The 57,078-nt window shown below is 69.9% G+C and carries 49 protein-coding genes (1 of these 49 only partly in view); 39 read left to right on the forward strand and 10 right to left on the reverse strand.

The features are described 5' to 3' along the window. Window positions 1-135: 135 nt before the first annotated feature. The 3 genes from J2X21_RS04560 to J2X21_RS04570 form a co-directional block, all read right to left on the reverse strand. Window positions 136-3,648, reverse strand: a complete 3,513-nt coding sequence (locus J2X21_RS04560) for a beta strand repeat-containing protein (protein ID WP_310325466.1) — start codon at window positions 3,646-3,648, stop codon at window positions 136-138. A gap of 75 nt (window positions 3,649-3,723) precedes the next feature. Then, window positions 3,724-4,263 (reverse strand): hypothetical protein, encoded by a 540-nt coding sequence (locus J2X21_RS04565; RefSeq protein WP_310325469.1) that lies wholly within the window; start codon window positions 4,261-4,263, stop codon window positions 3,724-3,726. A 22-nt stretch (window positions 4,264-4,285) separates the two neighbouring features. After that, window positions 4,286-5,176: an HDOD domain-containing protein gene (locus J2X21_RS04570; RefSeq protein ID WP_310325471.1), complete on the reverse strand. Its 891-nt coding sequence runs from the start codon at window positions 5,174-5,176 to the stop codon at window positions 4,286-4,288. A gap of 95 nt (window positions 5,177-5,271) precedes the next feature. Between J2X21_RS04570 and J2X21_RS04575 the strand changes: the two genes are divergently transcribed. The 4 genes from J2X21_RS04575 (at window position 5,272) to J2X21_RS04590 (ending at window position 8,880) form a co-directional block, all read left to right on the forward strand. Beyond that, complete coding sequence (locus tag J2X21_RS04575; protein ID WP_310325473.1) at window positions 5,272-5,691, forward strand: hypothetical protein; 420 nt, start codon at window positions 5,272-5,274, stop codon at window positions 5,689-5,691. A 16-nt stretch (window positions 5,692-5,707) separates the two neighbouring features. Then, window positions 5,708-6,175 (forward strand): DUF6152 family protein, encoded by a 468-nt coding sequence (locus tag J2X21_RS04580; RefSeq protein WP_404666580.1) that lies wholly within the window; start codon window positions 5,708-5,710, stop codon window positions 6,173-6,175. Between the two features lie 83 nt (window positions 6,176-6,258). Next, entirely contained in the window at window positions 6,259-6,936 is a 678-nt protein-coding gene (locus J2X21_RS04585) for a transglutaminase-like cysteine peptidase (RefSeq protein WP_310325478.1), read from the forward strand. Between the two features lie 21 nt (window positions 6,937-6,957). Beyond that, window positions 6,958-8,880 carry a bifunctional diguanylate cyclase/phosphodiesterase gene (locus tag J2X21_RS04590; RefSeq protein WP_310325481.1) on the forward strand — a complete coding sequence of 641 codons (1,923 nt, stop codon included), beginning with the start codon at window positions 6,958-6,960 and terminating at the stop codon, window positions 8,878-8,880. Between the two features lie 678 nt (window positions 8,881-9,558). Here J2X21_RS04590 and J2X21_RS04595 read toward each other — a convergent pair. Further along, window positions 9,559-11,829, reverse strand: coding sequence for a TonB-dependent receptor plug domain-containing protein (locus J2X21_RS04595; protein ID WP_310325484.1), 2,271 nt, complete (start codon window positions 11,827-11,829; stop codon window positions 9,559-9,561). 114 nt (window positions 11,830-11,943) lie between these two features. Here J2X21_RS04595 and apbC point away from each other — a divergent pair, with 114 nt between their 5' ends. From apbC to ureC, 10 genes are read left to right on the forward strand one after another with little or no spacing between them, the layout of a single operon-like run. Next, window positions 11,944-13,038 (forward strand): iron-sulfur cluster carrier protein ApbC, encoded by a 1,095-nt coding sequence (gene apbC / locus J2X21_RS04600; protein ID WP_310325487.1) that lies wholly within the window; start codon window positions 11,944-11,946, stop codon window positions 13,036-13,038. A 5-nt stretch (window positions 13,039-13,043) separates the two neighbouring features. Next, on the forward strand, window positions 13,044-13,895 hold the full coding sequence (locus J2X21_RS04605; protein ID WP_310325491.1) for a putative selenate ABC transporter substrate-binding protein: 852 nt from the start codon (window positions 13,044-13,046) through the stop codon (window positions 13,893-13,895). Next, a complete protein-coding gene (locus J2X21_RS04610) occupies window positions 13,892-14,698 on the forward strand; it encodes a phosphonate ABC transporter ATP-binding protein (RefSeq protein ID WP_310325494.1) in 807 nt (268 codons plus the stop codon). Before J2X21_RS04605 ends, J2X21_RS04610 begins: the two co-directional genes overlap by 4 nt. After that, the gene (gene phnE / locus J2X21_RS04615; protein ID WP_310325496.1) at window positions 14,695-15,501 is read left to right on the forward strand and encodes a phosphonate ABC transporter, permease protein PhnE; all 807 of its coding nucleotides are present in this window, start codon (window positions 14,695-14,697) and stop codon (window positions 15,499-15,501) included. Before J2X21_RS04610 ends, phnE (J2X21_RS04615) begins: the two co-directional genes overlap by 4 nt. Further along, window positions 15,498-16,253 (forward strand): phosphonate ABC transporter, permease protein PhnE, encoded by a 756-nt coding sequence (phnE, locus tag J2X21_RS04620; protein ID WP_310325498.1) that lies wholly within the window; start codon window positions 15,498-15,500, stop codon window positions 16,251-16,253. The genes phnE (J2X21_RS04615) and phnE (J2X21_RS04620) overlap by 4 nt, the downstream gene beginning before the upstream one ends. Continuing rightward, complete coding sequence (locus J2X21_RS04625) at window positions 16,250-16,831, forward strand: nitroreductase family protein (RefSeq protein WP_310325500.1); 582 nt, start codon at window positions 16,250-16,252, stop codon at window positions 16,829-16,831. Before phnE (J2X21_RS04620) ends, J2X21_RS04625 begins: the two co-directional genes overlap by 4 nt. A 4-nt stretch (window positions 16,832-16,835) precedes the next feature. Continuing rightward, on the forward strand, window positions 16,836-17,138 hold the full coding sequence (gene ureA, locus J2X21_RS04630; protein ID WP_310325502.1) for an urease subunit gamma: 303 nt from the start codon (window positions 16,836-16,838) through the stop codon (window positions 17,136-17,138). 9 nt (window positions 17,139-17,147) lie between these two features. Then, window positions 17,148-17,717 carry a HupE/UreJ family protein gene (locus J2X21_RS04635; protein WP_310325505.1) on the forward strand — a complete coding sequence of 190 codons (570 nt, stop codon included), beginning with the start codon at window positions 17,148-17,150 and terminating at the stop codon, window positions 17,715-17,717. After that, window positions 17,717-18,022, forward strand: a complete 306-nt coding sequence (locus J2X21_RS04640; protein ID WP_310325508.1) for an urease subunit beta — start codon at window positions 17,717-17,719, stop codon at window positions 18,020-18,022. The genes J2X21_RS04635 and J2X21_RS04640 overlap by 1 nt, the downstream gene beginning before the upstream one ends. Continuing rightward, entirely contained in the window at window positions 18,019-19,737 is a 1,719-nt protein-coding gene (ureC, locus tag J2X21_RS04645) for an urease subunit alpha (RefSeq protein ID WP_310325511.1), read from the forward strand. Before J2X21_RS04640 ends, ureC begins: the two co-directional genes overlap by 4 nt. Window positions 19,738-19,876: 139 nt before the next feature. Here the strand turns inward: ureC and J2X21_RS04650 are convergent, their stop codons facing one another. Next, window positions 19,877-21,706, reverse strand: coding sequence for an AAA family ATPase (locus J2X21_RS04650; RefSeq protein WP_310325513.1), 1,830 nt, complete (start codon window positions 21,704-21,706; stop codon window positions 19,877-19,879). A 188-nt stretch (window positions 21,707-21,894) separates the two neighbouring features. After that, window positions 21,895-22,983 carry a DUF3616 domain-containing protein gene (locus J2X21_RS04655; protein ID WP_310325515.1) on the reverse strand — a complete coding sequence of 363 codons (1,089 nt, stop codon included), beginning with the start codon at window positions 22,981-22,983 and terminating at the stop codon, window positions 21,895-21,897. A gap of 255 nt (window positions 22,984-23,238) precedes the next feature. Here J2X21_RS04655 and J2X21_RS04660 point away from each other — a divergent pair, with 255 nt between their 5' ends. The 3 genes from J2X21_RS04660 to J2X21_RS04670 all read left to right on the forward strand — a co-directional run bounded on the left by J2X21_RS04660 (window position 23,239) and on the right by J2X21_RS04670 (window position 25,895). Then, window positions 23,239-23,853, forward strand: coding sequence for an OmpA family protein (locus J2X21_RS04660; protein WP_310325520.1), 615 nt, complete (start codon window positions 23,239-23,241; stop codon window positions 23,851-23,853). Between the two features lie 315 nt (window positions 23,854-24,168). Beyond that, window positions 24,169-25,197 carry an RNA polymerase subunit sigma-70 gene (locus tag J2X21_RS04665; RefSeq protein ID WP_310325522.1) on the forward strand — a complete coding sequence of 343 codons (1,029 nt, stop codon included), beginning with the start codon at window positions 24,169-24,171 and terminating at the stop codon, window positions 25,195-25,197. Window positions 25,198-25,304: 107 nt separating this feature from the next. Next, window positions 25,305-25,895 (forward strand): dihydrofolate reductase family protein, encoded by a 591-nt coding sequence (locus tag J2X21_RS04670; RefSeq protein ID WP_310325524.1) that lies wholly within the window; start codon window positions 25,305-25,307, stop codon window positions 25,893-25,895. 9 nt (window positions 25,896-25,904) lie between these two features. On the opposite strand, the gene J2X21_RS04675 is transcribed toward J2X21_RS04670, so the two are convergent. Further along, window positions 25,905-26,459, reverse strand: a complete 555-nt coding sequence (locus J2X21_RS04675) for a histidine phosphatase family protein (RefSeq protein ID WP_310325525.1) — start codon at window positions 26,457-26,459, stop codon at window positions 25,905-25,907. Between the two features lie 166 nt (window positions 26,460-26,625). On the opposite strand from J2X21_RS04675, the gene J2X21_RS04680 reads away from it, so the two are divergent. Further along, entirely contained in the window at window positions 26,626-27,525 is a 900-nt protein-coding gene (locus J2X21_RS04680; RefSeq protein WP_310325526.1) for a PEP-CTERM sorting domain-containing protein, read from the forward strand. Between the two features lie 114 nt (window positions 27,526-27,639). Here J2X21_RS04680 and J2X21_RS04685 read toward each other — a convergent pair whose 3' ends face one another. Further along, on the reverse strand, window positions 27,640-28,719 hold the full coding sequence (locus J2X21_RS04685) for a lectin MOA-related protein (RefSeq protein ID WP_310325530.1): 1,080 nt from the start codon (window positions 28,717-28,719) through the stop codon (window positions 27,640-27,642). Window positions 28,720-29,041: 322 nt separating this feature from the next. Between J2X21_RS04685 and J2X21_RS04690 the strand changes: the two genes are divergently transcribed. The 8 genes from J2X21_RS04690 to J2X21_RS04725 all read left to right on the forward strand — a co-directional run bounded on the left by J2X21_RS04690 (window position 29,042) and on the right by J2X21_RS04725 (window position 37,441). Next, entirely contained in the window at window positions 29,042-30,859 is a 1,818-nt protein-coding gene (locus tag J2X21_RS04690; RefSeq protein ID WP_310325532.1) for a hypothetical protein, read from the forward strand. Between the two features lie 16 nt (window positions 30,860-30,875). Then, on the forward strand, window positions 30,876-31,664 hold the full coding sequence (locus J2X21_RS04695; protein WP_310325533.1) for an alpha/beta hydrolase: 789 nt from the start codon (window positions 30,876-30,878) through the stop codon (window positions 31,662-31,664). Between the two features lie 55 nt (window positions 31,665-31,719). After that, window positions 31,720-32,292, forward strand: coding sequence for an alpha/beta fold hydrolase (locus J2X21_RS04700; RefSeq protein WP_310325535.1), 573 nt, complete (start codon window positions 31,720-31,722; stop codon window positions 32,290-32,292). Window positions 32,293-32,304: 12 nt separating this feature from the next. After that, window positions 32,305-33,681, forward strand: coding sequence for a chromate efflux transporter (gene chrA / locus J2X21_RS04705; RefSeq protein WP_310325538.1), 1,377 nt, complete (start codon window positions 32,305-32,307; stop codon window positions 33,679-33,681). 33 nt (window positions 33,682-33,714) lie between these two features. Beyond that, window positions 33,715-34,383 (forward strand): ion channel, encoded by a 669-nt coding sequence (locus J2X21_RS04710; RefSeq protein WP_310325541.1) that lies wholly within the window; start codon window positions 33,715-33,717, stop codon window positions 34,381-34,383. Window positions 34,384-34,495: 112 nt separating this feature from the next. Further along, window positions 34,496-35,599 carry a phospholipase A gene (locus J2X21_RS04715; protein WP_310325544.1) on the forward strand — a complete coding sequence of 368 codons (1,104 nt, stop codon included), beginning with the start codon at window positions 34,496-34,498 and terminating at the stop codon, window positions 35,597-35,599. A 17-nt stretch (window positions 35,600-35,616) separates the two neighbouring features. After that, window positions 35,617-36,048 carry a hypothetical protein gene (locus tag J2X21_RS04720; protein WP_310325547.1) on the forward strand — a complete coding sequence of 144 codons (432 nt, stop codon included), beginning with the start codon at window positions 35,617-35,619 and terminating at the stop codon, window positions 36,046-36,048. A gap of 175 nt (window positions 36,049-36,223) precedes the next feature. Continuing rightward, the gene (locus J2X21_RS04725) at window positions 36,224-37,441 is read left to right on the forward strand and encodes a CaiB/BaiF CoA transferase family protein (protein WP_310325549.1); all 1,218 of its coding nucleotides are present in this window, start codon (window positions 36,224-36,226) and stop codon (window positions 37,439-37,441) included. Between the two features lie 45 nt (window positions 37,442-37,486). Here J2X21_RS04725 and J2X21_RS04730 read toward each other — a convergent pair whose 3' ends face one another. Continuing rightward, window positions 37,487-37,927, reverse strand: coding sequence for a Fur family transcriptional regulator (locus J2X21_RS04730; RefSeq protein WP_310325551.1), 441 nt, complete (start codon window positions 37,925-37,927; stop codon window positions 37,487-37,489). 76 nt (window positions 37,928-38,003) lie between these two features. Between J2X21_RS04730 and J2X21_RS04735 the strand changes: the two genes are divergently transcribed. From J2X21_RS04735 to J2X21_RS04795, 13 genes are all read left to right on the forward strand, one after another. Beyond that, window positions 38,004-40,127: a TonB-dependent siderophore receptor gene (locus J2X21_RS04735; protein WP_310325554.1), complete on the forward strand. Its 2,124-nt coding sequence runs from the start codon at window positions 38,004-38,006 to the stop codon at window positions 40,125-40,127. A 2-nt stretch (window positions 40,128-40,129) separates the two neighbouring features. Further along, window positions 40,130-40,858: an ABC transporter ATP-binding protein gene (locus J2X21_RS04740; protein ID WP_310325556.1), complete on the forward strand. Its 729-nt coding sequence runs from the start codon at window positions 40,130-40,132 to the stop codon at window positions 40,856-40,858. 74 nt (window positions 40,859-40,932) lie between these two features. After that, window positions 40,933-42,357: a DUF3526 domain-containing protein gene (locus J2X21_RS04745; protein WP_310325559.1), complete on the forward strand. Its 1,425-nt coding sequence runs from the start codon at window positions 40,933-40,935 to the stop codon at window positions 42,355-42,357. Continuing rightward, window positions 42,354-43,715, forward strand: coding sequence for a DUF3526 domain-containing protein (locus J2X21_RS04750; protein WP_310325562.1), 1,362 nt, complete (start codon window positions 42,354-42,356; stop codon window positions 43,713-43,715). The genes J2X21_RS04745 and J2X21_RS04750 overlap by 4 nt, the downstream gene beginning before the upstream one ends. Before the next feature lie 30 nt (window positions 43,716-43,745). After that, window positions 43,746-45,935, forward strand: a complete 2,190-nt coding sequence (locus J2X21_RS04755; RefSeq protein WP_310325565.1) for a TonB-dependent receptor — start codon at window positions 43,746-43,748, stop codon at window positions 45,933-45,935. Between the two features lie 210 nt (window positions 45,936-46,145). Beyond that, window positions 46,146-47,870: a thiamine pyrophosphate-binding protein gene (locus J2X21_RS04760; RefSeq protein WP_310325567.1), complete on the forward strand. Its 1,725-nt coding sequence runs from the start codon at window positions 46,146-46,148 to the stop codon at window positions 47,868-47,870. A 271-nt stretch (window positions 47,871-48,141) separates the two neighbouring features. Further along, a complete protein-coding gene (locus J2X21_RS04765) occupies window positions 48,142-48,546 on the forward strand; it encodes a GreA/GreB family elongation factor (protein ID WP_310325569.1) in 405 nt (134 codons plus the stop codon). Window positions 48,547-48,620: 74 nt separating this feature from the next. Further along, a complete protein-coding gene (locus J2X21_RS04770; protein WP_310325570.1) occupies window positions 48,621-49,529 on the forward strand; it encodes a universal stress protein in 909 nt (302 codons plus the stop codon). After that, on the forward strand, window positions 49,472-49,693 hold the full coding sequence (locus tag J2X21_RS04775; RefSeq protein ID WP_310325572.1) for an RNA-binding S4 domain-containing protein: 222 nt from the start codon (window positions 49,472-49,474) through the stop codon (window positions 49,691-49,693). The genes J2X21_RS04770 and J2X21_RS04775 overlap by 58 nt, the downstream gene beginning before the upstream one ends. Before the next feature lie 414 nt (window positions 49,694-50,107). Continuing rightward, window positions 50,108-52,474 (forward strand): pectate lyase family protein, encoded by a 2,367-nt coding sequence (locus J2X21_RS04780; RefSeq protein WP_310325574.1) that lies wholly within the window; start codon window positions 50,108-50,110, stop codon window positions 52,472-52,474. A gap of 17 nt (window positions 52,475-52,491) precedes the next feature. Next, a complete protein-coding gene (locus J2X21_RS04785; protein ID WP_310325576.1) occupies window positions 52,492-53,250 on the forward strand; it encodes a hypothetical protein in 759 nt (252 codons plus the stop codon). Window positions 53,251-53,262: 12 nt separating this feature from the next. After that, on the forward strand, window positions 53,263-54,102 hold the full coding sequence (locus tag J2X21_RS04790; RefSeq protein ID WP_310325577.1) for a PEP-CTERM sorting domain-containing protein: 840 nt from the start codon (window positions 53,263-53,265) through the stop codon (window positions 54,100-54,102). 37 nt (window positions 54,103-54,139) lie between these two features. Next, on the forward strand, window positions 54,140-56,965 hold the full coding sequence (locus J2X21_RS04795; protein WP_310325580.1) for an AAA family ATPase: 2,826 nt from the start codon (window positions 54,140-54,142) through the stop codon (window positions 56,963-56,965). On the opposite strand, the gene serB is transcribed toward J2X21_RS04795, so the two are convergent. Continuing rightward, a protein-coding gene (gene serB, locus J2X21_RS04800; protein WP_310325584.1) for a phosphoserine phosphatase SerB crosses the window boundary here: on the reverse strand, window positions 56,922-57,078 show its 3' end. Its footprint extends 551 nt past the window's final position; the window shows 157 of its 708 coding nt (coding positions 552-708); its start codon lies beyond the right edge, outside the window — the gene reads right to left on this strand; its stop codon occupies window positions 56,922-56,924. The genes J2X21_RS04795 and serB overlap by 44 nt on opposite strands.

A 57,078-nucleotide genomic window follows, 5' to 3' on the forward strand; every position in this document is an offset into this window, starting at 1 on the left:
GGCTCGGGCACCGGCGCGGCGGCGTAGTCCGACAGGAACAGCCCCTCGCCGGCGCCGTAGTGCACGACGAAGCTGCCGGCGCCATCGGCCGTCATGGGGTGGGTCGACGAGCTGATGGCGAAGCTGCCGTAGGCCTCAAGTGGGCTGGCGCCGCTGGCGCAGCCACACGCCCACCAGCCCCAGGCCCAACAGCAGCCAGCTCTGTGGCTCGGGCACCGGCGCGGCGGCGTAGTCCGACAGGAACAGCCCCTCGCCGGCGCCGTAGTGCACGACGAAGCTGCCGGCGCCATCGGCCGTCATCAGCCGCCCGCCATCGGCCACGTTGGCGAACTGCCCGAACAGTCCGCCGCCGGCGTTCAGCAGCTGGAAGCGCAGGTCTGCCGTGACCAGCGCGCCGAAGCCGGCGATGAAGTCCAGCCTCAGCAACGTGTCGCTGCCCAGGTCCACCGTGCCGCCCACGTTGAGCGCGTCGTAGCCGCTGCCACGCGCGAGGCCGCCCAGTTCCAGCCACAGCTGGCCGCCGCCGCTGAAACTCAGGTCGCCGCGCAGCGTCAGCAGGCCCGCGCTCTCGCCCGGGGCCAGCACGGCGGCGCCCATCTGCACGCTCTGCAACTCGCCGTGGCCGCCCAGCGTGCCGTCCTCGACGACGGTGCTGCCCGTGTAGCTGTGGATGCCGTTCATGACCAGCGTGCCCGCGCCCGTCTTCAGCAGGCCCAGGCCCGGCGCCAGTTCGGAGATGCCGCCCTGCAGCACGACGGTGAATCCATTGGTGTCGATGAAGCCGGCCATGCTGTCCGCCACGCCGTCCAGCCGCAGCTCGCGGCTGGCGGCCAAGCTCAGGTCGCCCCACGCCCGCAAACCGCCCTGGGCGCTGCGCATGGTCTCGCCGTCGAAGAAGCGCTGGCCCAGCGTCACGCGGTTGGTGGCAGCGCCGAGCGAACCGTTGGCCGTGATGCCGAGCACGGCGTCGCCGGTGCTGCGCGCGTCGCCGAGTTGCACATCGCCGGTGAAGCTGTTGCCCGCGTTCGCCAACCGCACGTCGTACTTGCCGCCGCCTTCGTCGGGCCGGCTGCCGCCCGTGAAAGCGAGCGGCGCGCTGCCGCTCAGCGCGCGCTCGATGATCAGCGATTGCCCGCCGGCCTGGAAGCCGGCGCCGCCCGCGCCGATCTCAAGCGGTGTCGCGTCGTTGATGACCAGCGGTGCCGCCAGCGTGCCGCGCGTGGCCAGCGTGCCGCCGTCAAGCCGCAGCAGATTGTTTGCCGCGCCCAGCGCCTGCTGGTGGCCCAGGTCGAGGCGGCTGCCCTGGCTCACCTCGATGGCGCCGTTGAATCCGTTGGCCGCGTTCAGCACCAGATTGCCCGGCGAAAAGCCGGGCCGGCCCACCACCAGCGTGCCCTGACCCTGCACGCTGCCATCCAGCACGCCGAACAGCGCGTCCAGCCGCGCGCCACTGCCCAGCTGCAGCTCGGCGCCGCTCGCGGTCGTCAGCGACGCGAAGGTGTGCGCGTGGCCGCCCAGGTCCAGCACCGCGCCGTCGTCCACGCGCACATTGCTGCGCCGGCCCAGCGCTTCGGCCACGCCCAGCAGCAGGCGGCCCTGCGCCACGTCGACCTGCTGGCTGTTGCTGGCGTCGCTGTTGGCGGTGTTGAGTGTCCAGCGCCCCAGGCCGGTCTTGGTGATGCCCAGCCCGCTGATGGGCTGGTTGAACACCACGTCGAAGCCGTTGGTGTCCACCGTCATGTCGCGGAACGTCGTGCTGCGCGCGGCGGCAATGCTCAGGTCGGCCGTGGCGCGAAGCGTGCCGGGCAGGCTGCTGAAACCATTGGCGCGGCCCAGGTCCAGCGCGCCGCCGGGGGCGCCCAGCGCGGCGTCGCTGGACAACTCCAGCACGGCCGTGCCGCGCTGCGCGTTGCCGGCCACCTGCACGCCGCCGCTGTGGGTATTGTGGCCGGTCAGCACGAACACCGTCTCGGCCTGCGCGCCGCCCAGGCCCAGCCGGCCGTCGCCGCTGATGCCGCCGCTGACGACGTAGCGGCCGGCCTTCGCCGCGCTGAGCTGGGCGTTGCTGCTGCCCAGCACCAGCGGCCGGTCGAGCGCGAAGCCGGCCGGCAGCGCCAGCACGCCGTTCAGGCGCACCGGCGCGCCGGCCGCGCCCAGGTTGGCGTCGTTGGCAAAGCTCAGCAGGATGCCCTCCGACACGCCCAGACCGCTGGCAAAGCTGTTGTTGCCACTCAGCGTGACGTGTGCGCGCAGGCCGAAGTTGACGAAGGCCAGGCCGCCGTCACCCGTGATGGTGGCACCGACGTCCAGGCGGGCGCCCGGCGACACGAACACCACACCGTCGCCTCCGGTCGTCGTGATCGCGCGATTCAGCGTGCCGATGGGCGTGTTCAGCTGCAGCGCGCCGCCCTGTTCGAAGCGCAGCGTGTTGGCCGCGTCGCCCAGCTGGGCCTCGGTGCTCGCGATGATCTCGCCCGCGCCGACCATGTCGATGCGGCCCACGAAGCTGTGCGCCAGATGGCCCAGGTCCAGCACGCCGCCGCTGACGCGCAGCGGCCGTGCGCCGCTGATGATGCCGCTGGCCGTCACGCTGCCGGAGCCGTCGAAGGCCACGGTCAGTGCGCCGTCGCCGCTGATCGCGCCCACGTTCACCGCGCCGCTGCTGCCGGCGAAGCGCAGCTCGCCGTTGCCCTGCACGCTGGCGATGTTGATGGCGCCGCCCTGCGGACGCACCAGCAGTGCGCCGTCGCCGCGCACGCCGCCGGTCATCTGCAGCGTGTTGTTGATGCCGTCCGCCTCCAGCGTCAGCACATGGCCGGCGCGGTTGACACTGCCACTGACGACGAACTCGGTGGCGTCGAAGTCGATGCCCGTGGCGCCTTGCGCCACCACGTCGGCTGCGCCAGTCAGCGTCACCGGGCCGCTGACGAAGGCTGCTGCCACCCGCTGGCCAAGGAAGTTGGGCACCTTCTTGGCGCTGCTGCTCAGCGTTCCCGCCAGTTGGATGGGTGCCGACACGCGAGCCGTGCCGCCGCCCACCAGCTGCAACTCGGCGCCGGCCTGCACCGTGATGGAGGCGGTGCTGCCCAGGCCCTGGCTGCCCACGCCCAGCCGCGCGCCGCTGGCCACCGTCGTCGCGCCGGTGAAAGTGCTGGCCGCGTTGCCGACCACCGCGGTGCCATCCAGCACCGTCAGGCCGCCGGCGCCGCTGATGGGGCCCAGCAGCATCAGCTGGCTGTTGATGCTGGGGCCGCCGTGGACCCGCAGCGTCGTGTCCAGCTGCAGCGGGGTCTCGATGCGGGCGTGGCCGCCGTCGGACTGCATGCGCACGAAGGCGTTCGTGCCCTGAAAGACCAGCTTCTGGCCGCTCAGCACCGGTGCCGCGGCGCTGGCGCCCAGCACCAGGCCGTTCAGCACGAGGCCGCCGGCGATGTCGTTGAAGCTGTTGCTGCGGGCGGGAGCGTCCAGCAGCAGCACCATGTCGGCGGCCGGCAGCGGCAGGCCTTCCAGCCAGTTCGCGGCGTTGCTCCAGTTGGCGCTGGCAGCGCCGGTCCAGGTGAAGGTTGCGGCCTGCGTGCCTGGTGCGGTCGCGAACAGGGCCAGCAGGGCCGCCGCGGCGGCGAGCGGGGTGGGGCGAGGCGGCTTCATGGAATCTCCCAGGCATGGCGTCATGGCGCGCATGCTGGCGGGCGAGCGTCTCTGAAGCGTCTCAGCCGTGGGAGGCTAGATCCTCGACTCGTACATCGCCGCGCAGTTCGCGGCGCCGTAGCGGTTCACCGGCACCCGCCAGCGCGTGCCCACGCGCAGCGTCTTCCAATGCGCCTCGCTGATGCGGCAGGTCCAGAGGTGGTCGCCGCCGTCGCTCAGCTGCACCTCGAAGAAGGCCTCGCGCTTGCCCAGGCGCTCGCTGCCGGGCTCGCCGGGCGGCGCGACGCGCAGTGGCGGGCTGGGCCACGTGGGGCGGTCGTCGGGGCCGCCTTCCGTCTTCACGATCCAGCTGCGCCGCCACGCGAGGCGGGTGAAGCGGCAATGCTCGCCCGGCTCGGCGCGCCGGCCGGTGGGGTCGGCGGCCATGCGGCGCGTCACGTCGGTGACATCGGCGGGCATCTCGTCGCACCAGGCGGAGTCGGCCTCGCTGCGCAGTTGCTCCACTTCGATCTGCAGGCGCCAGCTGCGCCGGGTCAGCTCCACGGCCGTCCCGGCCGGCCCCCAGATCCACCAGCCCAATGTCGCCAGCGTCGCCACCACCATGGCGGCGAGCACGAGTACGCGCAGCCGTGGAACCCTAAGCCGCATCCAGCTGCGCGTTGACCGCTTCTTCCCACTGCGCCAGCTCATCCCAGCCGATCTGCAGCCAGTCCATCGCGGCGGCGTGGTGGCCGGCCCAGTCGGCATCCTCGGGCAGGCCTTCATGGCGGCGCATCAGGTGCTCGGCGATCAGGCCGGCGGCCACCAGCGTGTGGATCTCCGGCTCGATGTCGGCATGCCCCATCGCGGTCAAATCGTGGTGCAGGCGTATCGCGGCCATCAACGGCGGCGGCAGGTTCCACACGCGGATGACCAGCGCGCCGACGACGGCATGGTCGGTCTTGTGGTTGGCGTTCTCGGTGGCGATGTAGGGGCGGTCGATGCGCGCGCCGGCCTCCACCATGGTGCCGGCATAGCCGCGCACGCTCTGCAGCAGCACCGGCATGCCCACGTGCAGGAACAGGCCGAAGCTGTGCGCCAGGTCGGGCGACAGCCCTGGCAGCTCGCCGGCGATGGTGGCCATCGCGACGGCGCGCTTGGCGCTGCGCTCCCAGAAGCGCGCCAGCTGCGGCGCATTCACCGGAATGGCGTGCTGCGCCAGGAAGCCGGTCATCACCGCCACGCTCTCGCGCAGGCCGATGCGCGTCATCGCCTGGCCCACGGTGGTGCAGGGCAGGCCCACCGGCTTGAACAGCGGGCCGTTGGCGATGCGCAGCAGCGTGGCGGCCATGGCCACGTCGCTGGACGCGATGCGGGCCACCAGGTTCAGGTCGGGCTCGGGCGTGCTCATCGCCTGCTGCAACTGCGCCAGCAGTTCGGGGCAGGGCGGGATCTGGATGTGCTGCAACGGGCCGCGGCGGCGCGACTGGTCGAGGTCGTCGCGGATCTGCTGCGTCTTGCCGTTCAGGGGGGGGGAGGGGGTCTGCATGGCCGGAAAATCATAGGCGGGCAGGGGCGCCGCTACAGTGACGAGGGCGCCGTCCAGCGTCAATCTTGCCGACTTCTCCCATCTGATTTCGCGTCATGTTCGCCGGCCTCGCTTCCCACCCCTGGGCCTACCCGGCGCTGGAGACGGTGCACGTGGTGGGCATCGCGTTGCTGTTCGGCGGCCTGCTGGTGTTCGAGCTGCGCCTGCTGGGGCTGGCCCGGGCGCTGGAGCTGCGGGCACTGGCGCGGCTGGTGCTGCCGCTGGCGCTGCTGGGCTTCGGGTTGTGTGCGCTGACCGGGCTGGCGATGTTCGCCACCCAGCCGCAGGAACTGCTCGCCAATCCGGCGTTCCGCCTCAAGCTGTTGCTGCTGATGCTGGCGGGGGGAAATGCAGCGTGGTTTCATGCCAGAGGCGGTCTGGCTCTTGCGGATCGCCCCGCAAGAGTTCAGGGCCTTTTGTCATTGGGGTTTTGGCTGGCTGTCATCATCTGCGGCCGCTGGATTGCTTACGTCTAACCAGGAGTTGGTGATGATGCAAAGACGTTCCCTGCTCGCCGCGCTGCCGGTCCTGGGCAGCCTGCCCGCGCTGGCCCACCATGGCTGGAGCAGTTTCGACCAGGAGCGCCCGATCTACCTGAGCGGCAAGGCCGTCAAGGTGGCGTGGCGCAATCCCCATGCGGAACTGCATCTGGAGCTGCCGGAAGCACCGGCGCTGCCCGCCGATCTCGTCAAGCGCAGCCTGCCCCGCCAGACCACACCGGTCGACGGCGCCGCGCTGCTCGCCAAGGCCAGGCTGCCGACACGCCGCGACCGGCGCTGGGAGGTCGAGCTGGCGCCGCTGACGCGCATGCAGGCCTGGAGCGTCGAGGAGATCAAGCCCGGCACCGAGCTGGCGGTGCTGGGCTTCACGTTCGTGGGCGAGCAGGGCGAGCCGGTGCTGCGGGCGGAATACCTCTTCCTGGGCGACAAGGTCTACGGCTTGCGCTCATCCCCGGCCTGAGTTCACGGCTGGCCTCGTTGGCAGGGGCGGGAGCCGGCGCGGCGCGGGTACAGTGAAATCCACTTCCGGCCCACCACCCGCCCTTGTCCATCCCCATCTTCCGCGCAGCGTTTCGCTCGGGCGTCTTCCGCTGGTGGCTGGCCGCATTGGTGGCCAGCCCGGTGCTGGTGGCCGTTGCCTACGACGCCGCCCGGGTGATGGAAACGGCCGCGCGGCGCGGCCCGCGTGTTGCCGAGCAGGCGCAGGCGCTGGTGCTGCAGATCGAGCGCAGCGGCACGCAGGCGGATGCGCAGAAGTTGAAGGACATCAACGACTTCTTCAACCGCCGCCTGGCCTTTCGCGACGATGCGCAGACCTGGGGCATGCCCGACTACTGGGCCTCGCCGCTGGAGACGCTGGAGCGCCGCGCCGGCGACTGCGAGGACTACGCCATCGCCAAGTACTTCGCGCTGGCCGGCGCGGGCGTGCCGACGGCACGGCTGCGCATGGTCTATGTGCGCGCCCGCCTGCAAGGCCAGACCATGCCGCACATGGTGCTGGCCTACTATGCCGAGCCGGGCGCCGAGCCGCTGATCCTGGACAACCTGCGCCCCGAGGTGTTGCCCGCATCGCAGCGCGGCGACCTGACGCCGGTGTTCAGCTTCAACACCGAAGGGCTGTGGCAGGGCGTGGGCCAGGTCACGCAGGGTGACCCGCTGGTGCGGCTGTCGCTGTGGCGGGAATTGGTGGCCAAGGTGAGGGCCGAAGGCTTTGTGGACTGATGAAGACATGAGGAACACAACATGTCCCTGATGCGGCAGATTGCCTGGCTGGTGCTGGGCGTGGTGCTGGCGGCGCTGGTGGGCGCGGTCGGGCTGTCCACGCTGTCGGCGCGCCAGCTGATGCAGACCCAGCTGCGGCTGAAGAACGCCGACAACGCGCAGGCGCTGGCGCTGGCGCTGTCGCAGCAGCAGGGTGATGCCGAGCTGATCAAGCTGCTGATCTCGGCCCAGTACGACACCGGCGCCTATGAGTTCGTGCGCTGGCGCGACGCCAAGGGCGAGGCCTTGTACGAGCGCGCCGGTGCCGCCAAGGATGGGCTGGCGCCGGCCTGGTTTCGCAACTGGGTGGCGCTGGACGCACCGGCCGGCGTGGCGCAGCTGTCCAACGGCTGGAACGCCATCGGCGCCGTCGAGCTGAGGAGCCACGCCAGCTATGCCTACGACGAGCTGTGGCTGTCGGCGCGCCGGCTGCTGGCCTGGCTGCTGGGCGTGGGCATCGTTGCGGCCGTGCTGGCCTGGGCGGGCTTGCGGCGCATCCGCCGCCCGCTGGACGCCGCCGTCGCTCAGGCCGAGGGCGTGCTGGCGGGCCGCTACGGCCAGGTCGTGGAGCCGCGCGTGCCCGAGATGCAGCGGCTCACGCGCGCGATGAACGCGATGGTGCAGCGCGTGCGCGAGCTGTTCGAGGCCCAGGCCGGTCAGCTGATGGTGCTGCGGGAGCAGGCCCATCTGGACCCGCTGACCGGCGTGTCCGCGCGCAAGCACTTCCTGGCCGAGCTGGAGGCGGCGCTGCGGCGCGACGACGGCCCGGCCGTTGCGGGCCTGGTGCTGCTGCGCCTGCGCGACCTGGCCGGCCTGAACACGCGGCTGGGCCGGCGCGCGGTGGACGACGTGCTGCTGACCATCGTCAGCGCGCTGCAGGCCTACCCGCAGCGCGTGCCGGGCTGCCGTGTGGGCCGGCTCAACGGCGGTGACTTCGCACTGTGGCTGCCCGCCGAGGGCGTGGCCGGCGAAACCGCCGAGGCGCTGGCCGATGCGTTGCGCGCCAGCCTGCCGGCGTTTGGCGCCAATGTGCAGGTGGCGCTGGGCGCGGTGCAGCTGCCGCGCGAGCGGCCCAGCAATGTCTGGCTGGGCGAGGCCGACGCGGCGCTGGCGCGGGCCGAGCACGTCAGCGAGACGCGCGGCGGCTTTGTCGTGGAGGTCATGGCCGATGCCGGCGTGGGCCGCGAGCAGGGTGAAACCTTGTGGCGCGCGCAACTGCAGGAAGCCGTGACGCTGCAGCGCGGCCAGCTCGTGGAGTTCGCGGTGCGCGACCGCGAGGGCCGCGTGCTGCATCTGGAGTGCCCGCTGCAACTGGGCCTGGGCAGCGAGCTGCTGCCCGCCTCGGCGTGGCTGCCGCTGGCGGCGCGCGCGCGGCTGACGGCGGCGGTGGATCTGTTCGCCGTGGGGCTGGCGCTGAAGGCCAGCGCGGCCGATGGCCAGGCGCGCTGCATCAACATCGCGCCGGCGTCGCTGGCCGACGCGGGCTTCCTGCCGCAGCTGCGCGACCTGCTGCTGCACGCGCCGCAGGCCGCGCGCCTGCTGCTGCTGGACGTGGCGGAGTCGGCCGCTGGCGAGCATTTCGAGCGCCTGCTGGAGCTGGGCCGCCAGCTGCGGCCACTGGGCGTGAAGCTGGGCCTGGAGCATGCGGGCGCGGGGCTGGCGCAGATCGAGCGGCTGTACCAGGCGGGGCTGGACTATGTGAAGCTGGACGCGTCGGTGCTGTTGGGCGTGGCCGGCGAGGCGGGGCGTGCGGCCTTTGTGCGAGGCATGGTCATCATGCTGCGCAGCCTGGCGCTGAAGGTCTATGGCGAGGGTGTCGTGGACGAGATGGATGCGCAGGCGTTGTGGGACTGTGAGCTGGATGGGCTGACGGGGCCGTGGGTGACGGCGCAGCGCGAGAGCTGATCTCGGTTGTCGTTGCGGCGCGTGCTGTTCATCGAGAGATTGCCGGGAGTCCGTCCCGGCAGCCGGGTAACTTTCTTCTGCGGGGCCAGAAGAAAGTCACCAAAGAAGAGGCCCTGAACCGCACGCGAGCACCGCGGCGCTACGAGTGGCGCGCGAAAACAATCACTTCCACTCCGGGCAGACGCGAACCGCTGCGCTCTCGCTGCTGTCCCTGTCACCCGCACCATCCATCGCACCACCTGCCCGCTTAACGCGCGGCTGCACGCCGTGCTCACCAGAACAGCCAATGCAGCATCGCTCGGGCGACGCGATCGTTGCGCAGCATCCACCGGGGCGTCGCTCCAGCGGCGCGGCTTCGCATTCCTGATGAGCCCGGCGTGCAGCCGGCGTTAACCGGCATGAAGGCTCGATCTGGCGCACTCGTCATAGGGACAGCCGCGAGAGCGCAGCGGGTCGCGTGTAGGCCTAGAGCCGCAGGCTGTTTTCGCGCGCCGCTGATGGCGTCGTCGCGCTGGGATGCGGTTCAGCGCCTCTTCTTTGGTGACTTTCTTCTGGCGCCGCAGAAGAAAGTTACCCCGCCGCCGGGCGGGACTCCCGGCAATCTCTCGATGAGCCGCCCGCTCCGCCAAAGCATCCCACCCACAATAAAACGGGGCCTCAAGCCCCGTCCTCAACCCTTCAAATCTTCATCTCCCACCGCACCTGCCACTGCGTATAACTCGGCCCCCCGCTGCGGCTGGTCACGAGCAGCGCATCCGTCGTGCTGATGCTGCCGGTGTAGTAGTCCAATGGCGTCAGGTTGCTGGCGGACAAGCGCAGCGACTGCTCCGGCGACAGATTCCACGTGACGAACGCATCGCTGACCAGCTTGCGATTGGTCGTCACCTCGGTCAGCACGGTCTGCTGGATGGTGGACGACGGCGTCCAGTTCAGCGACGCGCCCAGAGACACCGGCACCGAACGCAGCCGGTAGTCAAAGCCCAGGTTGGCCGTCGCCTTGGGCTGGCCTTCGATGCGGTTGTTCGGGCCCGGCAGACCGTCGACCTTGGACGTGAAGAAGCTGAGGTTGCTGCGCACGTTGATGGGCAGCGCGTCCTCGAAGTACTCGTCCAGCCGGAACTTGGCCTCCAGCTCCAGACCCATCGTGCTGGCCTTGCCGAGGTTGCGCGGGCGGGCCACCCAGCGCGGCGTGGCGCTCCAGGACACCGTCTCCAGCGCGGTCACGTTGCGCATCAGGTTGCTGATGCTGCGCGCGAAGAAGTTGGCGCTCAGCAGGCCGCCCTTGCTCAGGTACTTCTCGTAGCCGATCTCCACGCCGGTGGCCAGCTCGGGCTTCAGCTCGGGGTTGCCGGCGCGGTCGGGCGACGTGATGTCGTGCGGCACGTTGCTGTTGATGCTGGGCCGCGCGATCAGATCGTTCAGCTGCGGGCTGCGGTAGCTGCGCGTCAGGCTCATGCGGATGGCTTCCTTGCCGCCCGGGTCCAGCTTGTAGCGGGCGTGGGCCAGCGGCGTGAACACGCTGGACGTGTTGCTGACCGCGTAGTTGGCGGCGCTGCTCTCCGTCTTGATGCCCTCCCAGCGCAGGCCGGCGTAGAAATCCCACTGCTTGCCGACGTTCCACTCGTCCTGCGCATAGGCCGCGAAGCGCGTGGTGGATGCGTCCATGTCGTCGCCGAAATCGCCCAGGCCCTGCTGCGGCGCGCCGTTGACCAGCGTCGTGCGGCTGGCGTGCCGGGTGTTGCCTTCGCCCTCGGCGCCGAAAACGAGGTTGTGCTCGTTCTCCAGGCTGCGCGAGAACTTGCCCACCAGGTTCCAGTTGCGGTCGCGGCTGTCGGTGGTGTCTTCCTGCTGGCGCGATGCCGCGCCTTTCAGCGTTTCCTGGCGCAGGCTGTGGCTCTCGCCGCGCGCGCCGCCCACGCCACCGCGCACCTCGATGCGTGTGTCGGGGTCGGGGCGCGTCATCCACTGCGCGTTCAGCCGTCCCATCGTGAACTGACTGTTGCCGGTGGTCTGCGCGCGGTCGAAGTCGCCCGGCAGCGGCGTGGCCGGCGTGGGCGTGGTGGTGCGCGTGATGTCGGAGCTGCTGTCCGACTTGTTCGTAACGACGAAAGGCTGGATGGTCAGGCTGTCCTGCCCGCTCAGCTTGATCTGCACGCGGCCGTTCAGGTTCAGGCTCTGGCGCGTGTCCTCGTTGCGGCCGCGCGTGACCTGCAGCGACTGCTCGCCCGTCGTGCGGTTCAGCCGCGTGACGTCGCTGATGACGTCGTCGATGCGCTCGCCGCGCATCGCGTTGACGCTGAAGTTGTAGGTGTTGCCCTGGCCGAACGTGTCGTTGCGGCTCCAGCTGATGTTGGGGTTGAGCTTGCCGCGCTCCACGCCGACGCCGGCGCGGAACTCGTTGAGCCGCTTCTTCATCGGCTCGCGCAGCACCACGTTGATGGTGCCGGCGATGGCGCGCGTGCCGTACTCGGCGGTCGGCGCGCGCAGCACCTCGATGCGCTCCACCTGCTCGGGCGGCAGCTGGTCCAGCGAGAAGCCGGGCGGCATGCGTTCGCCGTCCACCAGGATCTGCGTGAAGCCGCCGCCCATGCCGCGCATGCGCACATCGCCGCCGCGGCCCGGGCGGCCGCCGGTGGTCACGCCGGGCAGACGCTTCAGCACCTCGCCGACGGTGGAGTCGCCGAACTTCTCGATTTCCTCACGCGTGATGACGATCTTGCTGGCTGTCGAAGCCTTGCGGATGGAATCGTCGCTGGCCGTGCCGCTGACCTCCACACGCTGCAGCTGTTCGCTGGGCTTGGCGTCGGGCGTCGCCGGCCGGACCGCCATGCGCGCCGGGGCGGAGGCGGCGGCTGCAGGGGCGGCGGGGGTGTTCTGGGCGTAGGCGGCGGGCAGGCCGCAAGCCACCAGCGCGGCGGCCGCAGGGATGCGGAGGAGTTGGAAGGGCATGCCGCCAGCTTGCCATGGGGCCCATGCCGCGATGTGGCTCGTCTGTTAAGAAAGAATGCCCGGCCCTCGGAGGACCTAGACTTTCGGCCTGTTCCGACGTGCCTTTCCCCTCTCATGACCGCCATTTCCGAAGCCGCGCTGCGGCCCTTGCTGCAAGCTGTCGCCGACCCCGGCGGTGACCGTACCCTGGGCGAAGCCAAGGCGCTGAAGTCCCTGCGCATCGACGGCGCTGATGTGTCGGTCGACATCGAGCTGGGCTACCCGGCCGCCAGCCAGCACGCCGCGCTGCGCTCGGCGGTCGTGGCCGCGGCGCGTTCGCTGCCCGGCGTGGGCAACGTCAGCGTGTCCATCACGACCAACGTGGTGGCCCATGCCGTGCAGCGCGGCGTGCAGCTGCTGTCGGGCGTGAAGAACATCATTGCCGTGGCCTCCGGCAAGGGCGGCGTGGGCAAGAGCACCACGGCCGCCAACCTGGCGCTGGCCCTGCATGCCGAGGGCGCCCGCGTGGGCGTGCTGGACGCCGACGTCTACGGCCCCAGCCAGCCGCTGATGCTGGGCGCCAGCGGCCGCCCCGAGACCACCGACGGCCAGACCATGGAGCCGCACATCGCCCACGGCGTGCAGGTCAACTCCATCGGCTTCCTGGTCGACGACGACCAGGCCATGATCTGGCGCGGCCCCATGGCCACGCAGGCGCTAGAGCAGCTGCTGCGCCAGACCCGCTGGCAGCAGCTGGACTACCTCATCATCGACATGCCGCCCGGCACCGGCGACATCCAGCTGACGCTGTCGCAGCGCGTGCCCGTGACCGGCGCCGTCATTGTCACGACGCCGCAGGACATCGCGCTGATCGACGCCAAGAAGGGCCTGAAGATGTTCGAGAAGGTGGGCGTGCCCATCCTCGGCATCGTCGAGAACATGGCCGTGCACATCTGCAGCAACTGCGGCCATGCCGAGCACATCTTTGGCGCCGACGGCGGCAAGAAGATGGCCCAGCAATACGGCACCGAGCTGCTGGGCGCGCTGCCGCTGGCGATGAACATCCGCGCCCAGGCTGACTCCGGCACCCCCACCGTCGTGGCCGAACCCGACGGCGAGGTGGCGGGCCTCTACAAGGCGCTGGCCCGCAAGATCACGTCCAAGATCGCGGCGCAGAGCAAGGACTATTCGTCCAAGTTCCCGACCATCTCCATCTCCAAGAACAGCTGAATCCCATGACCCGAATTGCCCGCCTCCTGGTTGCCGGCCTGGCCTTCATCGCAGCGGCGGCCCACGCCCAGCAGGTGCTGCGCGTGACCGCCATCCCCGACGAGTCGCCCACCGAGCTGGCCCGCAAGTTCGCGCCGCTGGGCCAATACCTGGAGAGCAGGCTGGGCGTGAAGGTGGAATGGACCCCGGTGACGGACTACGCCGCCGCCGTGGAGACGCTGGTCAACAGGAAGGTGGACCTGGCCTGGTTCGGCGGCTTCACCTTCGTGCAGGCAAACGTGCGTTCGGGTGGCAAGGTGGTGCCCCTGGTGCAGCGCGAGGAGGACGAGAAGTTCCGCTCCGTCTTCATCACCGACAAGGCCAGCGGCATCAGCCGGCTGGAAGACCTCAAGGGCAAGACCCTGTCCTTCGGCTCGCAGAGCAGCACCTCGGGCCACCTGATGCCGCGCAGCTTCCTGCTCGCCGCCAAGATCAACCCCGACACCGACCTCAAGCGCGTGGCTTTCAGCGGCGCGCATGACGCGACCATCGCCGCCGTCGCCAGCGGCAAGGTGGACGCCGGGGCGCTGAACATCTCGGTGTGGGAGAAGTTCGTCGCCGAGAAGAAGGTGGACCCGGCGCAGGTGAAGGTGTTCTACACGACGGCGCCTTACTACGACTACAACTGGTCGGTGCATGCCGACATGCCGCAGGCGCTGCAGGACAAGATCAAGGCCGCCTTCCTGGCGCTGGATGCGAACACGCCCCAGGGCAAGGAGATCCTCGGCCTGCAGCGCGCGACGAAGTTCATCGCCAGCAAGCCCGACAACTACACCGGCATCAAGGTCGCCGCCGAGAACGCTGGCCTGTTGAAATGATCCGGCTCGGCAGCGCCGACGCCGCAGCGCTGGGAGGCGCGGCGCCCGTGCTGCACGGCATCGACCTGGCGCTGGCGGCCGGCGAGCAGATCGCCGTCATCGGCGCCTCGGGCGCCGGCAAGACGACGCTGCTGAGCCTGCTCGCGCTGATGCAGGCGCCGCTGGCCGGGCGCCTTGAGCTGGACGGCACCGACCCCTGGGCGCAGAGCCGCAGCGAGCGCCAACGCCTGCGGGCCGGCATCGCGCTGGCGCCCCAGCAGCCGCCGCTGCCGCCGCGCCAGCGCGTGGCCGTGGCGGTGCTGGCGGCTCGGCTGCCGGGCATGTCGCTGGCGCGCAGCCTGCGCACGCTGTGGAGCCCGCCCGACGCGCCGCTGGCCCAGGCGGCGCTGGAGCAACTGGGCGTGGCCGACAAGCTGTGGCAGCGCGTGGACCGCCTGTCCGGTGGCGAACGCCAGCGCGTGGGCCTGGCACGGCTGCTGGTGTCCGACGCGCGGCTGTGGCTGGCCGACGAGCCGCTGGCGGCGCTGGACCCGGCCCGTGCCGAGATGGCGCTGACCGCGCTTCGCCGCAACGCCGCCGAGCGCGGCGCGGCGCTGGTGTGCAGCCTGCACCAGGTGGACCTGGCGTTGAAGCACTTTCCGCGCGTCGTCGCGCTGCGCGCCGGGCGAATCGTCTTCGATGGCCCGCCGGGTGGCATCGACGAGGACCTGCTGGACGAGCTGTACCGCAGCCAGGATGAGTCGGCGCCCGAACTGGCGCCGCTACCGCAGCCCGTGCCCCTGCCACAAGCGATGTGCCGATGACGCGCGACCCCGCGCTGGGCGGCCGCTGGGCGCTGCTGCTCGTGGCCCTGGTGCTGGCCTGGCCGCTGCTGGTGCTGGCCGAGTTCAAGCCCTGGACGCTGCTGGACGAGCGCAGCCTGCGTGCCACGGGGCGCTTCCTCGCCGACTTCTTTCCGCCGCGCGCGGATGCCGAGTTCCTGGCACTGCTGGCGCGCGAGACCTGGCGCACCGTCGCCATCGCCACGGCCGGGCTGACGCTGGCCCTCGCGATCGCCGTGCCGGCGGCGCTGCTTGCCACGGCGCGCTTGTCCGTCAGCACGCTGGAAGGCCGCCCCGGTCCGGCGCGCTGGCTGCGGCGGGCGGTGAGGGCGGTGCTGGTGGTGCTGCGCTCCATCCCGGAGCTGGTGTGGGCCCTGGTGTTCGTGCGCGTCGTGGGCCTCGGGCCCACGGCGGGCGTGCTGGCGATTGCCATCGCCTACGGCGGCATGCTCGGCAAGGTCTATGCCGAGATCCTGGAGAGCGCCGACCCGGCGCCGACCCAGGCCCTGCTGCGCGGTGGCGGTGGCCGGCTGCAAGCCCTGTTGTTCGGCTCGCTGCCCAGCTGCGCGCCCGAGCTGCTGAGCTACACCGTCTACCGCTGGGAATGCGCGGTGCGCTCGTCGGTGGTGCTGGGCTTCGTCGGAGCGGGCGGGCTGGGCCAGCAGCTGGACAACGCGGCCAAGATGTTCGCCGGCGCGGAGGTCAGCGCCATCCTGCTCGTCTTCATCGCGCTGGTGATGGCGAGCGATGCGTTCAGCCGGTGGTTGCGCGGGAGGCTGGCGTGAGACTCAGCACCGCCGCCGTGCCGCTGGGCCTGCTGGCCCTCGTCGTCGCCAGCTTCTGGTCGCTGGACCTGCAATGGGCCGCCTTCCTCGGCACTGATGCGCTGGCCGGCATGGGCCGTTTTGCCGCCAGCTTCTTCCCGCCCGAGACGGCGCCGGCCTATCTGGCCAAGACGGGCTGGGCGCTGCTGGAGACGCTGGCGATGTCCGCCGTCGGCACCGCACTGGCCGTCGTGGGCGGCCTGCTGCTGGCCCTGCCCGCAGCCGGCTCGGGCGTGCCGCGTGCGGCTGCCCGCCTGGTGCTGAACGTGCTGCGCAGCGTGCCCGAGCTGGTGTGGGCGGTGCTGCTGCTGATCCTCGCCGGCCTGGGGCCGCTGCCCGGCACGCTGGCACTGGCGCTGCACACCAGCGGCGTGCTGGGCCGGCTGTTCGCCGAGAGCTTCGAGAACGCGCCGCCGCTGCCCGCCCTGGCGCTGCGCCAGCGTGGCGTGGGTGCCCTGCGCGTGTGGCTGTTCGCCACCCTGCCGCAGACGCTGCCGCAGCTCGCCAGCTACACGCTCTACCGCTGGGAGAACAACATCCGCGCGGCCAGCGTGCTGGGTGTGGTCGGCGCAGGCGGCCTGGGGCAGATGCTGAGTTATCACCTGGGTCTGTTCCAGATGCGCGAAGCCTGCACCGTGCTGGTCGCGATGATGATGCTGGTGGCGCTGGTGGACACGCTGTCCTGGCGCCTGAGACAACGACTGACACGATGACCGCAGACCTCCAAGCCCTGCTGGGCCGCTACTCGGTGGGCCCCAAGCACCTGGTGGAGCCCGGGCCGGACGATGCCCAGCTCGCGACGATGGTGCAGGCGGCGCTGCACGCGCCCGACCACGCCGAACTGGTGCCTTATCGCTTCAAACTGGTGCGTGGCGACGCCCGGGCGCAGATGGCCACGCTGTTCGCCGACGCCGCCCGTGCCGCCGGCAAGGGCGAGGAGGGCGCCGTGCTGGACGCCGAGCGCGCGCTGCGCCCACCGGTGACGGTGGCCGTGGTCGCGCGCATCGACCTGGGCCACCCGCTGGTGCCGGCGCACGAGCAGTGGGCGGCCTTGGGCGGCGCCATCAGCAACTTCCTGACGGCGGCGCATGCACTGGGCTTCGGCGGCAAGATGCTCAGCGGTGCCAAGGTGCGCAACGCCGCCATCGCGGCCGCATTCTGCGAGCCCGGCGAGACGCTGCTGGGCTGGATCGCACTGGGCACGCCAAGCCGCAAGCCGGCCGGCCCATCGCGCAAGCCGGACCCCGGGCAGGTGCTGATCGACTGGCACCTGCCTTGCAAGGGAGACTGAACTTATGGAACTAACGCCTAGAGAGAAAGACAAGCTGCTGCTGTTCACCGCAGCGCTGCTTGCCGAGCGTCGCAAGGCCCGCGGGCTCAAGCTGAACTATCCCGAATCGGTCGCGCTGATCAGCGCCGCCATCCTCGAAGGCGCGCGCGACGGCAAAACCGTGGCCGAGCTGATGAGCGAAGGCCGCACGGTGCTGACCCGCGCCGACGTCATGGACGGCATCGCCGAGATGATTCCCGAGATCCAGGTCGAAGCGACCTTTCCGGACGGCACCAAGCTCGTCACGGTTCACCAACCCATTGCCTGAAGACTGCCCATGAAGCTGCAACGCTGGATTGCCATCGTTCCCCTGTTTGCCGCCGCCGCCGCCCAGGCCCACACCGGCGACCACAGCCACATGAGCGGCTTTGTCGACGGCGCGCTGCATCCGCTGACCGGGCCCGATCACCTCGCCGCCATGGTGGCCGTGGGCATCTGGAGCGCCATGGCCCTGAAGCAGCCGCTGCGCGCGCCGCTGGCGTTTGCCGCGTCGCTGCTGGCCGGCGCGCTGCTGTCCATGGCGACGGGCTGGCAGATGCCCGCCATGGAAGCCGCCATCACCGGGTCGCTGGCCGTGCTGGGCCTGCTGGTCGCGCTGCGACTGGCCATGCCGCCGGCCGCGGGTGCGGCCACCGCCGCCCTCCTGGCCTTCAGCCATGGCGCCGCGCACGGGATGGAACTGCACGGCTTCGCCGCGCTGGCCGGCATGGTGCTCAGCACGCTGGTGCTGCACGGCGTGGGCCTGGCGATGGGCTGGAAGCTGCGCAACGCGCCCACGCTGGCCCGTGCGCTGCTGGGCGCCAGCGTGGCCGCGCTGGCGCTGGCCCGCGTGGGCGGGGTGGCCTGATGATTCCCGGGGAGCTGATCACCGCCGAGGGCGAGCACGAGCTGAACCCCGGCCGCCGCACGCTGACGCTGAAGGTCGCCAACACCGGCACCCGGCCCATCCAGGTCGGTTCGCACTACCACTTCGCCGAGACCAACGCGGCGCTCGGCTTCGACCGCGAGGCCGCGCGCGGCATGCGCCTCAACATCTGCAGCGGCACCGCCGTGCGCTTCGAGCCCGGCCAGACGCGCACCGTCGAGCTGGTGGACCTCGGCGGCGACCGCGCCGTCTGGGGCTTCCGCGGCCTCGTCCAGGGAAAACTATGAAGATCAGCCGCCGCGCCTATGCCGAGATGCTGGGCCCCACCGTCGGCGACAAGCTGCGCCTGGCCGACACCTCGCTCATCATCGAGATCGAGCAAGACCTGACGCTGCGCGCCGGCGGCTACGGCGAGGAAGTGAAGTTCGGCGGCGGCAAGACCGTGCGCGACGGCATGGGCCAGTCGCAGCGCATGAACGGCCCCGGCCCCGGTGACGCGGTCGACACCGTCATCACCAACGTCGTCATCGTCGACCACTGGGGCATCGTCAAGGCCGACATCGGCCTGCGCGGCTGCCGCATCGCGGCCATCGGCAAGGCCGGCAACCCCGACGTGCAGCCCGGTGTGGACATCGTCATCGGCCCCGGCACCGAGATCATCGCGGGCGAGGGCTCCATCGTGACGCCCGGCGCCATCGACACCCACATCCACTTCATCTGCCCGCAGCAGATCGAAGAGGCGCTGATGAGCGGCGTGACCACCATGATCGGTGGCGGCACCGGCCCCGCCGCCGGCACGCTGGCCACCACCTGCACGCCCGGCCCGCATCACATCGCCACGATGCTGAAAGCGGCCGAGGCCTTCCCGATGAACCTCGGCTTCCTCGGCAAGGGCAATGCGGCCCGCCCCGAGGCGCTGATGCAGCAGATCGACGCCGGCGTCATCGGCCTGAAGCTGCACGAGGACTGGGGCACTACGCCCGCCGCGGTGGACAACTGCCTCAGCGTGGCCGAGCTGACCGACACGCAGGTCGCCATCCACACCGACACGCTGAACGAGAGCGGCTTCATCGAGGACACGATCGCCGCCTTCAAGCACCGCACCATCCACAGCTTCCACACCGAAGGCGCGGGCGGCGGCCATGCGCCCGACATCATGAAGGTGGTGGGCGAGGCCAACGTGCTGCCCAGCTCCACCAACCCGACGCGGCCGTTCACCGTCAACACGCTGGACGAGCACCTGGACATGCTGATGGTCTGCCATCACCTGGACGCAGGCATCGCCGAAGACCTGGCCTTTGCCGAAAGCCGCATCCGCCGCGAGACCATCGCCGCCGAAGACATCCTGCACGACCTCGGCGCCATCAGCATGTTCTCGTCCGACTCGCAGGCCATGGGCCGCGTGGGCGAGGTGAGCCTGCGTTGCTGGCAGACCGCGCACAAGATGAAGGTCCAGCGCGGCGCGCTGCCCGGCGATGGCGCCGGCAACGACAACGCCCGCGTGAAGCGCTACCTCGCCAAGCTGGCCATCAATCCCGCGCTGGCGCATGGCATCAGCCACGAGGTGGGTTCGATTGAAGTCGGCAAGTGGGCCGACCTCGTGCTGTGGAAGCCCGCCTTCTTCGGCGTGAAGCCATCACTGATCCTGAAGGGCGGCTTCATCGCCGCCGCCGCGATGGGCGACGCCAACGCGTCCATCCCGACGCCGCAGCCCGTGCACTACCGGCCGATGTTCGGCTCGTTCGGCGGCGCCTTGTCGCAGGGCTCGCTGACCTTCGTCAGCCAGTCCGGCCAGGCCAACGTCGAGAAGCTGGGCCTGGCCAAGACGCTGGTGCCGGTGAAGGGCTGCCGCTCTGTCAAGAAGGCCGACATGGTGCTCAACAACTACCTGCCGACGATGGAGATCGACGCGCAGACCTACGAGGTGCGGGCGGACGGCGTGCTGCTGACCTGCGAGCCGGCGAAGGAGTTGCCGATGGCGCAGAGGTATTTCTTGTTTTGACCGAGTCGAGGTGCATGCTGCTTGAGTGGCGTTGCTGTGGTGACTGCCGCCTCTAATACGTGGGCCGCTTTTCACGCTGTTAGGGCGTCAAGCGGCTTTCGGGGAATGCTGACAGAGTGGCGGGATATCGCGTCAGGATTCAATGAACAAGCGTTAGGAGTTGGGTAACCAGTTCCTTAAGCTCGATGCGCTCAACATCGTTTTCGATGTAGGTTGACCGTCGCAGGATCTGATCAGCGGTCATGCGCGGCCAGAACCTGTCGATTACATCGTCCGCCTTCATGCTGACCGCGGCTCCAATGATCTTCTTTGCGTCGCAGGTATCAGTGAACGCAACGGCCGCGCCAGTCTCGGCGAGGATCAAGTCGGGACAGAGGTAGTTCTCGATCTCGCGCTTCCTGGTTGCGTAGAAAGGTCGCCCCTGCGCTTCAACTTCCGCCTTGCGCTTTTGAATCGCCTTAATCTGGCTCGGATCTCCGCCGATATCCGAGTCCAAGAACACGCACCACGGCAGGCCAAGGTCGTTGGCGAGATTTAGCGTGACCCAGTGCTTCACGCTGCCGCAGCCGCCGATCAAGATCGGAACTATGCCGACCTCTTCGAGGCTTGACGCCGTATGGCCTGCGCCCTTCAAGGCAGAGGCCGTGTGACGCAGGAAGGTCACATCGGATTTGCCTTCCACCAACACCACACCCTTGGCTCGTTCCATACCGGTTTCCGGCAGAACGCCTAGGCTTTCTGTGGCCTCCTTCAGTACCCCTGCGTCCGGCATCCTCACGATAGGGGTGCCGTTGACGTCTTTGGTGACGTATCGGAGTCCCTCTGTGGGCATCAACCCCGCGAGCGCTGGTACGTGCGTGGTGACAATGATTTGCCGATTTGGCTGCTCCGCTAGAGACAGCAGTGCCTTCATCAGCATCACTTGATAGTTGGGATGCTGAGACGTTTCGGGTTCCTCTATCGCGTAAATCACTGTGCGCTGAGTCCCTGCTGCAGCCTTCTCTGCCTCCGCACGAAAGAAGTTCAGCAAGACCAGTCGGCGCACGCCACTTCCACGCTTGTTGATGGGAATCCCGTTTTCACCATCGAGCGTGAAGTTGAAAGCCCATTTGGGCTTCTCTTTGAAGCGGGGTTTCAATTCGCTAGCGAGTTCCGGCGCCATCTCTCGAAGCTTGTCTAGCGTCCTGGCAGCCACATCAAGCACGCTGGCTTCGATCTGCTGTTCTAGGGCGCTGATTTGCGCTTGTAGGGCGGCCTGCGCCTCTTTGACAGCTTGCTGCAGAGGGTTCTTTGCCTCTGCGTCTCCGTCGCTGCTTTCTCTATCTGCTTTGAAGAGAGCAAAGGTTGGCAGCCGGTCTTCTATCTTTCCCCAAACAGATTTGGCTTCAGTGGATAGCCCCTTCTCTACATCAAGCAGAAACTCATGGCATTCGATGGGGCCGGCAGCTGCACGAATCGCTTGACGCCAGAGTGAGGCAACGCGTTTATCCGGCACGACCTCAGCCACACCTCGTTCTTCACCAAGCTTTTTGAGATCTGCCATCTTCAGTCCAAGTAGCGTGGCCAGAACCTTGTCGGTTGGGTGTTGACATCGGACTGAGGTGCGCTCCAGCTTTCCTGTTGAAGCCTTGAACGACTTCACGATTTCTAGCGAGCCTTCTGCATTGAGCAGGAACTCTTGAGCCAGTGACGTCTCTACTTTCTCGTCAAGCACGAGCGAAGCGGGCAGGTCGTCAAACACGCAGGCGATCTCAAACTGATCTCCACCTTCACGGAGGCTAAAACAGTTCATGTCGCTCTTGTCAACTTTGACGCCCTCTGCTTCAAAGAAGATTGCAAGCGCTTCGAGAATCGTAGATTTGCCGTAGTCATTGCGGCCAACGATTCCTGTCATCGCAGGGTCTATCGGAATGGTGATCGTGTTCCGATAGCCGCGGAAATTGGTTAGCTTGACGGACTTCAAACGCATCGTGGTTCCTCCCGTTTTTTGCTTGTGGATGAGGTGTATCCCCCTATTAAATTCAGCGCTATGCCGATAAGCCCGTAGGTTAGGGGAGGCCTGCGAACCCTAACGTTTGACCGTCGTGACTCGTTGGGGTTCGCTGTGCTCACCCCAACCTACGGCTGGCAACTCTTTAGCCCCGCGACGTCAAGCGCTCACCCATGCTGCAGCAAATCCCCGAACACCGCATGCTCCCCATCCCTGCGGTCCGGACCCGGCGCGTCGTACAGCACCAGCCAGCTTGGCTGGCCGCCTGAGAGTTCGGGTGGCAGGTCGCACACCGCCTCGGCGCGGTTGATGCCGCGGCCGTGGGGCAGGGCGACGGACTGCGTCAGCGTGGACACGAACCGCACGGGCTCGCGGTTGTCCGCCAGCTGCGCCTTGGCGCCAGGCCAGCGGAACAGCCGGATCTCGCCGTCGAGCACCATCGTCGGGCCGGCGAGGATGAACAGGTCATCGCCGGAGAAATGCAGGTCGCGGATGCCCATGCCTTCCAGTTGCAGGAAGTGCTTGCGAAACAACCGGCCGCTGTCGTCCAGCGGCACGAGCCGCAGGTGGTCGGCGCGGGCTTCGACCTCGACCTCCAGCAGCGCCGCCCAGCCGCGCAGCACCGGCCCGCGCAGGCCGAGCAGCAGGCGCCGCCCGTGGAGGGCCAGGCCTTCGATGTCGAAGCCGTTGTCCTTGCCGGGGATGGCCATGTAGGGCCCGAAGTGCGGGTCGTCGGCCAGCGCGTCGGTCAGCGGGTTGGATTGCGCATCCCCCTTGAGCCGCAACGCGCGCCGCCCGTCGCGGGCCTGGCTGACGAGGCACGGTTCGCCGTCGGGCTCGACCTCGATGGGCAGGCAGGCCAGCAGCCGACGGTTGCCGTCGAGCGTGACCTTGGCCAGCCGCTTGGCGTTGGCGGCGTCATCCTTGCCGTCCTTGGCGTTCTTGCGCTTGAGCCCATGCGAGCCGACCACCCACAGCATGCCGTCTTGTACGGCCATGCCTTCGAGGTCGGCTTCCTCATCGGCCGCGCCGGGCAGGTCGAGCAGGTCTGCCAGCGGGAAGTCGCGCACCTCGCCGAAGCGCAGCTGCTCGGGCCCATGGCTGTCCAGCCGCCGCAGGCGGTCGATGCCACAGGCTTCGTCGCCCGCCACCCAAAGCCAGTCGCCCGTGAAGGCGGCGCCGGAGAGGTTGGTCTTGACGAGGGAGTCGGCCGTGAACTCCAGGCGGACGGCTTTGCTGCTGCGCTTGTTGGGCAATTGGGAACCTTGCTTCGTGAGGCAGTCGGGGCTGCGTGTCTCGGTAGGCACAGGGTGTGCCGACCGTTGCAAGCCTAGCGCGCCCATGCCGGGCCAGGTCGTTGTGCTGCCAAGAATCAAGCGTGTCACGCCACGCCGCACAACGGTAAGGCTTTGTTCGCCACGGTTAACAGCGCGCGAATTGCTCACAGCTCGCTACGTTTGTCCGTGAAGTCGTGCCTACATTCGCGCCACTTCTTCTCTCACGGACCACCGATGACAAGACTCTCGCCCCTGATCGCTGCCAGTGCCGCCCTGTTGCTGAGCGCTTGTGCCACCAAGGAATTCGTCAAGGAGACGGTCGCGCCGGTGCAGACCAGCGTGGACGGCCTCAACACCCGCGTGCAGTCGCATGACGAGGGCATCAAGGCGCTCGATGGCAAGCTGCAGAGCAGCGAGGCACGCATGATGGCGGCTCTGCAGCAGGAGGCTGCGGCGCGAACCCAGGCGTTCAACAACCTGCCCAAGCCGCCCGGCCTGCTGATGAGCACGGTGCTGAACGATGACAAGATCAAGTTCGGCTCGGGCCGTGCGCAGCTCACCGAGCAGGCGGGTCAGGAGTTGAACCAGCTGGTCGCCAAGCTCAAGGCCGACAACCAGCCCGTGTTCATCGAGATCCAGGGTCACACCGACAACACCGGCAGCGACGCCGGCAACCAGCAGCTGGGCCTGCAGCGGGCCGAAGCCGTGCGCCTGCACCTGTCCCGCGCCGGGTTGCCGCTGGCGCGCATGTCGACGATCAGCTACGGCGAATCCGCGCCGCTGGCCGACAACAACACCCGCGACGGCCGCAGCACGAACCGGCGTGTTCACCTGATCGTGATGCGCTGAGCGGGTGGGAGCCGCCGGCCATCGACGGCAGGCGGCTCTACCGCTTCAAGCTGGTCAGCGGCACGCGGGTGACGTCCACCGTCTCCTTGCGTGCAGTAGCCCACATAGAGATGCCCTTGCCACACCACGCTCTTGGGGTAGTGGTAGCCGATGCGCTTGTAGCGGCCCTCGAACCGCAGCGGCGGCAGTTCGTCCGCGCCGCGCAGCAGGCCGACCTAGTTTGACCGTGCGCTCGGAGGCTAGCCACCGCCCTTGGGCGGAGCGTCGCCGCTGGAGCGCCCGGCGGCCGGCGGGCACACCCATCAGAATGGGGCGGTGCCGACCCACCCCGACGCCGATGATTCCGAGCTGTTGATGCTTGCGCGTGCCGGCGACGCCGCGGCGTTTGAGCGGCTCGTTGCGCCGCACCGCCGCGCGCTGCATGCCCACTGCTATCGCATGCTGGCCTCGCCGCACGACGCCGACGACGCCTGGCAGGAAACGCTGCTCGCCGCCTGGCGAGGCCTGGCGTCGTTCGAGGGGCGCAGCGCTTTCGGCACCTGGCTGTATCGCATCGCCACGCATGCCTGCCTGCGCCTGATCGCGCGGCGGCCGCGCCGCATCACCTCGCCCGAGCACGGGCCGGCCTTGCAGGGCACGGCCGATCTGGGTGACATGGTGCCCGGACCCGTGTGGGTGGAGCCCTGGCCGGACGGGGCGGCACCCGGCACGGGCCTGCACGAAGACCCCGCCGACGCGCTGCTCCGGCGCGAAAGCGTGGCGCTCGCCTTCGTGGCCGCGCTGCAGCATCTGCCCGGCACGCAGCGCGCCGCCCTGTTGCTGCGGGAGGTGCTGGGCTACTCGGCCGCCGAGGCTGCCGGGATGCTGTCGACGTCGGTGGCGGCGTTGAACAGCGCGTTGCAGCGCGCGCAGAAGACGCTGCGAGACCGGATGCCCGCGGTTTCGCAGGCCACCGAGCAGGACCGGCTGGGCGAAGCCGGTCTGCAGCAGTTGCTGGGCGACTTTGTCAGCGCCTGGGAGCGGCGAGACATCGAGGCCCTCGTGCGCCTGTTCACCGAGGACGCGCGCTTCACGATGCCGCCGCTGCCGTGCTGGTTCGACGGGCGCGCCATGGTGTCTCGGTTCATCGCCGAGCGCGTGTTCACCACGCCGTGGCGGCTGCGGCCGCTGCAGGCCAACGGCCAGCCGGGGTTTGCGTGCTACATGCGGCCCGAGGGAGCAGGGCGCCATGTTCTCGGTGCCATCCTGCTGCTCAGCCTGCGCGAGGGGCGCATCCAGGCGCTGCACAGCTTTCTTGACCCGGCGCTGTACCGCCGCTTCGGCCTGGCGCCAGAACTGGATTGAACCGCTTGACCGACCGATGAGTTTGGTCGTCGCCCTGTCTCCAAGAGATGTCACGCCCGCCAAGCGCCGGGCGCGGCTTTCCTCAACCCAGACCCAGGTGACCCTCCATGCCCCGACTCATCTTCAGCCAACTCGTCTCTCTCGACGGCTTTTGTGCCGGCCCCGGCGGCGACCTCAGCCGCCTGCCCATGGGTGCGGCGTTCGACGAACACAACCTCGAACTGCTGCGCACGGCGGGCACGCTGCTGTTCGGCCGCGTCACGTTCGGCATGTTCCGCGACTACTGGCCCGCGGTGCGGCAGGACCCGGCCGCCGAGCCAGTCCAGGCGGCGATTGCGGCCTTCGTCTGTCCTAGCCCCAAGCTGGTGGTCAGCGACAGCCTGCGCCTGCCGCCCGGCGAAACCTGGAGCGACGCCGAGGTGGTGGGCCGCACCCAGGGCCACGCCCGCATCCGGGTGCTGAAGCAGGGTCGCGGCGGCGACCTGCTGGCCTATGGCAGCCACGTGCTGATGAACGACCTGCTGGCGCAGGGCCTGGTCGACGAGTTGCGGGTGCTGGTGGCCCCGGTATTGTTGGGGGCTGGCGTGGCGACCTTCGAGACCGGCGTGCCGGTGCCGGTGCCACTCGCGCTGCAGGAGCAGCGCAGGCTGGCGGGATCGGACATCGTCATGCTGCGCTACGGCCTGTCCGCTGGCTGAACGTTCCCGCTACGGGGCAGCCGGCGCCGCCAACCGGCCCGCCACGTGGCCCGCACTATCGGTCCAGCGCATCACCACGCCTTCGCCCGAGGCCGGAAAGACGCCGCTGAGGCCGGTGATGTTGACCTGGTGCGTCACCACCACCAGCACGCCCGGGCCGCGCCACGGTGCCAGCAGCGCGCGTGCGGCGTCCAGTTGGCTGGCCTGGCGCTGCTGCGACTCCTGGAAAAACGAGCCGAACGCGGGCTGCGCCTGCGCCGGCACATCGGCGAAGGCCAGTTGCGCCGTCTCCAGCGTGCGGCACCAGGGTGACGCCCACACGGCGGCCACGCGCAGGGCGCCCAGGCGCTGGCGCAGTTGCTGCCCCATGCGGCGCGCCTGTTCGCGTCCTTCCGCGCTGAGGTTGCGTTGGGAGCTGCAGTCGCCCAGCTGGAAGCGGGCGGGGTCGCCGCCGCCCGGCGCCAGCGCGTGGCGGTAGAGCACCACGTCGCCGTCGCGCAATTCCACGCTATGGGCCGGGAGGGCCAGGGCAAGCATCAGCAGCAAGGCGCAGCGGAACGTCATGCGCGAATTCTGATAAGGCCGGATTGCCCCTGCTGATTGCCGGGTTGCAAACGTGACACCTGCGGCGTACAGACGTATTTCAGGTCCGCCGCGGATCAGCCGGTTATAGGGGCTGACGGGCGCCGGGTGCGGGCGTAGCCTGCGGCCACTACACAAGGAGCCCGCCATGCGCATCCACCTCGCCGTGCTGCCCCTCGCCCTGGTCAGCCTGCCCGGCTTCGCGGCCGAGATGAGCCAGCAGGATCTCGGCGCCACCGGCGCCCTCGTGTCCAGCTGCGCCGGCATGGCCACGGGTGCCTTCCCCATCGAGGGCGGCCTGTTCGACTGGCGGCCGGGGCTGTCCAACTGCAATGCCGCCTCGACCACGACGGTGGGGCAGAACCTGGCAACCAGCGGCTCCTACAGCCAGGCCACGCCGTCCGTCCAGGCCGACTCGCACGGCAGCGCCACGTACGGCTCGGTCGGCATGTACGCGCATTTCCGCGCCAACAACAGCTCCGGTTTCGCAGCCGCCGAAAGTACGGCCGGATGGACCGACACGTGGACGCTGATGCCGGCCAACCCTTCCCAGATCGGCCAGAACGCCGTGCTGAGCTTCAGCGTGCATCTGGACGGCGTGCTCGATGGCCTGCCTACCGGCAACAGCTACACCCGCATCGGCAGCCAGGTCTGGCTCAACAACGCGGCGGTGGGCGGGCAGAACTTTCGCGTGCAGGGGCAAGGGCAGGGCGGCTTCCCGTTCCATCAGGTGATCAACCAGGACCTCAGCTTCAGCGTCACGGTCAAGCTCGGCACGCCGTTCGAGCTGGGCATCTTCTCGCGGGCGTCGGCCGGCGTGGCCGGCGCCGGGCCGAACTGGTTCAGCGAGGCCAGCAGCGACTTCGCCAGCACGCTGACCTGGCAAGGCATCAGCGGTGTCACGCTGGCTGGGAATGCCATCGACTACACGCTGAGCAGCCAGAGCGGCATCGATTGGACCGTGGCTTACGCACCGGTGCCCGAGCCCTCGGTGGCGTTGCTGCTGAGTGCTGGACTGCTGGCGCTGGCGCTTCGTCGGCGCGCCTGACTGGCGATCCGCAACCTAGCCGGCGCAAGCCGCGCCGACGACTGTCAGTTCGCAGGGTGGGTGGGCGTGCGAGCCCCAACCTGCCGTTGTTGCAGCAGTCGGCGCGGGGAGCGCTCACATCAAGACGAAGTACGGCTTGTAGGCCTCGCCTGCGCTGTCTTTCCAGGCGCTGCCGTCGACGATGGTGCCGTTCTGAGGCTCCAGGATCCGGACCTTGCCTTGCGGGTCGATGAAGACATTGACGGCATGGGCGCCGGTGGAGGTCCTGCCGAAGATGACGCCGACGGCGTAGCCATACTCCGCGTTGCCGGCGTAGGCGTTCCGCGATGCCTGAGCCTTGTAGACATAGCTGAAGTCATCGCAGTCGAAGACTTCTGCGCGCCACTGGTAGTTGCGCAGGCCTGAGTCCTGGTAGATGCTGCCTGCCTGTGCATCGGAGAGGGCCTGGTAATAGACGTCGCCGGTGTTGAATGCGGAGTAGATGAAGTCCGAGCCCGGCCAGGTGGCCTTGAACAGCAGTTCCACCTTGGACTTGATGACGAAGAACTTGTGGAAGCTGAACTGGCTGCTGCTGTTGCTTCCCGAGACATAGAGCCAGTTCCACGAGCCCGAGTCTGCCGCCAGGTACATGGTCGTGTTGCCATTGACGTAGCTCAGTTTGTAGGCTTGGCCGCCGTCGGGCAGCGTCTGGCCGGGCGTGGCGCTCAAGGACAGCACCGGATAGCCCGAACCGTAGCCCGAGCTGGCCCAGAAGGTCCATTCCCAGTTGGTGGACTTGCCGTTGGCGTGCAGAGGCCAGTTCAGGTTGTTGTTCTGCGCCGTGAGGTTGGCCTTGCCCGAGGTGGGATCGGCCGAGAACGACAGCGGCATGACGTCCCGCGGATAGCTGTCGTACGGACCCACGAATGCCCAGTCCCAGGTGCCTGAGCCCGAGCCGTCCACACTGATCACGCGCTTTGACAAATCGCGCAGGGCGTAGGTGCCGGTGGGATCGATCTGTGCCGCCGTCAATGCCGGCCCGAGTTCCATGTGGGAAATGGGCCCGGCCTCGTTGCGCGACGGCTGCTCACCGCCCTTGGGGCAGGTCTCGGGGTAGGACTTCAGATGGCTGCCAGGTTCGGCGTGCGGCACAACGGGCAGCGTGAAAGGGTGGCCGGCGCCGGTGCCGGCGGAGGACGGAGTGGTAGGGGACATGGTCTTCTCCAAAGAGAGCCTAAGGGCCGGTGCTTCAGCCGCGCAGAGTCGAGGCGGAAGTCAGTCCGGTGAATGCATGTTGACGTTGCGTTAGGCTTCGTCAGCAGGCGGCTCAATGTAGGAGTTCCGCCATCGCGTCGAATCCTGCGCCGGTAGGATCAGGCGATGTCGGATTCGCGGCCGTTTTTTCGTTGTTCCCGCAGCCGGCCTTGCGAGTTCCGCCCATCGACGGTGCGCTGAAACGCACCCGAAACCGCGACGCCGTTGGGCCCCGTACGATGGCCGCCCGGCCCGCAGCGTGCAGGCCTCGGAAGGAAGCCCCATGCGTTATGGACCTCGAGCCACCGCGCTCGCCGCCGCTCTCTGCCTGCTGCCGGCGTTCACCGCCAGCGCGCAGCCCGCCGAACCCACGACGAACCTGCAGCCGCGGGTGACGGTGGCCGGCAGGAAGGCCGCGATCTCGCAATGGTTCCGGGCCGAGAGCCCGCACTTCGTCGTGTACTCCGACGCCGGCGAGGACGACGTCGCCCAGCTGCTGGGCAACCTGGAGAAGCTCGACCAGCTGCTGCGCGCCTACACGCTGCCCAGCGGCCAGGCCGAGCGGCAGGAGCCCAAGCTGACGCTGTACTTCCACAGCAGCGCCTCGGACCTGCGCGAGATCGACGCCGGACTGCCGGCCAATGCCGTGGGCCTCTACAGCAGCTGTGCGGCAGGCGTGCAGGGCTTCGGCGTGCATCTGGAGCAGGTCACGCCGCTCGGCGATGCGCAGCTCGACAAGGCGCCGTTGAACGACACGCTGTCCCATGTGTTCGAGGCGTATGCGCGGCACTTCCTGTACCGCCACACGGACATCCGCACGCCGCCGTCGTTCATCGACGGGTTTGCACAGTACTTCTCCAGCGTGCGGTTCTCCGATCAGCAGGTGGTGGTAGGCCGTGCACCCAAGGGCCTGGGCGCCTATCTGAAGTTCCTCGGCGACGGGCGGGAGTACAGCCTCAACTACGACGACGTGCTGGAGGAGAACCTCGCCGGCGCGCGCAACTACGCCGGGGCCGCCGGTGTGCGGCTGGAGTACGAGGCCAAGGCCTGGCTGCTGACGCACTACATGTTCTCGTCGGACGAGAACCGCAAGCGCCTGAACACCTACCTCGTGCTCGTGGGCCGCGGCGTGGCGCCGACGCCGGCGTTCGAGCGCGCCTTCGGCCTGAAGAAGTCCGACATCAGCGACGTGATGTGGCGCTACGGGCTCAAGGGCCTGGCGGTGGTGCGGGCCGAGCAGGCGCCGCTGCCCGCCGCGCGGGTGAACTTCCGCAGCCTGCCGCAGGCCGCGGGCGAGTTCGTGCTGGCGAATGCCGTGCTGAAGTCCTGCCCGGGGCGCGCGGTCGGGGAGGGGTTGCTGAAGCAGCTGGCCACGCTGGCGCCCCGATTCCCCAGCGACGATCTCGCGCGCCTGACGCTGAGCCGGGCGCAGATCGACTGGGGCAACCCGCAGGACGCGCTGGCGCCGTTGAATGCGGTGCTGCAGGGCGACGACGCCAGCTTCGAGGCGCGCTACCTGCTGGGCATGGCCCATCTGCGCCTGGCGGAGCGCCACGAGGGCGATGCCCGGCGCACGCAGGTCCAGACGGCGCTGCGCCATCTGCAGCGGGCGCGCGAGCTGAACCCGCGCTCCGCCGAGGCGGCGCTGGGCGTCTTCAGGGCCGAGGCGGCATCGGTGGACGGGCCGGGCCCGGCGGCGCTGGAGGGCGTCATCACGGCGTGGCGGGGCTCGCGTGATGTCGACGCGCTGGGCCGCTCGGCGGCACTGGCCTTCGCGTTCACCGGCAAGGCGGACGACGCCCACAAGACGCTGGGCACCATGGCGCAGAACCTGCGCGATGCGCCCTCGGCCCAGTGGGCGAAGCAGTGGCAGGGCCGCCTGGAGGCGGGCGTGACGCGGGGCGACATCCTGGCCGAGATGCGCCGCGCGCCGGGGCAGGACGCGTCGTTCAAGGAATGGACGCTCGCCAAGGACCGCGCGCTGCAGGAGGTGGAACGCAACCACGGCCTGGCGGCCGCGGACAATGTCATCAAGGAGGTCACGCGGCAGAACGACAGCGCGACCGGGACCACCGCGCCGGGCAGCATCGGCAACCGCTAGCCGCCTGACGGAACCCATGCACCGCCGCCTGCCTCTGCTGCTCGGTCTTGCCTGCCTGTTCGCCGCCGGCGCCAGCCACAGCCAGGCCGAGGCGGCCAAGCCGTCCGCGCCGGTCTTCACCTTCGCAGGCACCATTGAGCGCGGCAAGGTCATCACGTCCAGGCACACGGGCATCACCTACCCGTATCACGTCTACCTGCCGGTGGACTACGCCACGTCAGGCAAGCGCTACCCGGTCATGTACGCGACCGACGGCCAGTGGAACTTCTGGGGCTACTCGCACGCGCTGGATCAGCGGCGCAAGCCGATGATCCTGATCAGCATCGAGGAGGGCGGCGACAACCGGCGGGAGACCGATTTCTTCCCGGACGGCGCGCCGGCCTATGGCCGTTTCCTGAAGGAGGAACTGGCGCCGCTGGTTGAGCGCAGCTACCGCACGACGGGGGAGCGCACGTATGCCGGCGCATCGCTGGGCGGACTGCTGGGCGCGCTGATGCTGAGCACCGACGACGCGTCGGCGCCGTTCTTCAGGAACTACCTGCTGTTCGACGGCTCGTTCTTCCTGCTGGGCGACAAGAACCTCAAGGACGAAGAGGCCCGCCTGGCGGCCAGCCGCCAGTTGCCGGTGCGCCTGATCCTCAGCGGCGCCACGCAGCAGGGCAACGACAAGGTGACGGCCGAGCTGGCGGCCCGCTATGAAGGCCGGTCTTACGCGGGCCTGCAGGTGCACCGCAAGACCTTTGACGTTCATCACAACCACATCGCCAAGCCGTCGTTCGACTGGGCCATCGACCTGATCGACTGAAGTCTCCGGCATCCCGTTTGCCGAGCGGAGTCTCCTGATGCATCGGAGACCCGTGATGGCCACGAAAGACGTCGTTTTCATCCAAGGCGGTGGCAAGGGCGCGCATGCGGCCGACGCGCCGCTGGCCACGTCGTTGAAGCAGTCGCTGGGCGACGGCGCCGACGTGCACTTCCCGCGCATGCGAGGCGAAGACGACCCCAGCCTGCAGCCGTGGGTGCGGCAGATCGCCGACGAGGTGGCCAAGCGGCCCGGCCCGGTGACGCTGGTCGGCCATTCGCTGGGTGGCGCCATGCTGCTGCGCTATCTGGCGGCGCAGACGCCGCCCGTGTCCGTCGACGCGCTGGTGCTGCTGGCCGCGCCGGCCTGGGACGGCAAGCAATGGGCCTTCGACGAGCTGAAGCTGCCGGACGACCTGAACGACCGCCTGGCGGCCATCCCCCGGCTGCTGCTCTATCACTGCCGCGACGACGAGGTGGTGCCTTTTGCGCACCTGGCACTGCACGCCAGGCGGCTGCCGCGGGCCGTCAGCTGCGCCTTCGAGCGCGGCGGGCATCAGTTCGACAACGATCTGCGGGAAGTGGCTAAGGATATGCAGACTCAGGCAACCCGGCGGAACGCGCAGGGATGAGACAGTGCGGTCATGACCGCAGACCTCGTTGATGGAGACCAGGAGAAGGCGCCCGCACCCCCGTCGCGCACCGAAGCGCTGCGCTTCTGGCTGAAGCTCGGCTTCATCAGCTTCGGCGGGCCGGCCGGGCAGATCGCGGTCATGCACGAGGAACTGGTGGAGCGGCGCCGCTGGATCTCGGAGAACCGCTTCCTGCATGCGCTGAACTACTGCATGGTGCTGCCCGGCCCCGAGGCCCAGCAGCTGGCGACCTATATCGGCTGGCTGATGCACCGCACCTGGGGCGGGCTGGTGGCGGGCGGCTTGTTCGTGCTGCCGTCGCTGTTCATCCTCATCGTGCTGTCCTGGGTCTACATGGCCTATGGCGACGTGCCCGTCATCGCCGGCCTGTTCTACGGCATCAAGCCGGCGGTGACGGCGCTGGTGGTGCACGCAGCCTGGCGCGTGGGCTCGCGGGCGCTGAAGAACGCCTGGCTTTGGAGCATCGCGGCGGCGGCTTTCGTGGCCATCTTTGCGCTCGGGCTGCCGTTCCCGCTGATCGTGCTGCTGGCGGGCCTGACGGGCTGGCTGGGTGGCAGGTTCGCGCCCGACAAGTTCCGCACCGGCGGCGGCCACGGCGCGGCGGCCCAGGGGCACGGCCCGGCCGTCATCGACGACGCCACGCCCACGCCGGCCCATGCACTGTTCAGCTGGGCGCGCTTTCGCATCGTGCTGGCGACGGGCCTGGGCTTGTGGGCAGCCGCGCTGGGTGCGCTGACGGCGCTGTTCGGCTGGCAGGGCGCGCTGACGCAGATGGGCTGGTTCTTCACGAAGGCGGCGCTGCTGACCTTCGGCGGCGCCTACGCCGTGCTGCCTTACGTCTACCAGGGTGCGGTGGACCACTACCAGTGGCTCACGGGGGCGCAGATGATCGACGGCCTGGCGCTGGGCGAGACGACGCCGGGGCCGCTGATCATGGTGGTGGCCTTCGTCGGCTTCGTCGGCGGCTGGGGCCAGGCCTTGTTCGGCGCCGACTCGCTGCTGCTGGCCGGCGCCGTGGCCGCCGCCGTGGTGACCTTCTTCACCTTCCTGCCGTCCTTTGTCTTCATCCTGCTGGGCGCGCCCTTCATCGAGAGCACGCACGGCAAGCTGCAGTTCACCGCGCCGCTGACCGGCATCACGGCGGCCGTGGTGGGCGTCATCCTGAACCTGGCCGTTTTCTTCGCGTACCACGTGCTGTGGCCGCAAGGTTTTGGTGGCGGCTTCGAAGGCGCCGCCGCGCTGATCGGGCTTGTCGCTGCGGTGGCGCTGTTCCGCTTCAAGGCCGGCGTCATTCCGGTCGTGCTGTGCTCGGGGCTGGCCGGGCTGGCCCTCCAGCTGGGCCGTGCGGCGCTGGCCGTCCATGGTTGAAGCCGCCCGCTCCGCCGCCCTGAGAATCGCGCCATGCAAGTCCGCCACCGCCGCCTGCTCGCCCTCACGCGCCGCCATCCGTCGGCCATCCTGCTGCTGGTGCAGCTCGCCGGGCTGCTGCTGTATCCGCTGCTGGAGTCCACGCGCATCGGTCCGCTGGCGCTGAGCGCTTTCGGCATCGCGGTGCTGGTGGTCACGACCCGCATGGTGCGGCGCACGCCGGGGCTGATGTGGCTGAGCCTGTGCCTCGTGCTGCCGGCTATCGTCATGCTGGTGCTGCAAGGCATCTGGGAGATGCACTGGCTGCAGCCCTGGTCGGCCGCGCTGGAGGCGTTGTTCTACTTCTACGCGGCCGGCAGCCTCATCGCCTACATGATGAGCGACATGCATGCGACGACCGACGAGCTGTTCGCCGCCGGGGCCACGTTCACGCTGCTGGCCTGGGGCTTTGCCTACAGCTTCGTCGCGCTGCAGGCCTGGCAGCCGGGAAGCTTCGCGGCGGCCGTCAACCCCGAGCAGCCGCGCTCGTGGACCGAGCTGATGTTCCTGAGCTTCGCGCTGCTGTCCAGTACCGGGATAGGCGACGTGATCCCGCTGAAGCCGCTGGCGCGCGCGTGGACCAGCCTGGAGATGTTCGTCGGCGTCATGTACCTCGCCGCCGTCGTGTCTCGGCTTATCGGCCTGACGCTGCTGCGCCGCTGAATGAAGCGCTGACTTCGCCGCCGCCTACAGGCGCGGCGCCTGCGCGCCGGCACGGCGGCCACCTTCCGGCCCATAGACTGCCGCGCTAGTGAAGAAATCCCCAGGAGGACGCATGCGACTGCCGCCCGCTTGCCACCGCATGTCTTTCAGCGCTGCTGCGCTGCTGGCCGCGCTGGCGGCCCAGGCCAACACCGAGCTGGACAAGTGCGTGCAGATCGGCCCGCCCGCCGACCGCCTGGCCTGCTATGACAAGGCCATGGGCCGGGCGGCCGAGCCCACCGTGCCGCCGGCCTATGCCGAGAACCCGGCTGGCGGTGCACCGGCGCCTGCATCCACGTCGCTGCTGGCGCCCAAGGGCGAGGTCGTCGCCGTGGCCGCCGAGCGGCAGGAGCGGCCCAGCCTGATGTCCAAATTTTGGGAGCTGGAGCCGGAGGACAAGCGCGGCGTCTTCAATTTCGTCGGCTACCGCGCCAACTACGTGCTGCCGCTGCACTGGACCACGCGCATCAACCGCGCGCCGCAATCGCCCAACCAGGCGCCGGTGGAGCTGCCCAACTACAAGCGCGAGGAAGCCAAGTTCCAGCTGTCGCTGCGCACCAAGCTCGCGCAGGATCTGCTGCTGCCCGGCGGCGACCTGTGGGCCGCGTTCACGCAGCAGGCCATGTGGCAGATCTGGAACGGCAAGGACTCCAAGCCCTTTCGCAACAGCGACTACGAGCCCGAGCTGATGTACGTGGTGCCGGTGCCCGAGGGCTGGCGGCAGCTGCCGCTGGGCTGGCAGTGGCGCTATGCGCAAGTGGGCATCGCGCACCAGTCCAACGGCCAGTCCGACCCGCTGTCGCGCAGCTGGAACCGCGTCAACATGGCCACCGGCTTCGAGCGCGGCGACTGGTCGGTGGTCGCGAAGTTCCTGCGCCGGCTGAAGGAGAACGCCGACACCGACAACAACCCCGACCTGGTGGGCTACCGCGGCCGCGGCGAGTTCCAGGTCAACTGGGCGCACGAGAAGCACACGGCGCAGCTGCTCTACCGCACGACGCTGAAGGACGCCAAGTACGGCGCGCTGCAGTTCGAGTGGACCTACCCGGTGTTCAAGGACCAGCCCAACGGCCTGCGCTGGTATGTGCAGCTGTTCCGCGGCTACGGCGAGACGCTGACCGACTACAACTTCCGCCAGACCAGCATAGGCGCGGGCTTCAGCTTCCTGCAGTTCTGACCCGCTACAGTGACGGCATGTCGCTCCGTGGTCTTGTCATTGCATTGGTGCTGTTAGCGGGCGTGGGCCTGGCCTGGCAGCAGCGCGCTCAACTGCGGGCCTGGCTGGGAACCGCGCCGCCCGTGGCCGCTGCCATCCCGTCGTTCAACGAGCTGGGCACCAATCAGCCGGCCCGAACCGTTGAAGGCCGCGCCAAGCTGAGCGGCCTGCGCAAATGCGTGAACGGCCAGCAGGTGAGCTACACCAATGTCGAATGCCCGGCCGGCCATCGGGAGCAGGCTGTGACGGCGGCGCCGGTCAACGTCGTGCCGGCCACGCCGGTGGCCCGACCGGCCGCGGCGGCCAGCGGCGGTGGTGGCCAGGCGGCGCTGCACCGCGCGCTCGACGTGGCGCCCGACGAGCAACTGCGCGAGCGACTGATGGATAGAGCGATCGAGGGGCGCCGCTAGGGAAGCGCTGAACAAGTCCCTCGCGCGCAGCACATCCCAGCAGCTCATCCCAAACCAGGGCGCGCTGCATCGCGGGACTTATTCAGCGCTTCCCTGGCGCTGGCTTCGCCTCCAGCCAAGTCTGGCGCACCAGATCCGCACGCTGCGCGCCGTCCGCCGCCGGACACTCGCTGGCATGACCGCCGCCTCCGCCTCATCTACCCCCCCGGATGCGCTCGCCGGGCTCAAGGTCGTTGAACTGGGCCAGCTGATCGCCGGGCCGTTCGCGGCCAAGACGCTGGCCGACTTCGGCGCCGAGGTCATCAAGATCGAGCCCCCGGGCACCGGCGATCCGCTGCGCAAATGGCGGCTGCTGCTGGACGGCACCTCGGTGTGGTGGCAGATCAGTTCGCGCAACAAGCGCTCGCTGGCGCTGGACCTGCGCACGCCCGAGGGCCAGGACGTCGTGCGCCGGCTGGCAGCGGAAGCCGATGTGCTGATCGAGAACTTCCGTCCCGGCGCGATGGAGGCCTGGGGCCTGGGCCCGGATGCGCTGCGGGCCGCCAACCCGCGCCTCATCGTGCTGCGCGTCAGCGGCTACGGCCAGACCGGCCCCTACCGCGACCGGCCGGGCTTCGGTGTCGTCGCCGAGGCCATGGGCGGCATGCGCCACCTGACCGCCGAACCCGGCCGCGTGCCGGTGCGCGTGGGCGTCAGCATCGGCGACACGCTGGCCGCGCTGCACGGCGTCATCGGCATCCTGCTGGCGCTGCAGCACCGCCACGCGACAGGGCAGGGCCAGGTCATCGATGTGGCCTTGTACGAGGCGGTCTTCAACTGCATGGAAAGCCTGCTGCCGGAGTACAGCGCCTTCGGCATGGTGCGGGAGCCGGCGGGCAGCGCCATGCCGGGCATCGCTCCGACCAACGCCTACCGCTGCGCGGATGGCGGCTATGCGCTGATCGCCGGCAATGGCGACAGCATCTTCCGCCGCCTGATGACGCTGATCGGCCGCGACGACCTGGGCAGCGACCCCGCGCTGGCCGACAACGCCGGCCGCGTGGCACGCGTGGCCGAGATCGATGCCGCCATCGGCCACTGGGCCGCGCAGCGCGGCGTGGACGAGGTGCTGCAGGCGCTGGACTGCGCGGCCGTGCCGGCCGGCCGCATCTACACGGTGGCCGACATCGCCGCCGACCCGCACTACCGCGCGCGCGGCATGCTGCAGGAGGTGCAGATGGACGATGGCCGCGCCATCGCCGTGCCCGGCATCTGCCCCAAGCTGTCCGTCACGCCGGGCCGACACCGCCGCAATGCGCCGGCGCTGGGGCAGGACTCCGATGGCGTGCTGCGGGAGTTGGGGCTGACGGGCGAGCAGATCGCGCAGCTGCGGGCGCAAGGCATCGTGAACTGACGCGGCGCGCCCTGGCCTCGGGCACGTTGGTGCCGGTCCAGCCTTTCAGCGATGCCGGTGCGAATGGCCGGCCGCGTGGTCGTGCGCGGGTTTGCGGCTCTTCGCCTTGCCGGCCGGCGCGCATTCGTTGCAGCGGCCATAAAGCGTCAGGTCATGGTCTTCCACCGTGAAGCCGGGCGGCGCCAGTGACGACAGATCGCCCGGACAGGCCTCCACCTCGAACACGCGCTGGCAGCTGAGGCACTGGAAGTGGTGGTGGTGATGGCCGTCGCCGGTCAGCTCGTAGCGGGCCACCTCGCCGGGCAGCAGCACGGACTTCAGTTCGCCGTCGTCCACCAGCATGCGCAGGTTGCGGTAGACGGTGGCGATGCTGAGGCCGGGCGCCTCGGGTTCGGCCGCCTGCAGGATCTCCTGAGGCAGCAGGGGACGGGCAGCGTCGGCGATGGCCTGCCGGATGGCCGTGCGCTGGCGGGTATTGCGTTCCATGGACACAAGCTTAGCTTTCCTCGCTAATGCAAATGCATTCGCATTATGATGTCGAGCTGCTGAACGCATCCCGCCCATGACATTTCGTCCCCACCTGATCTCCCTGGCCATTGCCAGTCTTGCCAGTCTTGCCAGCCTGGCTGCCGTGGCGCACGCACAGACAACCACCGTTGCCGACGCCACGCTGCCCGCCGTCGAAGTCGTCGGCCGGACGGCCTCCGGTGCCTATCACGCAGGTGACGCCTCTGGCGCCAAGACCGAGCTGCGGCTGCGCGAACTGCCACAGTCGGTGCGCGTGATGACGCGCCAGGCCCTCGACGACCTGGGCGCCGTGAAGCTCGACGACGTGCTGGACTACGTGGGCGGCGTATCGCGGCAGAACAACTTCGGCGGCCTATGGGACAACATCGCCGTGCGCGCCCTGGCCGGCAACGAGAACACCGGCATGGCCACGTTGCTGAACGGCTTCTCGTCCAACCGCGGCTTCAACGCGCCGCGCGACCTGGCGGGCGTCGAGCGCATCGAGTTCCTGAAGGGCCCGGCCGCCGCGCTGTACGGCAGCAGCGAGCCCGGTGGCACGCTGAACATCGTCTCCAAGCGCCCGCTGTGGCAGGCCGGCCATGCGCTGGAGGTCTACGCGGGCAGCTTCAACCTGAAGCGCGCGGCGCTGGACAGCACCGGCCCCATCAGCGACGCGCTGGCCTACCGCCTCAACGTCGCCATCGAGGACCGCGACAGCTTCCGCGACCACGTCAACGCGCGCCGCGAGGTCGTCGCACCGGCGCTGAGCTGGAAGCTGGGCGCCGACACGACGCTGGACTACGTCGGCGAATGGGTGCGCCATCGCACGCCGCTGGACCGAGGCGTCGTCGCGACGGCGGACGGCCATCTGGGCGTCATCCCGCGCGAACGCTTCCTTGGCGAGCCAGCCGATGGCGACGTGACGGTAGACAACCGCACGCACCAGCTCATGCTGTCGCATGACTGGAACGACGACTGGCGCAGCCGCGTGGGGCTGTCGTGGCGCGAGACGTCCATCAACGGCTTCTCCACCGAACCCACGGCGCTGCAGGCCAACGGCACGCTGACGCGACAGCGGCGTTTTCGCGACTACGACTCCGACGACCTTGCCATCCAGGCCGAGTTGCAGGGCCGGCTGCGCATGGGCGGCGTCGCGCACGAACTGCTGCTGGGCGTCGAGGCCGTTCGCTTCGACATGGACACGGTGATGCTGCGCGTGAACCCTTCGGCCGTGAACGGCTTCTATGCGATCAACATCCACCAGCCGGTCTACGGCGGCGCGCAGCCGACGCCCGTCGCCAACACCGACACGCTGGAGCACCAGCGCAACCACGCGGTCTACTTGCAGGACGCCATCACGCTGGCGCCGCAATGGCGGCTGCTGGCCGGCGTGCGCGTGGACAACTACCGCCAGACGCTGCTGAACCGCCGCACCGGCTTGACGACGCGGCAAGACCCGTCTGCCACGTCGCCGCGCATCGGCCTGTCGTGGCTGCCGTCATCGCAATGGACGGTCTATGCCAGCGCTGGCCGCTCGTTCCGGCCCAACGCCGGCACCGACTTCGGCGGCAACGGCTTCGACCCGGAGCGCGGCCGCGCGCTGGAGCTGGGCACCAAGTGGGAGAGCACCGACCGCCTTATCGGCATGACGGCCGCGCTGTTCGACATCCGCAAGCGCAACGTGCTGACGGCCGACCCGGTCAACACCGGCTATTCGGTCGCCGCCGGCGAGGTCGCCAGTCGCGGGCTGGAGCTGGACTTCGCGGGCCAGGTCAGTACGCACTGGCGCGTCAACGCCAGCCTTGTGTTCAACGACGTGGAGGTCAGGCGCGGCGACAGCGCACTGCCCACCGGCTCGCGGCTGCTGAACGTGCCCAAGGTCAACGGCAGCCTGCTGGCGGTCTACGAGGGCGCGCTCGACAACGGCCAGCGCTACGGCATCGGCGGCGGCGTCACGCATGTCGGCGCGCGCATCGGCCAGTCGGCGACGAGCTTCGAGCTGCCTGCCTACACGACCGCCAAGCTGGTCGCCCACTGGCGCATCAGTTCCACGCTGCGCGCGACGCTGGACGTGGACAACCTGTTCGACACCACCCACTACACGAGCTCCTACAGCCGCGTGTGGGTCACGCCCGGTGCGCCGCGCACCTTCACTTTGGGCCTGCAGGCCAAGTTCTGAGCATGAGCACAACACCTGTCCTCGACATCGTCGACGCCATCGCCGGCTATGGCGAGCGCGACATCCTGCAAGGCCTGACGCTGCAGGTCGCTTCCGGCGAGATCTATGCGCTGCTGGGTGCCAACGGCGCCGGCAAGACGACCACGATCAACCTGCTGCTGGGCTTTGTGCCCGTGCGCAGCGGGCGCGTGCGCGTGGGCGGTGCGGACCCCGCCGCTGATGCTGCGGCCGTGCGCCGCCAGATCGCCTACATCCCCGAGAACGTCGCGCTGTACGAGCACCTGAGCGCCTGCGAGAACCTGGCCTATCTGCTGGACCTGGCCGGCCAGCCTGCCAATGACGCCGCCATCCGCGAGGCGCTGACCGCCGCCGGGCTGGATGCGAGCGCGCACGACCGCCGCGTGGGCGGCTTCTCCAAGGGCATGCGGCAGAAGGTGGCCATCGCGCTGGCGCTGGCCCGCCATGTGCCGGCGCTGCTGCTTGACGAACCCACGTCGGGCCTGGACCCGCAGGCCGCCGCCGAGTTCAGCCGGCTGCTGGGCGTGCTGCGGGCACGCGGCGTGGCCATGCTGATGGTCACGCACGACCTGCTGGGCGCGGCCGACGTGGCGGACCGCATCGGCTTCCTGCGCGCCGGCCGGCTCGTCGAGGAAGTCCGCGCGACCGGAGCAGACCGCTTCGACGTGCGCGCGCTGCACCGCCACTACGCCAGCGACGAGGTTGCAGCATGAGCGCCGCGCCGGGCCGCCCCCAAGCAAGCTCGCTCCCGCTTGGCGGGACAGGCCGCAGGCCAAAGGGTGCACAAGTGAGCGTCATCCGACGCATTGCCATCGAGGAATGGCGGCTGATGCGGCGCGACCGCGTCGCGATGCTGGGCCTCGCCCTGCTGCTGCTTTTGAGCGCCATCGCCGCGTTCACCGCCTGGGACCAGCGCCGTGGTGCGACCGAGCAGCGGGAGCGCCACCAGGCCCGGGTGGACCATGAGTTCGACGCCCAGCCCGACCGCCACCCGCACCGCATGGTGCATCACGGCCATTTCGTGTTCCGGCCCTTGAGCCCGCTGGCGGCATTCGACGCCGGCATCGACCCCTACACCGGCCACACGCTGTTCCTCGAAGGCCACCGCCAGAACGGCGCCAACTTCGGCGACGTGCGCGAGTCGTCGCTGCTGTTGCGCTTCGGCCAGCTGACGCCGGCCTTCGTGCTGCAGGTGCTGGCGCCGCTGCTGCTGGTGTTCATCGGCCATGCCGTCGTCGCGAGGGAGCGAGAGAGCGGCACGCTGCGCGTGCTGATGGCGCAGGGCCTGCGGCCAGGGCAACTGGTGGCCGGCAAGCTGCTGGCGCTGCTCGCGGTGGCCGGCCTGATGCTGCTGCCGGCGTTGCTGACGCTGGCGGCCATTGCGCTGACGACACAGGCCAGCGCAGGTCTCGCCTTCGCGCTGGGTCTGGGATATGCCGCCTGGCTGGCGCTGTGGGCGCTGGGCGTGGTTGTCGTGTCCACGCTGGCGCGGCGCGGGCGCGATGCGCTGATGGCCTTGCTGGCCGTCTGGACCGTCGGCGTCGTGCTGCTGCCGCGGCTGGTGCCGGAGCTGGTGACGGCGTCGCTGGCGCTGCCCACGCGTTTCGAAACGGAGATCGCCGTCTCGCGCGGCCTTGCCGCGATGGGCGACAGCCACAACCCCGACGACCCCTACTTCAACGAGTTCCGCCGCAAGACCTTGGCGAAGTACGGCGTCACGCGCGTGGAAGACCTGCCGGTCAACTACAAGGGTGTGCTGGGCATGGAGGGTGAGCGCCTGACCAGCGAGCTGTTCGAGCGCTACACCAACGCCAGCTTCGCGCTGCAGGAGCAGCAGCTGGCCCGCATGCAGGCGTTCTCGCTGCTGAGCCCCCTCATCGCGCTGCGCAGCCTGTCCATGGGTGCGGCCGGCACCGACCTGCCGGCCTACCGCCGCTTCATGGAGCAGGCGGAGAAGCATCGCTTCGACCTGATCCAGGCGCTGAACCGCATGCAGGCCGAGAAGCTGACGCTGGCCACCGACCGCGGCTCCGAGAGCCGCATCAGCAAGGACCACTGGCATGGTCTGGCCGCGTTCCATTTCAACGCCGAGGCGGCGGGCGACACGCTGAGGCGCACGCTGACTATGGCCGCCGTGCTGCTGGCGTGGCTGGCCGCGCTGGCCGGCGTGCTCGCGTTCGCGACACGCCGGCTGCAAGGAGTCATGCGATGAGCGCTTCGTTGCGTCATGAATGGCGGCTGCTGAGCCGTTCGCGCTGGGCCGTGGCCGCGCTGCTGTTGCTGCTGGTGCTGGCCAGCACGGCCGTGTGGTCGGGCCTGCGCGAGGTGGAGCGCCAGCGCGACACCATCGCCCGCATGGCCGAACTGCAGCGCCAGGAGCTGGCCGCGCAGGCGCCCAGGCTGACGCGCAAGGGCGACGTCGGCACGGTGGGCTATTACTCCCACCCGGGCACCTGGGACCCGCCGACGTCGGCGGCCTTTCTCGCTCTGGGCCTGCGCGACGCGACGCCTTACGTGCTGCGCGTGCATGCGCTGGCGCTGCAGTCGCAGCTGCATGCGGGCGAGAGCTTCAACCCCGAGCTGGCGCTGGCCGGGCGCTTCGACTTCGCCTTCGTCGCCGTCTACCTGCTGCCGCTGTTCCTCATCGCGCTGCTGTATGACCTCGTCAGCAGCGAGCGCCAGGCCGGCCGCTTGGCCACGCTGCTGGCGCTGCCAAACGCCGGTCGCCAGCTATGGCTGCGCCGCGCCGCGCTGCGGGTCGGGCTGGCGGCGTTGTGCGTGCTGCTGCCGGTGCTGGTGGGCGCGGCCGTCAGCGGCATGCCGGTGGCGGCCCTCGCAGTCGTCGTCATCGCCGTGCTGGCCTATGTGGCTTGCTGGGCGGGCCTGGCACTGCTGGTCGCGATGCGCGGCGGCAGCTCGGTCGCCAACGCCACCGCGCTGATGGGCGCCTGGGCCGTGCTGACGCTGGTGTTACCGACGCTCGGCAATGCGGCGCTGAACCGCGCGGTGCCGGTGCGCCAGGGCGTGGAGCTGATGCTGGCCCAGCGCCAGGCCGTGCATGGCGCGTGGGACCAGTCGCGTGAGGAGACGCTGGCGCGCTTCTTCAAGACCTATCCGCAATGGCAGCACACGGCGCCGCTGCCCGAGGGCTTCCACTGGAAGTGGTACTACGCCTTCCAGCACCTGGGCGACGTCAGCGTGGCGCCGCAGGTGGCCGCCTACCGCGACGCGCTGGTCGCGCGCCAGCGGGCCACCGAGGGGCTGGGTTTCGCGCTGCCCGGCGTGGGCCTGCAGGCGGTTCTGCACCGCGCTGCCCACACCGATCTGCTGGCCCAACTGGCCTACCAGGACGCCGTCACCGCCTTCCACACGCGGCTGCGCGAGCACTACTACTCCTATCTCTTCGATGGCAAGCCCTACGGTCTCGACGACTACGCCCGGCTGCCGCGCTTCGAGGCGCCTGCCGTGGCCACGGGCCTGCCGGTAGCGCCGCTGCTGGCTCTCGTGCCGCTGGGCGCCGCTTTGCTGGCGCTGGGCGCCCGCGCCGCCGGCCGCGTGGCGCGCTCCTGAAATCACACCTCCGAGAGCCCGATGTTTCCCATGAAGAAGACCCACCTCGCCGCGGCCATCGCCAGCGTCTTGGCCGCTCCGGCCATCCACGCGCAGCAGGCCGGCACCAACGCACTGCCCGCCGTGCAGGTGCAGGGCAAGGCCTCCAGGACGACGACGCTGGATAGCGTCAACGCCACCGGCTCCCGCCTGGGCTTGACCGTGCGCGAGACGCCGGCCAGCCTGGAACTGATCGACCGCGAAACGCTGGATCAGCGCGGCGTGCGCACGCTGGATGACGCGCTGAACGGCGCGGCCGGCGTCACCGTCGGCGGCGCTCCGGGATCGCCGGGCGTGTCGTCCACGCGCGGCTTCAGCGGTGGCTACATCACCTATCTGTTCGACGGCACGCGCATCTCCGTGCCGACGATGTCCACGCGGCCGCAAGACAGCTGGAACTACGAGCGCGTGGAGGTGCTGAAAGGCCCTGCCTCCGTGCTGTACGGCGAAGGCGGCATCGGCGGCGCGGTGAACTTCGTGCCCCGGCGCGCGGACCGCAGCAAGCCCGGCAGCGAGGCGCTGTTGGCCTATGGCAGCCACGGCTCCCTCCGCGCGGCGGCCGGCACCGGCGGTGCGTTCGGCGACAGCGGCGCCTACCGCGTCGACTTCAGCCATCAGCAGACCGACGGCTGGCGCGAGCAGTCCGCCCAGCGCATGGATCAGCTCACGAGCGCCGTGTCGCTGCGCCCCTCCGCGGCGCTGGCGCTGGAGTTCTCCGCCGACTGGACGCGCGACGACCTGGACGCCGACTACGGCATCCCGCTGGTGTCCGCCGCGTTCGCCAAGGAGCCGACCTCGGTGGTCAGCGACGCCGCCGGCCGCGTCATTGACCGCCGCATGCTGAAGACCAGCTACAACGTGCGCGACGGGGTGATGGACTCCGACAGCCTGTGGCTGCGCGCCCGCCAGACCTGGGACTTCGCGCCCGGCTGGCAGCTGCGCAACGAGCTGAGCCACTACAGCGCCGACCGGCTGTGGCGCAACTCCGAGAGCTACAGCTTCGTCTCGCCGGACCGCATCAACCGCACGATGGGCCTGGTCAGCCACGACCACCAGGTCTGGGGTGACCGGCTGGACATCAGCCACCAGGGCCAGCTGTTCGGCCAGCCCAACCGCTTCGTCATCGGCGCCGAGGTCACGCAGACCGACTTCGGCAGCCAGCGCCGCTTCTCCGACGGCAGCGCCCTCACCGACGCGGCCTTCCAGGTCAGCGCGCTGTCGCCGGACACGGGCCTGTACGTCGATAACGCTATCTACTTCACCGGCGCCGGCAACCGCACGGACGTCACGTCCGACGTGCGCACGACGGCCGTGTTCCTGGAGGACGCGCTGAAGATCACGCGGGCGTGGACGGCGGTCATCGGCGCGCGCTCGGAGCGCATCAAGCTCACGCGCACGGTCAACGATCTCAACGCGACAACCCACCCCTACACCGCGTTTGGCGCCCGCTACCGACCCAACTCCTTGCGCATCGGCGCCGTCTACGACTGGTCGCCGGTCACGACGCTGTTCGCGCAGGCCGTCGATGCCGCCGCACCGGTGGGTTCCGCCAACCTGCTGCTGCAGTCGTCCGCCAACGGCGCGTTCCCGCTGACGCGCGGCACGCAATACGAAGTGGGCATCAAGCAGGGCTTCAACAACGTGGAATGGACGGCATCGGTCTACCAGATCGAGCAGTCCAACGTGCTGTCGCGCGACCCCAGCAACCCGGCGCTGACGGTCAACAACGGCAAGGTGTCGTCGCGCGGCGCCGAGCTGTCGGCCGCCTGGCGCGCGACGCCGCAGCTGACGCTGTCCGGCAACGCGGCGCTGGTGGACGCGCAGTTCGACACGCTGGTGGAGGCCGGCGGCGTGTCGCGCGTCGGCAAGCGCCCGCCGCTGGTGCCGCGTCAGACGGCGCGTTTGTGGGTGGCCTACCGCCTGGACTCGCTGCCCGTCACGCTGGGCGCCGCCTGGACCCGCACCGGCGCGATGTTCACCGACAACGCCAACAGCATCCGCATCAACGGCTGGTCGCGGCTGGACCTGCATGCGAGCTGGCAGCTGAAGTCCACCCGGCTGAGTCTTCGCATCCGCAACGCGACGGACAAGCTCTACGCGACCTGGAGCTCGGCCAACACCTCGCAGTTCATGCTGGGCGCGCCGCGCACGGTCGAGCTGTCGGCAAAGTTCGACTTCTGACGTGCCGGCGCGATATGGCCCGTCAACAATTTGGAATGCCGCGCCCAGTGCCGAGGCCGACTGGAAGGCCTGCGGCAAGGCATGCTCGGTGCGAGGCTGGTGGTACGCTGACAGCCCCTCAGCTTGCATAGACAAGTTCCCGTCCGGCGGCCGGCTTCGGATCGCTGAGGCGCATTCGCTGTGGACGGGGGCTGTAGCCATAAGCTCCAAATGTCTGATATTTCCCTGTCATCGCAGAGAGAACGGCTGGCCGGCCACGCGCTGGTCGAGGCCTTGATCGCACAAGGCGTCACTGATGTGTTCGGCGTTCCCGGCGAGAGCTACCTTGCCGTGCTGGACGGCTTCCACGAGCACGCCGACCAGATCCGCTTCATCGCCTGCCGCCAGGAAGGCGGCGCCGCCTTCATGGCCGAGGCGCAGGGCAAGCTGACCGGCAAGCCCGGCATCTGCTTCGTCACGCGCGGCCCCGGCGCGACGAACGCGAGCATCGGCCTGCACACGGCCTTCCAGGACAGCACGCCGATGATCCTGTTCATCGGCCAGGTCGCCAGCGACCAGCGCGACCGCGAGGCCTTCCAGGAGGTGGACTACCGCCAGATGTTCGGCCCCGGCACGCTTGGCATGGCCAAGTGGGTGGGCGAGGTGCTGGAGGCCGAGCGCCTGCCCGAGTACGTGGCGCGCGCCTTCCACACCGCGATGCAGGGCCGCCCCGGCCCGGTGGTGTTGGTGCTTCCCGAGGACATGCTGACGAAGCCGATCTCCGCGCCCGTCATCACGCCCGCACGCCCGGCCGAGGCCGCGCCCACGCCGGCCGCGCTGGCCGAGCTGCGCGAGCGCCTGAGCGCTGCAAGCAAGCCGCTGGTCATCGCTGGCGGCGGTGGCTGGACCACCGAGGCCACGGCCGCGCTGCAGCATTTCGCCGAGGCCTGGCAGCTGCCGGTCGGCTGTGCGTTCCGCTTCCAGGACCTGTTCGACAACGCCCACCCGAACTATGCGGGCGACGTGGGCATAGGCATCAATCCCAAGCTGGCCGCGCGGGTGAAGGAAGCCGACCTCATCCTCGCCATCGGCCCGCGCCTGGGCGAGATGACGACCGGCGGCTACACGCTGCTGCAGGCGCCGCGCCCGGCGCAGCAGCTCATCCACATCCACGCCGGTGCCGAGGAACTGGGCCGCGTCTACACGGCCGAACTGCTGATCAACGCCAGCATGAGCCAGGCCGCACCCGCGCTGGCGCTGCTGACGCCGCCGGCCACCATCGCCTGGCGCGACTGGACCGTGGCCGCGAATGCCGACTACCGGGCCAACCTGCAGCCCACGCCGGTCGCGCCGCTGGACATGGCCGAGGTCATCCGCCTCATCGACGCCAAGCTGCCAGAAGGCACGATCTTCACGAACGGCGCCGGCAACTACAGCGGCTGGTTGCACCGCTTCCACCGCTACACGGGCCTGCACCGCTTCGGCAAGACGCAGCTGGCGCCGACGTCCGGTGCGATGGGCTATGGCGTGCCCGCGGCCGTCGCCGCGGCGCTGCTGCAGGACGAGCGCTGGGCCGTCAACATCGCCGGCGACGGCGACTTCCTGATGACCGGCCAGGAACTGGCCACGGCCACGGGCTACGGCGCGAAGAAGCTGCTGGTGGTCGTCGTCGACAACGGCACCTACGGCACCATCCGCATGCATCAGGAGCGCGAGTACCCGGGCCGCGTGTCGGGCAGCGACCTGTTCAACCCCGACTTCGCCAAGCTGGCCGAGGCCTTCGGCTTCGCGGCGTTCTACGCGGAGAACACCGAGCAGGTCGGTTCCGCGCTGGATGGGGCAATAGCCGCGGGCAAGCCGGCGCTGCTGCATCTGCGGCTGTCCAGCGACGTGTCCACGTCGCGGTCCACGCTGAGCGCGATCCGCGACGCCGCGCGCGAGCGTCTGGGCCAGTGAGACTGCCGCCCCGGGGCCAGGCCCTGGGGCACAATGACCCTCACCATGCCACGCCCGCTCCAACTGCAGCGCCTCACGCCCGTCGCCGACACGGTGGCAGGCCTGCGTGCGGCCGTGGCCATCCAGCGCCCGGTCGCAGATTCCTGAGCCCGGCGATCCCCTTCCTCCCTACACATAGCGCACCCTCGATCGCCGGGCCCACACCCAGCGCGATGCCGTGCCGCCGCAGCCTTCCCATCGTTGGCGGCGCGGCCCTGACCGAGGTGAAGCCATGTCTTTCCCATCCCATGTGCCGGGCGCCGAGCGCCTGCTGAGCGAGCTCGACCACCTGCGCCTGAGCCGGCTGACGGACGCCAGCCGGCCGCTGCAAGACCTGCTGGACGCAGCCGACCTGCTGCCGTCGCGGCAACTGCCGGCCGATGTCGTCTCCATGAACTCCGAGATCGAGGTGCTGGGCCCGCGGCCCGGCCAGCAGCAGCGGCTGACGCTGTGCTACCCGGGCGATGCCAGCCCCGAGCAGGGTCGCATCTCCGTGCTGTCGCCCGTGGGCCTGAGCCTGCTGGGGCGGGCCGTGGGCGATCAGGTCAGCTGGCAGGCCGGCCACGGAGCGGCCGGCAGCCTGCGGATCCAGGCGCTGCCCTACCAGCCCGAAGCCAGCGGCGACTTCAGCCGCTGAATCCCGTCATTCCACGCACGTTCTGCCGCGGCGACGCCGCCTGGCAGGCCGCGCATCGCCTGGAGATTGCCTTCATGTCCCCCGCCATCCTTCTCGTCACCGATTTCTCCCATGCCGCCGACCTGGCCGCGCAGCGCGCCGTGCTGCTGGCCCGCCAGCGCGGCTGTGAGCTGATCCTGGCCCATCTGGCCGGCAGCGGCCCGCCCGATGTGGCCGAGCGTTTGCCGCGCTACGCGGTCATGCTGGCGCGCCGCCACCGGCTGCCGCTGCGGCTGCTGGGCTCGCTGGACCTGGCTGGGCTGCGCGAAGCCGCCGCGGCCCAGGCCGGCCTGCTGGTGATGGGCTGGCCGCCGCCCGCTGCGTGCCGCTGGCCCTGGTCATCCGGTGTGTTTGCGCTGCGGCTGTTGTGGCGCTTGCGCTGCCCGCTGCTGGTGGTGCGGACGCCGGCCCCACAGGCCTATGCCCGGCTGCTGGTCGCGCTGGGCCCGGCGCCGGCGCCGGCCACCGCCTTGCTGCGCGCGGCGGCCGAACTGGCGCCCGACGCCGAGCTGGAGTTGTTCCACGTCATCGACACCCGCCAGGAAACCCATGTGCGCGCCGCCGAGGCCTCGGCGCGGTCGCTGCGCGAGTACCGCGATGCGCTCGACGCGCATGGCCATCGCCACCTGCGCCGGCTCAGCGATGCGCTGGATGCGCGCCGCAACCGCCTGATGTACACGCTGGGCCGGGGCGATCCGGCGCGGCAGATCCTCGTGCAACAGGACTACGGGCGCGCGGAGCTGGTGGTGACCGGGCGAGGGCAGCGGCCGGCCTGGCTGGAACTGCTGCTGGGCAGCACCGCGGCGCGGCTGCTGCAGCACATGCGTTGCGACCTGCTGGTGTGGCCCGAGTGGCCCGGACCGGCGGCCCTGCCAGAATGCGGCGCATGCAAGAAGTCGACTTGGAACTCCGCGGTGACTACATCGAGCTGGACAAGCTGTTGAAGGCCACCGGCCTGGCCGACAGCGGTGGCCAGGCGCGTGCCTTCATCACCGCCGGCGAGGTGCGCGTGGACGGCCAGGTCGAGCTGCGCAAGACCGCCAAAATGCGGGCCGGCCAGGTCGTCGAGTTCGGCGGCCAGCGGGTGCGCGTCGTCGCAGCCGGCTGACAACCAGCGCTGTCCTCCGGGCAGACCCGCCCCGCATTCGCGGGTCTTCAGGGAATGCCCGGCGTTGACCCAGGGATGGGAAAACGAAACACTGTTCCAACTGCTCGCCGAGCCGAGGCCACGCACCGGACACCGCCGGGTGACCGGGGTCTCGACGGACGATGCAGTGCGGTGCGCCTGCTGCGCCCGCTCTCCCTCTGATGCCCACGCGAGCCGGTGCCGCGCGGGTGTCACACCCCTCACGGCCTGCCGCCGATCCCACCGCTCCCTGATGACCGCTTAGCGATGCCAAGCGCCTGACCCCTGACGGGCCGGGTGCCGGGCGGACTCGTGCCTGCCGCGCTGCGGTGGCAGGGAGCGGCACGCACAACAAACAAATTCGCGCGCCGCCCAGGCGCGCCCAGGAGACATGCCATGACCTCACGCAAGCCCACGCGCGGCCTGCTGGCTTCGTCCATCTCGCTCGGCCTGCTGGCCGCCTGCGGTGGCGGCCAGAACGGGACGCCCGGTTTCGCCACGCCCCAGCAGTCCAGCGACCAGGCCACGGCCGCCCGCCTGGATGCCGCGAGCAGCGACAGCGCCACCAGCCGCACGCTGGCCGCGCGCGACCCGCGCCCCATCGCGCCGGCGCCCGTGCCCGTCATCGACGCCGTCAGCCTGACCGACACGAGCGCGCCGCTGCTGTTCGACATCGGCACGCGCACCTATGCCGCACCCACCACCATCAGCGGCCTGCACAACCCCAGCAACTACCGCGCGGCGCCGCGCCTGCCGGCCTGGCAGTTCGCCACCAGCGATCCCACCAACGGCGTGCTGACCTTCGAGCGCGAGACCGCACCGGACATCGGCTGGCATGGCCAGTCGCGCAAGGGCAAGGTGCTGGTCACCGGCGGTTCGTCGGCCCGGGCCGACCGCGTCTACACGGTGTTCAACAAGGAGCAGCTGCTGGCCGCGCTGCGCGAGGGCAAGAACGAGCCCAAGATCATCCGCATCGTGGGCCACATCGACTTCCGCTGGCGCGACAACAACACGGTGTTCGAGGAGTACACGGGCTTCCTGGACCAGAAGAACGGCGGCAGCTTCTCCATCCCTTCCAACACGACGCTGGTGGGTATCAACGACAGCAATGGCCGCCCGGCGCGCATCACCGGCACGCAGATCCTCATCGGCATCGAGGCCGCGCAGGCCGCCGGCGGCAGCCCCGAGGACGACTTCAAGAAATGGGTCGCCGCGGGCAAGGACCCTGAAGCGTTCCCGACCTGGACGCGCAACATCATCCTGCGCAACCTCGCGCTGGACACGCCCTGGGACGTCAACCCCGAGGACAGCGGCAATGCCTACATGGACGGCATCGCGATCACGCGCGGCCAGCAGATCTGGATCGACCACGTGACCATCAGCGACGGCGACACGCCCGACTCGCTGGCCAGCGACACCCGCCACGACGGCGCGCTGGACATCATCCGCGGCAGCGACTACGTGACGGTTTCCCACAGCGTGTTCACCAAGCACCACAAGACCACGCTGGTCGGCAACGGCGATTCCGGCCGCGCGTGGAGCGACGCGGGCCGCCTGCACGTGACCATGACCGGCAACTGGTGGGACCACCCCTACAGCCGCCTGCCGCTGGTGCGCTTCGGCCAGCTGCATCTGTACAACAACCTCGTCAGCGGCAGCACGACGACGGATGACGCCGACAAGAAGTTCGCCTCGGGCCTGGACGTGCGCTACCAGTCCGACGTGATCTCGGAGAACAACTTCTACGAGTTCACGGGCCTCAAGCCCAGGGAGGTCTGCGGCAAGCTGGCCGGCGGCAAAGATGCGATCAGCTTCCGCAGCTCGGGCCACCGCTTCATCAGCGACAAGGGCGACGACGGCAAGCCCATGACGGGCGTCATCGACGTGCAGCTGCAGGGCTGCGAGGGCCTGCCCGTGAAGCAGAACTGGGTGCCGCCCTATGCCTACACGCTGCGCACGGCCGACGCCACGCGCGCCGCCGTGCAGCAGTCGGCCGGTGCCGGCCGCCTGGGCCTGTACGCGGTGGCCGGGCCGGTGCCGGCGCCGCTGCCCAGCTCGCCGGCGCCCAGCCCGGCCCCGACGCCTCCGGCACCGGCTCCCACGCCGACGCCGCCGCCACCGCCGCCTGCCCCCGCACCCACGCCCAACCCGCCGCCGCTGATCCCTGGCACGGCCTGCACGGTCACGCTGCCCTGCAGCACCGGCAGCGGCGAGCAGGTGATGAGCCCGCTGGTGACGGCCGTCGTGCCGGCCGCCAGCTATGTGCAGGAGACCGGCACCTACACCTTGTCGGGCGCCGGCTCGGTGGCCTCGGGCACGTCGTACTCGTTCAGCACCAAGTACACGGCGCTGGTCGGCGACTTCACGTTCACGGCCCGCATCGCCAGCCAGGGCGGCACGGGCTCGGGCGGGCGTGCCGGCGTCGTCGCGATGGAGGGGCTGACGGGCACGCCGGCCTATGCCTGGACGGCGCGCTACGCGTCCACCGGCGAGATCCGCGCGGCGGTCAATGCGAACAACAAGTCCAACCTGACCGGCTTCGACAGCTCGACGCCGCCCGTCTGGGTGCGAATCCGGCGCGTGGGCACCTCGGTCTACCAGGCGGCCTCGACGGACGGCGTGACCTGGTCCGAGAAGACGCCCGCCAACCTGGTGTCGTCGGCCTCGACGCTGTACGTGGGCCTGGCGCTCTCGTCGGGCAGCAACAGCACGGTCGTCACGGCCAAGTTCGACAACGTCACGATCGTCGGCGGCGGTCGCTGATCCTGAGGAGCAGTTCCATGAAGAAGTTCAACATCACCACGCTGGCCGCCACGCTGGCACTCGCCCTCGGCGCCACGACCGCCCAGGCCGCGGCCACCAGCGAAGTCGCCTACGGCTCGCTGGCGGGTTCGGCCATCACGTTTTCGGAGCTGGCTGTCGGCCCCATCACGGGCGTGCTGACCAGCGGCGACGTGCAGTTTGGCAAGCTGTTCGACGGCCAGGAGCTGGCCATCACCAAGGTGCCGGTGCCGGGCGAGGTCGAGCAGGAATGGTTCGACGACCTCAGCTTCGGCGGCCCCGCCGCGGGCCTGTCGCTGCTGGCCGGCGCGGCCGGCGCCAACCTGGGCGCCTACGACTATGGCGACGCCCACGGCACCGCGCTGTTCGGTGTCGGCCCGCAGGCCAGCTATGCCGACGGCCTGGGCGCGATCTCGGCGCGCTTCGCCGCACCCGTGTCGGCGCTGGGCTTCCAGCTGCGCGACGCCGACGGCGGCGCGATCACGCTGCGCCTGTACCGCCTGGACGGCAGCCTGATCCAGAACGTGGACCTGAGCGGCCGCACCGACAGCTTTGTCGCGTTCGCCCGCACGGGCGGCGCGGCTGACATCGCGGGCTTCTCGCTGACCAACCGCGACAGCTACTACGGCGTGTCCATCGACAACCTGGTGCTGTCCGCCGCGGCGCCCGTGCCCGAACCCGCCGCGGCGCTGCTGCTGCTGCCCGGCCTGCTGACGGTGGGCCTGGTGGCCCGCCGCCGTTCCCGCAACAACCACTGAGGAGACAACCCCATGAAGCGCATCCTGACCACCGCCGCCCTCGCGGCCGCCGCATTCACCGCCCAGGCCGCCGGCACCACGCTGACAAACGGCGACTTCGCGTTCACCGGCGTGAACGGCAACACCACGCTGGGCGGCTGGTCCTTCGTGACCTTCGTCGATCTCGCCGCCGGCACGACGATCTATTTCACCGACACCAATGTGCGCCAGACGCCCGACAGCGCCGGCGTCTTCAATGCCGCCGAGACCTTCTGGTCCTGGACTGCCAGCAGCGCCGTCGCGGCGGGCACCTCGGTCGCGCTGCTGGGCACCGGCACGAGCGGCCAGTACGGCGCCAAGTCCGGTGCGGCGGGCGGCGTGGCCAATGGCACGGTCACCAACCACAACGGTGCCGTCTCCAACATCTCCAGTGGTGGCGACATCCTCTACGCCTTCCAGGCTGCGTCGTACGCGATCAACTACCAGCCATCCGCGATTACCTTCCTGGGCGCCATCTCCAACCGCGGCAGCTACACCAGTTCGGACAACCCGCTGGCGGCCACGGGCCTGTCAGGCATCCAGGTGCGCGAGTACAAGGTCGGCAGCGATGCGACGCGCTACACGCAGTTCACGGCTCAGGTCACCACCGGCGACACACCGTATGCGTCCATGGCCGAACTGCAGTCCGCTCTGGCCGTCAACGCGAACTGGACGACCATCACCGCTTCCAACACTACGCCCATCGTCTCCGACGTGCTGGCGGTCGCCGCGCCGGTGCCCGAGCCGAGCAGCTACGCGCTGATGCTGGCCGGGCTGGCTGCGGTGGGCGGTCTCGCACGTCGCCGCGGTCTGCGCCGCGGAAGCGGCACCTGAGACGCAAGAGAGACGCCGGGCGGCGACACTGCCGGCCATGCTGAAACTGCTTGGCGTTCCCGCCTGGCAGGCCGGCGCGGAGGGCGAGCACCACCTGCCCGCCAGCCTGCCGGCCTGTCTGCTGATCCATCTCGCCTGCCTGGGCCGCTGGGTCGACCGTGAGCAGCTGGCCGCGCTGTTCTGGCCCGAGGCCGACGCGGCCCAGGCCCGCCACCACCTGCGCATCAACCTGCACCGGCTGCGCCAGTTGCTGGAGCGGCTGGGCGTGCCGCAAGCGCTGGAGGCCGAGCGCAGCCGCGTGAGGCTGACGCTGCCCACCGACGTGGCGCAGTTGAAGGCCGGTGAACTGGAGGACGCTGCGCCGCAGGACTGGCTGCAGGGCTTTCGCATTGCCGGCTTCGACGCCTTCTGGGACTGGGCCGAGGCCTTCATCGCGCCGCTGCGTGAAGGCGGCGATGGGCCGCCTCCCACCAGCCTGCCTGGCCGTGCCGAGCTGCTGGCCCGGCTGCGCGCCGATGCGCTGCCGGCCGTCGTGCTGCTGGGCGAGGCCGGCATGGGCAAGTCCAGCGTGCTGAACGCGGCCTTTGCCGGAGCGCCGCTGCTGCAGGGCCGCGAAGGCCTGACGCAGATGCCGTACCGGCCGGTCGTCGAGCTGCTGCTGGCGCGTCTGGACCTGCTGCGCGCATTGCTGCGCCAGCCCGAGCGCGGCCTGGCCGCCTACCGGCTGGACCTGGCGCGCTTGGTGCCCGAGCTGGCACCCGACGAGCCGCTGCCGCCGCTCGATGCGCTGAGCGCGCGCTCGCGGCTGCAGGAGGGGCTGGCCCGCGTGCTGGAGGCGCTGGGCCCGCTGCTGCTGGTGGACGACCTGCAATGGGTGGACGCCGCCACGCTGGAGCTGCTGGCGTTGCTGGGCCACCGCGGACGAACACGCTGGCGTGGCGCCGCGCGTGGCGAGGAGCTGCCGCCCGAGCACCAGCGCTGGCTGGCCCGCCAGCAGGACGGCCAGCGCCTGCGCAGCCTGCCGCTGCAGGGGCTGTCGCTGGACACGGTCGGGCAGTTGCTGCGCGATGCCGGACAAGACACGGCCGACGCGCCCGCGCTGCTGCAGGCCAGCCGTGGCAACCCCTTCATGCTGGGCGAGCTGCTGCGGGCGCGGGCCGAGGGCGTCGCGCTGCCGCCGCGCGTGCGCGAGCTGCTGCTGCGGCGCTGGCGCGCGCTGGGGCCGGCGGCGGCCAGTCTGGTGGGGGCAGCGGCCGTGCTGGCCCGGCCGATGCCGTTGGCGGTGCTGGGCCATGTGGCGGCCGTGGCCGACGCCCAGCTGCTGCCGGCGGCGCGTGAGGCCCTGGATGCCGCGCTGCTGCGCGACGATGCACAGGGCGGCCTGCAGTGCCGGCACGACCTGGTACGCGACGCCGTGCTGTCGCAACTGCCCGCGTTTGAAGCCCAGGCCTTGCGCCGCCGCGCGGCCCTGGCGCTGGGCGCGCGGCCCGAGGGCGCGGCCGAGCCCTTGGCCGTGGCCGCGCTGTGGGACACCGCCGGCGAGGCGCAGACCGCGCTGGCCTGGCTGCACCGCGGTGCGGCGCAGCAGAAGCTGCGCGGCCGCTACGACGAGGCGCAGACGCTGTGGCAGCGCATCGCGGCCGAGTCGCGCGAGCCCGCCCTGGCGTTGCAGGCGCGGCTGAGTCTCGCCGAATGCGCGCTGCTGCACGACCTGCCCGCCGGCCGCGCCGCCCTGCAGCAGGTGCTGGAGCTGGCCGGCGCCGTGGCCGATCCGGCGCAGCGCGAGCACATCGAGGGCCAGGCCTTGTCCGGGCTGGTCGACAACGCGGTGTTCTCGGGCGACCTGACCCAGGCCGCCGCGCTGGCCGAGCGGCTGCGGCCGCTGTTGCCGCGACTGCCGCTGGCCGAGCGCTGCAGCGCCTGCGAGGTGCTCATCGAGCTGGCCATGCGCGAGCCCGACATCCCGGCGGCGTGGGCGCTGCTGGCGCAGCTGCGCCAGTTGGCGCCGCAGCGGCCGTCGCTGCTGAGCTACGAGGGCCAGATCCACTGGTTCGGCGGCCAGGTCGGCGCCGCGCGCGACGCCTTCGAGCTGCTGCTGCAGCGCCATCCCGACTACTGCCGCGGACTGACCATCGAAAGCGATCTGGGCGTCATGCTGCAGGCGCTGGGCGACCTGCCGCGCGCCGAGGCAATGGCGCGGCGCAGCCTGGAAAGCTGGCGCGGCGTCGCGCATACCGAGACGCTGTCACTGTTGATGCTGGGCCTGACGCTGACCAGCGCCGGCCGCTACGGCGAGGCGCGCGGCGTGCTTGACCGCGCGCTGGTGCTGGGCCGGGAGCAGGGCTCGGCACTGTTCGAGGCCGAGGCGTTGACGCGGCGCGCGCGGCTGTACTGGCAGAGCGGCTGCATCGAGCTGGCCGAGGCCGACCTCGCCGTGGCCGAGCCACTGCTGGCCGACAGCCGCGATCCGCTGCGCGTGTCGCAGCTGTGCTGGGTGCGCGGCCTGTTGCGCGAAGCCCGCGGCCTGGCTGCGGACCCCGCGCTGGCCGAGCGCGTGCGGAGCTTGAGCCAGCGCAGCCAGCATCCGTTGCTGCACATCCGGCTGGCGCGACTGGATGGGCTGGGCGGCGATGCCGGCGCGGCGGCGCGTCAGGTGGCGATGGCCCGTGAAGCTGGGCTCTTGGAGCCTTTGGCCGAAGGCCTTCTGCTGCAGGCCCGCGGCCTGCCCGTCAACGAGGCGAGGCCGCTGCTGCTGGAGGCGGCGGAAATCGCCCAGCGCCTGGGCTTTGCAGAGTTGCTGGGCCAGGCCGACCGCGCGCTCAGCGCAGCAGCGTCAGCAGCTGTTCTAACCCGCCTTCGTTGATCGCCACGCGCGCCTGCTCGCGCACTTTGGGCTTGGCGTGGTAGGCCACTGACAGGCCGGCCGCGCCCATCATGGGCAGGTCGTTGGCGCCGTCGCCGACGGCGATGGATTGG

The sequence above is a fragment of the Roseateles asaccharophilus genome (genome assembly GCF_031458115.1).
In the GTDB taxonomy this organism is placed as follows: Bacteria; Pseudomonadota; Gammaproteobacteria; order Burkholderiales; family Burkholderiaceae_C; genus Pelomonas; species Pelomonas asaccharophilus_A.

Bases quoted from the DNA above. Each gene is read 5' to 3' on its own strand.
- J2X21_RS04560 (WP_310325466.1), bottom strand. From the start codon at position 3,648: ATGAAGCCGCCTCGCCCCACCCCGCTCGCCGCCGCGGCGGCCCTGCTG.
- J2X21_RS04570 (WP_310325471.1), bottom strand. From the start codon at position 5,176: ATGCAGACCCCCTCCCCCCCCCTGAACGGCAAGACGCAGCAGATCCGC.
- J2X21_RS04575 (WP_310325473.1), top strand. From the start codon at position 5,272: ATGTTCGCCGGCCTCGCTTCCCACCCCTGGGCCTACCCGGCGCTGGAG.
- J2X21_RS04580 (WP_404666580.1), top strand. From the start codon at position 5,708: ATGCAAAGACGTTCCCTGCTCGCCGCGCTGCCGGTCCTGGGCAGCCTG.
- J2X21_RS04590 (WP_310325481.1), top strand. From the start codon at position 6,958: ATGTCCCTGATGCGGCAGATTGCCTGGCTGGTGCTGGGCGTGGTGCTG.
- J2X21_RS04595 (WP_310325484.1), bottom strand. From the start codon at position 11,829: ATGCCCTTCCAACTCCTCCGCATCCCTGCGGCCGCCGCGCTGGTGGCT.
- apbC (WP_310325487.1), top strand. From the start codon at position 11,944: ATGACCGCCATTTCCGAAGCCGCGCTGCGGCCCTTGCTGCAAGCTGTC.
- J2X21_RS04605 (WP_310325491.1), top strand. From the start codon at position 13,044: ATGACCCGAATTGCCCGCCTCCTGGTTGCCGGCCTGGCCTTCATCGCA.
- J2X21_RS04610 (WP_310325494.1), top strand. From the start codon at position 13,892: ATGATCCGGCTCGGCAGCGCCGACGCCGCAGCGCTGGGAGGCGCGGCG.
- phnE (WP_310325496.1), top strand. From the start codon at position 14,695: ATGACGCGCGACCCCGCGCTGGGCGGCCGCTGGGCGCTGCTGCTCGTG.
- J2X21_RS04625 (WP_310325500.1), top strand. From the start codon at position 16,250: ATGACCGCAGACCTCCAAGCCCTGCTGGGCCGCTACTCGGTGGGCCCC.
- ureA (WP_310325502.1), top strand. From the start codon at position 16,836: ATGGAACTAACGCCTAGAGAGAAAGACAAGCTGCTGCTGTTCACCGCA.
- J2X21_RS04635 (WP_310325505.1), top strand. From the start codon at position 17,148: ATGAAGCTGCAACGCTGGATTGCCATCGTTCCCCTGTTTGCCGCCGCC.
- J2X21_RS04640 (WP_310325508.1), top strand. From the start codon at position 17,717: ATGATTCCCGGGGAGCTGATCACCGCCGAGGGCGAGCACGAGCTGAAC.
- ureC (WP_310325511.1), top strand. From the start codon at position 18,019: ATGAAGATCAGCCGCCGCGCCTATGCCGAGATGCTGGGCCCCACCGTC.
- J2X21_RS04650 (WP_310325513.1), bottom strand. From the start codon at position 21,706: ATGCGTTTGAAGTCCGTCAAGCTAACCAATTTCCGCGGCTATCGGAAC.
- J2X21_RS04660 (WP_310325520.1), top strand. From the start codon at position 23,239: ATGACAAGACTCTCGCCCCTGATCGCTGCCAGTGCCGCCCTGTTGCTG.
- J2X21_RS04670 (WP_310325524.1), top strand. From the start codon at position 25,305: ATGCCCCGACTCATCTTCAGCCAACTCGTCTCTCTCGACGGCTTTTGT.
- J2X21_RS04675 (WP_310325525.1), bottom strand. From the start codon at position 26,459: ATGACGTTCCGCTGCGCCTTGCTGCTGATGCTTGCCCTGGCCCTCCCG.
- J2X21_RS04680 (WP_310325526.1), top strand. From the start codon at position 26,626: ATGCGCATCCACCTCGCCGTGCTGCCCCTCGCCCTGGTCAGCCTGCCC.
- J2X21_RS04685 (WP_310325530.1), bottom strand. From the start codon at position 28,719: ATGTCCCCTACCACTCCGTCCTCCGCCGGCACCGGCGCCGGCCACCCT.
- J2X21_RS04690 (WP_310325532.1), top strand. From the start codon at position 29,042: ATGCGTTATGGACCTCGAGCCACCGCGCTCGCCGCCGCTCTCTGCCTG.
- J2X21_RS04695 (WP_310325533.1), top strand. From the start codon at position 30,876: ATGCACCGCCGCCTGCCTCTGCTGCTCGGTCTTGCCTGCCTGTTCGCC.
- J2X21_RS04700 (WP_310325535.1), top strand. From the start codon at position 31,720: ATGGCCACGAAAGACGTCGTTTTCATCCAAGGCGGTGGCAAGGGCGCG.
- chrA (WP_310325538.1), top strand. From the start codon at position 32,305: ATGACCGCAGACCTCGTTGATGGAGACCAGGAGAAGGCGCCCGCACCC.
- J2X21_RS04710 (WP_310325541.1), top strand. From the start codon at position 33,715: ATGCAAGTCCGCCACCGCCGCCTGCTCGCCCTCACGCGCCGCCATCCG.
- J2X21_RS04715 (WP_310325544.1), top strand. From the start codon at position 34,496: ATGCGACTGCCGCCCGCTTGCCACCGCATGTCTTTCAGCGCTGCTGCG.
- J2X21_RS04720 (WP_310325547.1), top strand. From the start codon at position 35,617: ATGTCGCTCCGTGGTCTTGTCATTGCATTGGTGCTGTTAGCGGGCGTG.
- J2X21_RS04725 (WP_310325549.1), top strand. From the start codon at position 36,224: ATGACCGCCGCCTCCGCCTCATCTACCCCCCCGGATGCGCTCGCCGGG.
- J2X21_RS04730 (WP_310325551.1), bottom strand. From the start codon at position 37,927: ATGGAACGCAATACCCGCCAGCGCACGGCCATCCGGCAGGCCATCGCC.
- J2X21_RS04735 (WP_310325554.1), top strand. From the start codon at position 38,004: ATGACATTTCGTCCCCACCTGATCTCCCTGGCCATTGCCAGTCTTGCC.
- J2X21_RS04740 (WP_310325556.1), top strand. From the start codon at position 40,130: ATGAGCACAACACCTGTCCTCGACATCGTCGACGCCATCGCCGGCTAT.
- J2X21_RS04750 (WP_310325562.1), top strand. From the start codon at position 42,354: ATGAGCGCTTCGTTGCGTCATGAATGGCGGCTGCTGAGCCGTTCGCGC.
- J2X21_RS04755 (WP_310325565.1), top strand. From the start codon at position 43,746: ATGAAGAAGACCCACCTCGCCGCGGCCATCGCCAGCGTCTTGGCCGCT.
- J2X21_RS04760 (WP_310325567.1), top strand. From the start codon at position 46,146: ATGTCTGATATTTCCCTGTCATCGCAGAGAGAACGGCTGGCCGGCCAC.
- J2X21_RS04765 (WP_310325569.1), top strand. From the start codon at position 48,142: ATGTCTTTCCCATCCCATGTGCCGGGCGCCGAGCGCCTGCTGAGCGAG.
- J2X21_RS04770 (WP_310325570.1), top strand. From the start codon at position 48,621: ATGTCCCCCGCCATCCTTCTCGTCACCGATTTCTCCCATGCCGCCGAC.
- J2X21_RS04775 (WP_310325572.1), top strand. From the start codon at position 49,472: ATGCAAGAAGTCGACTTGGAACTCCGCGGTGACTACATCGAGCTGGAC.
- J2X21_RS04780 (WP_310325574.1), top strand. From the start codon at position 50,108: ATGACCTCACGCAAGCCCACGCGCGGCCTGCTGGCTTCGTCCATCTCG.
- J2X21_RS04785 (WP_310325576.1), top strand. From the start codon at position 52,492: ATGAAGAAGTTCAACATCACCACGCTGGCCGCCACGCTGGCACTCGCC.
- J2X21_RS04790 (WP_310325577.1), top strand. From the start codon at position 53,263: ATGAAGCGCATCCTGACCACCGCCGCCCTCGCGGCCGCCGCATTCACC.
- J2X21_RS04795 (WP_310325580.1), top strand. From the start codon at position 54,140: ATGCTGAAACTGCTTGGCGTTCCCGCCTGGCAGGCCGGCGCGGAGGGC.